The organism is Psychrobacter immobilis (assembly GCF_904846185.1).
Lineage (GTDB): Bacteria > Pseudomonadota > Gammaproteobacteria > Pseudomonadales > Moraxellaceae > Psychrobacter > Psychrobacter immobilis_B.
Map to the genome: position 1 here is coordinate 1 of NZ_CAJGZQ010000029.1, position 44,765 is coordinate 44,765.

At 43.5% G+C, this 44,765-nt stretch carries 38 protein-coding genes, 1 other RNA gene and 2 pseudogenes; 22 read left to right on the top strand and 19 right to left on the bottom strand.

Going from position 1 to position 44,765, the window contains the following annotated elements:
- The 11 genes and pseudogenes from JMW94_RS13110 to JMW94_RS13160 all read right to left on the bottom strand — a co-directional run.
- A pseudogene (locus tag JMW94_RS13110) lies at window positions 1-880 on the bottom strand (DUF927 domain-containing protein); the annotation flags it as partial.
- Between the two features lie 109 nt (window positions 881-989).
- Window positions 990-1,571, bottom strand: coding sequence for a hypothetical protein (locus JMW94_RS13115; protein ID WP_201604707.1), 582 nt, complete (start codon window positions 1,569-1,571; stop codon window positions 990-992).
- Window positions 1,564-2,091, bottom strand: a complete 528-nt coding sequence (locus JMW94_RS13120; protein ID WP_201604708.1) for a hypothetical protein — start codon at window positions 2,089-2,091, stop codon at window positions 1,564-1,566. Before JMW94_RS13120 ends, JMW94_RS13115 begins: the two co-directional genes overlap by 8 nt.
- A complete protein-coding gene (locus tag JMW94_RS13125) occupies window positions 2,078-2,353 on the bottom strand; it encodes a hypothetical protein (protein ID WP_201604709.1) in 276 nt (91 codons plus the stop codon). Before JMW94_RS13125 ends, JMW94_RS13120 begins: the two co-directional genes overlap by 14 nt.
- Window positions 2,346-2,606: a hypothetical protein gene (locus tag JMW94_RS13130; protein WP_201604710.1), complete on the bottom strand. Its 261-nt coding sequence runs from the start codon at window positions 2,604-2,606 to the stop codon at window positions 2,346-2,348. The genes JMW94_RS13125 and JMW94_RS13130 overlap by 8 nt, the downstream gene beginning before the upstream one ends.
- The gene (locus JMW94_RS13135) at window positions 2,603-2,857 is read right to left on the bottom strand and encodes a helix-turn-helix domain-containing protein (protein ID WP_201604711.1); all 255 of its coding nucleotides are present in this window, start codon (window positions 2,855-2,857) and stop codon (window positions 2,603-2,605) included. The genes JMW94_RS13130 and JMW94_RS13135 overlap by 4 nt, the downstream gene beginning before the upstream one ends.
- Before the next feature lie 3 nt (window positions 2,858-2,860).
- Complete coding sequence (locus JMW94_RS13140) at window positions 2,861-3,157, bottom strand: helix-turn-helix transcriptional regulator (RefSeq protein WP_227685530.1); 297 nt, start codon at window positions 3,155-3,157, stop codon at window positions 2,861-2,863.
- A 191-nt stretch (window positions 3,158-3,348) separates the two neighbouring features.
- Window positions 3,349-4,185, bottom strand: coding sequence for a hypothetical protein (locus tag JMW94_RS13145; RefSeq protein ID WP_201604712.1), 837 nt, complete (start codon window positions 4,183-4,185; stop codon window positions 3,349-3,351).
- Window positions 4,186-4,293: 108 nt separating this feature from the next.
- On the bottom strand, window positions 4,294-5,535 hold the full coding sequence (locus JMW94_RS13150) for a tyrosine-type recombinase/integrase (protein WP_201604713.1): 1,242 nt from the start codon (window positions 5,533-5,535) through the stop codon (window positions 4,294-4,296).
- A gap of 163 nt (window positions 5,536-5,698) precedes the next feature.
- Window positions 5,699-6,076, bottom strand: a transfer-messenger RNA (tmRNA) gene (ssrA, locus tag JMW94_RS13155).
- An 85-nt stretch (window positions 6,077-6,161) separates the two neighbouring features.
- Window positions 6,162-6,833 carry an alpha/beta hydrolase gene (locus JMW94_RS13160; RefSeq protein ID WP_201604714.1) on the bottom strand — a complete coding sequence of 224 codons (672 nt, stop codon included), beginning with the start codon at window positions 6,831-6,833 and terminating at the stop codon, window positions 6,162-6,164.
- A gap of 363 nt (window positions 6,834-7,196) precedes the next feature.
- Between JMW94_RS13160 and JMW94_RS13165 the strand changes: the two genes are divergently transcribed.
- The 3 genes from JMW94_RS13165 to JMW94_RS13175 all read left to right on the top strand — a co-directional run bounded on the left by JMW94_RS13165 (window position 7,197) and on the right by JMW94_RS13175 (window position 10,260).
- Entirely contained in the window at window positions 7,197-7,991 is a 795-nt protein-coding gene (locus JMW94_RS13165) for a response regulator (protein ID WP_201604715.1), read from the top strand.
- A gap of 69 nt (window positions 7,992-8,060) precedes the next feature.
- The gene (creC, locus tag JMW94_RS13170; RefSeq protein ID WP_201604716.1) at window positions 8,061-9,878 is read left to right on the top strand and encodes a two-component system sensor histidine kinase CreC; all 1,818 of its coding nucleotides are present in this window, start codon (window positions 8,061-8,063) and stop codon (window positions 9,876-9,878) included.
- Between the two features lie 181 nt (window positions 9,879-10,059).
- Window positions 10,060-10,260 (top strand): hypothetical protein, encoded by a 201-nt coding sequence (locus tag JMW94_RS13175; RefSeq protein WP_201604717.1) that lies wholly within the window; start codon window positions 10,060-10,062, stop codon window positions 10,258-10,260.
- Between the two features lie 151 nt (window positions 10,261-10,411).
- Here the strand turns inward: JMW94_RS13175 and aroC are convergent, their stop codons facing one another.
- Together aroC and prmB are read right to left on the bottom strand one after the other, a co-directional pair.
- A complete protein-coding gene (gene aroC, locus JMW94_RS13180) occupies window positions 10,412-11,515 on the bottom strand; it encodes a chorismate synthase (RefSeq protein ID WP_201604718.1) in 1,104 nt (367 codons plus the stop codon).
- Between the two features lie 88 nt (window positions 11,516-11,603).
- Window positions 11,604-12,770, bottom strand: coding sequence for a 50S ribosomal protein L3 N(5)-glutamine methyltransferase (gene prmB, locus JMW94_RS13185; protein ID WP_201604719.1), 1,167 nt, complete (start codon window positions 12,768-12,770; stop codon window positions 11,604-11,606).
- A gap of 290 nt (window positions 12,771-13,060) precedes the next feature.
- Here prmB and JMW94_RS13190 point away from each other — a divergent pair, with 290 nt between their 5' ends.
- Window positions 13,061-14,500: a L,D-transpeptidase family protein gene (locus JMW94_RS13190; protein ID WP_201604720.1), complete on the top strand. Its 1,440-nt coding sequence runs from the start codon at window positions 13,061-13,063 to the stop codon at window positions 14,498-14,500.
- Between the two features lie 116 nt (window positions 14,501-14,616).
- Here the strand turns inward: JMW94_RS13190 and JMW94_RS13195 are convergent, their stop codons facing one another.
- Window positions 14,617-14,829 (bottom strand): hypothetical protein, encoded by a 213-nt coding sequence (locus JMW94_RS13195; RefSeq protein ID WP_087814154.1) that lies wholly within the window; start codon window positions 14,827-14,829, stop codon window positions 14,617-14,619.
- Between the two features lie 290 nt (window positions 14,830-15,119).
- Between JMW94_RS13195 and JMW94_RS13200 the strand changes: the two genes are divergently transcribed.
- The 5 genes and pseudogenes from JMW94_RS13200 (at window position 15,120) to JMW94_RS13220 (ending at window position 22,380) form a co-directional block, all read left to right on the top strand.
- On the top strand, window positions 15,120-16,901 hold the full coding sequence (locus tag JMW94_RS13200) for a DUF389 domain-containing protein (protein ID WP_227685531.1): 1,782 nt from the start codon (window positions 15,120-15,122) through the stop codon (window positions 16,899-16,901).
- 162 nt (window positions 16,902-17,063) lie between these two features.
- A complete protein-coding gene (gene alaS, locus JMW94_RS13205) occupies window positions 17,064-19,736 on the top strand; it encodes an alanine--tRNA ligase (protein WP_201604722.1) in 2,673 nt (890 codons plus the stop codon).
- Window positions 19,737-20,061: 325 nt separating this feature from the next.
- Complete coding sequence (locus JMW94_RS13210; protein ID WP_087814157.1) at window positions 20,062-21,348, top strand: aspartate kinase; 1,287 nt, start codon at window positions 20,062-20,064, stop codon at window positions 21,346-21,348.
- 367 nt (window positions 21,349-21,715) lie between these two features.
- Window positions 21,716-21,883: pseudogene (gene csrA / locus JMW94_RS13215) on the top strand (carbon storage regulator CsrA); the annotation flags it as partial.
- A gap of 122 nt (window positions 21,884-22,005) precedes the next feature.
- On the top strand, window positions 22,006-22,380 hold the full coding sequence (locus JMW94_RS13220) for a HopJ type III effector protein (protein ID WP_045445094.1): 375 nt from the start codon (window positions 22,006-22,008) through the stop codon (window positions 22,378-22,380).
- Window positions 22,381-22,466: 86 nt separating this feature from the next.
- Here JMW94_RS13220 and JMW94_RS13225 read toward each other — a convergent pair whose 3' ends face one another.
- Together JMW94_RS13225 and JMW94_RS13230 are read right to left on the bottom strand one after the other, a co-directional pair.
- A complete protein-coding gene (locus JMW94_RS13225) occupies window positions 22,467-22,778 on the bottom strand; it encodes a YeaC family protein (RefSeq protein ID WP_201604723.1) in 312 nt (103 codons plus the stop codon).
- A gap of 66 nt (window positions 22,779-22,844) precedes the next feature.
- Window positions 22,845-23,849 (bottom strand): NAD(+) kinase, encoded by a 1,005-nt coding sequence (locus JMW94_RS13230; protein WP_227675922.1) that lies wholly within the window; start codon window positions 23,847-23,849, stop codon window positions 22,845-22,847.
- A 299-nt stretch (window positions 23,850-24,148) separates the two neighbouring features.
- Here JMW94_RS13230 and JMW94_RS13235 point away from each other — a divergent pair, with 299 nt between their 5' ends.
- Entirely contained in the window at window positions 24,149-24,871 is a 723-nt protein-coding gene (locus tag JMW94_RS13235) for a Bax inhibitor-1/YccA family membrane protein (RefSeq protein WP_045445091.1), read from the top strand.
- 203 nt (window positions 24,872-25,074) lie between these two features.
- Here JMW94_RS13235 and JMW94_RS13240 read toward each other — a convergent pair whose 3' ends face one another.
- Complete coding sequence (locus JMW94_RS13240) at window positions 25,075-27,855, bottom strand: heavy metal translocating P-type ATPase (protein ID WP_201604724.1); 2,781 nt, start codon at window positions 27,853-27,855, stop codon at window positions 25,075-25,077.
- A gap of 473 nt (window positions 27,856-28,328) precedes the next feature.
- Between JMW94_RS13240 and mrcB the strand changes: the two genes are divergently transcribed.
- The 6 genes from mrcB to purH all read left to right on the top strand — a co-directional run bounded on the left by mrcB (window position 28,329) and on the right by purH (window position 36,557).
- The gene (mrcB, locus tag JMW94_RS13245; RefSeq protein WP_201604725.1) at window positions 28,329-30,806 is read left to right on the top strand and encodes a penicillin-binding protein 1B; all 2,478 of its coding nucleotides are present in this window, start codon (window positions 28,329-28,331) and stop codon (window positions 30,804-30,806) included.
- Between the two features lie 34 nt (window positions 30,807-30,840).
- On the top strand, window positions 30,841-31,650 hold the full coding sequence (locus JMW94_RS13250) for a tetratricopeptide repeat protein (protein WP_201604726.1): 810 nt from the start codon (window positions 30,841-30,843) through the stop codon (window positions 31,648-31,650).
- Window positions 31,651-31,772: 122 nt separating this feature from the next.
- The gene (prmA, locus tag JMW94_RS13255) at window positions 31,773-32,699 is read left to right on the top strand and encodes a 50S ribosomal protein L11 methyltransferase (RefSeq protein WP_201501574.1); all 927 of its coding nucleotides are present in this window, start codon (window positions 31,773-31,775) and stop codon (window positions 32,697-32,699) included.
- A gap of 196 nt (window positions 32,700-32,895) precedes the next feature.
- Window positions 32,896-34,188, top strand: coding sequence for a DUF3426 domain-containing protein (locus JMW94_RS13260; RefSeq protein WP_201604727.1), 1,293 nt, complete (start codon window positions 32,896-32,898; stop codon window positions 34,186-34,188).
- A 275-nt stretch (window positions 34,189-34,463) separates the two neighbouring features.
- Window positions 34,464-34,823, top strand: coding sequence for a DNA-binding transcriptional regulator Fis (fis, locus tag JMW94_RS13265; RefSeq protein WP_201604728.1), 360 nt, complete (start codon window positions 34,464-34,466; stop codon window positions 34,821-34,823).
- Window positions 34,824-34,976: 153 nt separating this feature from the next.
- Entirely contained in the window at window positions 34,977-36,557 is a 1,581-nt protein-coding gene (gene purH / locus JMW94_RS13270; RefSeq protein WP_201604729.1) for a bifunctional phosphoribosylaminoimidazolecarboxamide formyltransferase/IMP cyclohydrolase, read from the top strand.
- 203 nt (window positions 36,558-36,760) lie between these two features.
- Here the strand turns inward: purH and JMW94_RS13275 are convergent, their stop codons facing one another.
- Together JMW94_RS13275 and JMW94_RS13280 are read right to left on the bottom strand one after the other, a co-directional pair.
- Window positions 36,761-38,635, bottom strand: a complete 1,875-nt coding sequence (locus JMW94_RS13275) for a SurA N-terminal domain-containing protein (RefSeq protein ID WP_201604730.1) — start codon at window positions 38,633-38,635, stop codon at window positions 36,761-36,763.
- Window positions 38,636-39,018: 383 nt separating this feature from the next.
- The gene (locus tag JMW94_RS13280; protein ID WP_045445077.1) at window positions 39,019-39,291 is read right to left on the bottom strand and encodes an HU family DNA-binding protein; all 273 of its coding nucleotides are present in this window, start codon (window positions 39,289-39,291) and stop codon (window positions 39,019-39,021) included.
- A gap of 519 nt (window positions 39,292-39,810) precedes the next feature.
- Between JMW94_RS13280 and JMW94_RS13285 the strand changes: the two genes are divergently transcribed.
- The 6 genes from JMW94_RS13285 to hscB all read left to right on the top strand — a co-directional run bounded on the left by JMW94_RS13285 (window position 39,811) and on the right by hscB (window position 44,578).
- Window positions 39,811-40,455 carry a hypothetical protein gene (locus tag JMW94_RS13285; protein ID WP_045451866.1) on the top strand — a complete coding sequence of 215 codons (645 nt, stop codon included), beginning with the start codon at window positions 39,811-39,813 and terminating at the stop codon, window positions 40,453-40,455.
- Between the two features lie 511 nt (window positions 40,456-40,966).
- The gene (locus tag JMW94_RS13290) at window positions 40,967-41,476 is read left to right on the top strand and encodes an Rrf2 family transcriptional regulator (RefSeq protein WP_045451863.1); all 510 of its coding nucleotides are present in this window, start codon (window positions 40,967-40,969) and stop codon (window positions 41,474-41,476) included.
- On the top strand, window positions 41,473-42,699 hold the full coding sequence (locus tag JMW94_RS13295) for an IscS subfamily cysteine desulfurase (protein WP_201604731.1): 1,227 nt from the start codon (window positions 41,473-41,475) through the stop codon (window positions 42,697-42,699). Before JMW94_RS13290 ends, JMW94_RS13295 begins: the two co-directional genes overlap by 4 nt.
- Window positions 42,700-42,897: 198 nt before the next feature.
- Window positions 42,898-43,308: a Fe-S cluster assembly scaffold IscU gene (iscU, locus tag JMW94_RS13300; RefSeq protein WP_055124404.1), complete on the top strand. Its 411-nt coding sequence runs from the start codon at window positions 42,898-42,900 to the stop codon at window positions 43,306-43,308.
- Between the two features lie 248 nt (window positions 43,309-43,556).
- Window positions 43,557-43,877: an iron-sulfur cluster assembly protein IscA gene (gene iscA, locus JMW94_RS13305; RefSeq protein WP_045445072.1), complete on the top strand. Its 321-nt coding sequence runs from the start codon at window positions 43,557-43,559 to the stop codon at window positions 43,875-43,877.
- Between the two features lie 119 nt (window positions 43,878-43,996).
- Window positions 43,997-44,578, top strand: a complete 582-nt coding sequence (gene hscB, locus JMW94_RS13310) for a Fe-S protein assembly co-chaperone HscB (protein ID WP_055124405.1) — start codon at window positions 43,997-43,999, stop codon at window positions 44,576-44,578.
- The last annotated feature ends 187 nt before the right edge of the window (window positions 44,579-44,765 follow it).

Sequence of the window (44,765 nt, forward strand, 5' to 3'; positions counted from 1 at the left end):
GTAACCGCCCCCATGTACCGCTGCTTGTGTCCCGTGTCTTAGCGATAACCTCAATCGGTGAACAAACAAACGCCTTAGACTTGAAAGCAATGTTTGCTGGGTCGTCATCGTTATACTTCACAAAAAACAGCCCGTCATGGTATAGCTCAAAACGCCCATCACTGTATGTCATCGGTTCATTAAGCTGTGGGTCATCGCGCCATTCAGGATAATAGGCAGTGTCTTGTAAATTGATTAGCTGGGTGTCATCAGCTGCCAGTATCGCTTCATAGCTGTCATCTTGTAGCATAGTGACGATATGAGCCACCGTAACCAATGCTTGCGCCTTTACACCTGCCAATAGGTTAATTAAGCCCTTATCATCAAGCGTCATAGGTACAGTAACCTGTGATCCGCTGCTCCAGTGCTGCACCATCTTTTTGAGGGACTGCTTTGTTTTTTGAGGGCTGACAATGATTGTCTTGTCCATCAGGTGGCTGTAAACATCAATACCGCTATCAGTGTCATTAAAGGCTATGATCTCATTGGCTTTGTTTGGCTCACCAATGACGATAGCGCCATACCCTGTAGGATCAATGACAATGGGCTTTGCTTTACTGTTTGGTGTGTAGAATACCGCGCCTACAATATCGCCTTGTTTATCGGTCAATCGTAGGGCTATCGTGCCAGTGGTCGGTACTACTTTGTCATCATTTGTAGTAAGATTGTCGGTGACGTTGAGCAAGCTATTAGGCGGTAGTAGGTCATATAGTTTAAGCAATAGCTTATCGTCTGCCAGTCCTTGCCGTGTGACTGCATCAAAACTATTCATTACCACTGTAAAGCCTGTGCTAAATGCACGGGCTTTTTCATGGGCGGCTGTTTGTGGTGTGGTGGTCATCTGTTCCCCCTTGCTTGTGACTGGTTCGGCTTACGCGCTGCTCTATACTTTTTGTAGTAGCTTTTGCGCTTGGCGTGCTTACGGCTTTGCTTTGGTGGATAGGTTTTCATTATTTGCCCACCTTGCTATAGCCAGTCATTGCTAGGGTGTCGTTAATGCCCTCTAATTTTTCATATAGTAGGCTTGCCCATGTATCAGTAGCATCATGTGCTAGGCGTGCCAGTGCTGTGACTGTATGCCCCTCTATCTTGTCATAGTGAATGAGTGCTAGTAGCTGTCCAACATCATATAAGGCAGTGGCTGCCCCATCAATATCACAAGCAATATCGGATAAATCAAAAGCAGATATTAAAACCACTTGTTTATCGTCTGCTTCGGTGGTGTCTATTATCGTGCGTTGGCTGGTTTGGCTGCCACTGTATAGCGTGGCTATCGCTTGGCGGTTGGCTTGTGTATCGTGGAATAACTGTGGCAGTGCGTAACAGTCATCATGATAAGCCCTACCATCAGCGCGATATAGGCACTCAACATTGCCAATATTGATAGTTAGGCAGTCTTTTGACTTTTGGACTAGGGTGTAAGTCCCATTGCCCACAGACGGGCATAGCACGCTATCACCTGCCTTGAATGTGGCTGGTGTGCTGCTTGTAGTGGTTTGAGTGTTTGAGGTCGTACGGATTGATTTAGGCATGATAGCCTCCTAACGTTTTTTGAGTTAATGCCACGCTATACGGTAAAAGTATAGGGTGACGGGTCTTACTCTCGGTAACGTTAGTAACCGCCCTGCATATTCGCCTTTCGGCTATTGTATTTTGCAGCGTCAACCCGTCATAGTCGGTCAGCAAGTGACTTGCTGTAGATATGAGGGAGTGCCCCCTTGCTACGCTTAAATGCGTGTTTGGGGCTGTGCTTGATGGTATAGGGACAGCTTGAGAGGCTGCGCTATTATCAGGCACAAAAAAAGCCAATAATGTACGACTTGGCAAGTCGCTAACGTTTTTTGAGAGGTCTATATAGTAACCATTGTTGGTATTGGTTGCAATCTGTTTTGCTTGTACTGGCTGGCAAGCTACCAATGACAGTAACAAGCCAATACCTGCCACCCATGCCATAAAGATAATAAATCTAAGTAGTAAGCCACGTTTGTGGGGCTGGCTGTCGCTGTGCTGCCCGTGGCTGGCTTTTAGACTGGTTCTGTTATCTTTGGTCATTTCTTACGTCCTCCACGTTAAAGGCTATTTCTGCTATGCGTGTCGATAGCTCTTTTAGTGACTCTACTTGTCGGCTGCCTGTCGGTAATAAGCTGCCTAACATTTTTACTTCTATTTCTGCTAATTGGGTCATGGTGTTAATGATGGTCACATTGGCGTGCAAGGTAATGATTAACTGATCTATAAAATCATCATTTATCATCAAGAAACCCTCTTTTTTTAGCCCGTCCATTACTTGATTTATAAAATCGTTATCACTCATAGCGCGTAACCTCCATTTCAGGCATTGATAGAATGCTGTCCATCTGTTCGCTGGCATCAGTGGCAAATAATGAGTCCCTAAACAATGCAGCAATGACGGCTTGAATAATGCCCATAGAAACGGGGTCATTTGTCTGCACGGCTTGCAATGCCATAGCGTAATGTTCGGTATCAATTGATAATAAGATCAGCTGCTCGTTGATATGCTCTAACGTGTCCGCTATCTGTAATAGTCTGTCGTTTGATTGGCTCATAACTGCACCCCTGTAGCGTCATGGTTGCCATCGGCTGGCGTGTCTATCCAGTAGATTTTGAATGTCTTACCATTGCGCTTGATGGTCTTATCTTGAATAACCACGCCTTGCGCTCTTAGCTCACTGATACGCTGTAAAAAGCATGTGATTTGCCATAAATCAAAAGCCTCATAAGTCGATAGGCTGTTACCTGCCAGCATGTGATTATGGATAATCTGCTTATAGCTCTTTTTTGGTTGCCGTGTCTGCATGATCTACACCTCGCTAGTGGTTGAGGTGTGGCTGTTTAGCCATTCGTGAATGTCTGCATAACTCCATGCGGTCATAGTAGGGCTTAACTTCTTGCCAGCTGGGAAACGTCCATCTTTTGACCATTCAAACAAGGTGGTTTTGCTAAATGGTAGGAATGGCAGAATATCTTTAGCCCTGCCCATGCCAGTAGTAGGCAGTTGCATAGCTGGACTGTTTGCGGTGGTTGGTTCGGTATCGTGCGAGGTGTCACCAGTAAAAGGAATTACTGGCGTGTTTTGTGTGGCTTGTTGCTGTGTCATTTTAGCTGCTCCATATCGTATGATTTGTATCGCTACGTTGTTCTGCGATATGGATAGAATAAAAGATGCTATCGGCTATCATGCAAGCACTTTTGATATGATGTTATGGCAATAATATTGCTATCAGGGCAATAAAAAACCCTTGATAGACAAGGGCTGATAGCTGTTATAGCAATAGTTTAAAAATACGCCTATCTTTTATATTTTCCTCCGCTTCTTGCTTCGCTGTGACGGTAAACTTTATCAATATTTAATGCTAAAGCTTTTGATACACCATCAAAGTTACCTGTGATCCATCTGACAATAATCTCTTGTTTTGGTGCTGATTGATTAGGATCATAATTAATCCAAAACTCTGTAATAACTTTATTCATAATTTCTATAGCTGGGGTAACGTATAGAGATTTATCATTGCCAATAGTATCTGGCTTGTCTGCTAGTTCGGCTTTAGCTTGTGATAGTTGGTTTTTAAGGTCTGCTACTTGCTCTCTAAGCTGCTCGATAACTTCGGCATCGGCTTGGTTAAAAAGTTTGTCTAGGTCTAATTTTGGATAAAGTAAATCATAAAAAATAATTGAAAAATCCTCTTTCACTTTACGGTAATCAAGAATTTTGTTTTCGACAATTTCTTGCTTTCCATCTACGTGATAAGGCTCAATAGTACAGTTGATAATATTAATGTAGTTTGAACAGTTGTTTTCAATCAGCCTGTTAAAATTCCTATCACTGACAAAATAATAATCATTAACCCTCATGTCATATTTGATATCTGTTAAGACTATTTCATGGTTATTGAAACGACCTGATTTCCTTGTTATTACTTTTTTTTCTAACCAATCCACACTACCAATATAATGAAATACTGGGTGCAATTGATCATTTCGCACAAGTTGAACGATAGTTTCAATGAGCCTATTTTGGTCTATTGAGCTTTCTAAATTAAAATCATAGTTACACCTATCCGCTAAGTATTCGGCAACATCGTCCAATGTTAAAAATTCTTTAATATCATATAAAGCCACACTCACACCCCTACACCCTTTAATAAAAATAGGTGCAAGGCAGTGACAGCATAAGGGTGTGAATAGCTGTCGTTCGGGTAATTAGTCCTAGCCTTGCATAGTTGGTGCTAAGCCTTAGCCTAGCTTTTGTGTTTGTTGTTTGAAGTCTGCACGGATCACGTTATCCAATTTGCCAGCATAAGCATCATCAATAAAGTTTGCCCATTGGTGCATCATGTCTATTCTGTATGGTAGGTGCTGCGCCCCGTTATAGGCTGCACTGATTTTGTTCTCTCTATCATGTGCCAGCTGTAGCTCTATGGCTTCGTGCATAAACTCTTTTTCATGCAGTGTGGTACTGGCAAGCCCTCTAAACCCGTGCCCCGTCATCTTGCCTTTATAACCCATATTCCATAGGGCATTAATAAACGCGCTTTGACTGTATGGCTTACGGGTTGAGGTATTAAAGAAAACATACTGATCCGAAAAGCCTAGCTCTTTGATCTGCTTTAATATCGCTACTGCTTGCGGTGCAAGTGGCACGATATGCAAGCGCCTAGCTTTCATCTTTTCAGCTGGGACAGTCCATAAGCCGCGATTAAAATCTATGTCCTGCCATTCCATAAAGCGCAATTCATTAGTACGTACAAACGTATAGCATAAAAACCATAAGCCTAGTTTCACCAATACATCACCTTGATAAGCATCAATGTCTTTTAATAGCTTAGGTAATTGCTGGCTAGTGATACGGCTATGATTGACGGTTTTATGTGGCTTGATGGCTTCGGCTAGGTCGGTGGCTGGGTTATGTGTGGCTAGTCCATTGCGGATAGCGTGCTTAAATATCTGTCCTATTTCTCTAATAGTACGCCTTGCCATTTCATTAGCGCCGCGGCTCTCTACTGCTTTACCGATAGCCAATACATCAGGCGCAGTAATGTCGTTTATGTTCTTTTGACCAATAGAGGGCTTCACATCGCGCATATAAGCGGAATAGTTACGGGAAAAGGTGCTTTCTGCTAGGTAGGTCTTGCGCTCGCTATACCATGACTGGGCTATGTTATCGAAAATATTTAAACCGTCTTGGCTGGCTTGCTGTTCTTTCTTATGATCTTTGGGGTTCACACCATCAGCTATTAAGCGTTTGATCTCAATATTGCGCTGGCGTGCATTTTGTAGGCTCATTACTGGGTAAGTGCCAATAGTGAGGGTTTGCTGTTTGCCTTGCCATCTGTAGGCGCTGATCCATGACTTAACGCCCGTGTAACGCACCCATAATTGCAGCCCGTTACCATCACTGTGTTTGTCAGGTCGCTTTGTATCAATCGAGGTGCTACTGGGCTGTAGCTTATTGATAACGGTATGAGTTAAGGGCATTGGACTATCCTTTGTTGGTATTGAGCGCGTGTATAAACTCTAATACCAACAATAATACCAACATTCTATATAGGACGCTATACCCCTATATAACCCTCAATCCTTGAAAAACGCCCAAAATAAAGGGCTAACGGTCTATGACGGTCAGCCCTTTATCAATGTTTGGTGGAGATGGCGGGAGTTGAACCCGCGTCCGCCAGCATTACGCTCATGAATCTACATGTTTAGTTTCTGTCTTTAGTTTTAATCCGCACCGATCCGACAGTCAGGATGGATTGGACGATTCTCTACTTTTGAACCCAAGCGATTGAGACAATCACTTGTGGCGAGCCTACATGCGGACGCTTCAACTTAGTTGACTAACTGTAGGTGATCAGCAACTAAGTAAACAGGTTTAAACCATGTAAACAGGGTTTAAGCTGCTAGAGCGTAATTTTCGTCGTTTGCGACTATAACAATATATGTTTGATTAACGAGAGGACATATACTCTCGACATGCATCATTGAGTTTCATTACCAGCGTCGAAGCCAGAACATCCCCAATAAGGTCATCTATTATATAGGATTTATACGTCGACTTTCAACATATATAATATCTATATTACATTACGTTACAGCTGAACTCTCTAAGTCAGTACTTTATTGAGCCATTTACCGATATTTTGAATCTGCGGCATGCAAACTTGATGTGCCATCGGATAAGTATGATAAGCAACATTATAGCCTTTAGCGGATAATAACTGCTGCGCCTGCTCGCCCAAAATTACAGGAACAACTGGATCATTCGTACCATGCTCAATCAAAATGGGCATGTCTTTATTAGCAGCGCTATAGCTAATATTATCATTAGTCGCTAGATAAGTAGAGAGTGTCATCAAGCCAGCTAAACGCTGCGGGTAGCCAAGTGCCACATGATATGCCACTGCCCCACCTTGCGAAAATCCTGCGATTACAATGTGTTCAGGCTTAACACCACGCTCTATCTCACGGCTGATCAAATCACGGATTTGCTGCGCAGACTCTTCAATCTGAGCGACATCAACTTTACGCTCTAGGCTCATCTCTAAGATGTCGTACCATGCTGGCATGACCATACCACCATTCACCGTCACTGGGCGCTTTGGTGCATGTGGAAAAATAAAACGCACTGCCATATTATCCGCTAAACCGAGCTGTGGTACCACTGGCTCAAAATCATGACCACTCGCACCCAAACCATGTAGCCAAATAACGGCTCTGTCTATCTTTTTTTGCGTTGGATTATGCTCAACGATGACCGCATCTAAATAGTCACTCATATTTTTAAATTCCTTTAAATAAAAATGGTAGGTACATCAAACTTATTTTTAGTAAAACTGACATTCGCACTATATTTCAATATTTTTTATAATAATACTGATTATTTTACAGCCTTTCATCAAAACCGCCAGTCAAAAAAGTCTTCGCTAATAATGCCAATTTCCATCAACTTTTCACATCTTTTAAGGCCTGATAGCAAAAGCGAGTGCGACTTTTGTGCTACGATAAATTCGTCAACTTAGATAGCACTCTAGCTACTACTGTATGATGCCCTACACTCATTTTTCAATGTTCGTATCTCATTAGATATTAATAACCCCTTCATCTTAAATAGTTTTTCTTTATATAGCGATATAGAGTTTATGACCCATATTTTATTGGTAGAAGACGATCCTGCTATCGCGATGTCACTGAAAGTCACTTGCAAGCGTGAAGGCTGGCAAATCACTTGGCTTGATAACGCCAGTAACGTGTTGCCTTTTCTGCGCAATTTACATAATAGTGCTGAAGCGCAAGATCTATCGGCGATTATTTTGGATGTTGGGCTGCCAGATGGTGATGGTCTCAGTCTCTGTCAACAAATACGCCACACCCTTGATATTGCTGGCTTAAAGGACATTCCTATCATCTTCTTGACGGCGCGTAGCGATGAAGTCGATCGTATTTTGGGTTTAGAGATGGGCGGCGATGACTATTGTGCCAAGCCATTTAGCCCGCGAGAGTTGGTCGCCCGTCTAAAAGCCATTTGGCGACGTGAGCAATTATTGTCTCAGTCCTCCACCTCCCATACAACAGAAGCCAGCGATACAACCAATCCTGCCTATCCAAATACTATGTCAGGACAAGCGTTAACGTTTGAATGTCAGTCTGGCATCTGGTACTACCAACCGCTTAATTATTCCTTGATATGGCAAGAGAAAAAGCTTGAGCTGAGTAACACCGAACGCAAAATCTTATTAACCTTGTTAAAAGCGCCCAATCAAGTCTTTAGCCGTGAGCAACTGCTGAGCGCGGTGAGCGATTACCCTGATCATCGCTTGGCGAGAACCATAGACAGTCATATCAAGTCGATTCGTAAGCAGCTGGCGACTGTCGATGCCAGCATCGATGTTATCCATACCCATCGCGGCTTGGGTTACGCCTTGTGTCCCGCCTAGCTGCACTGCCTATAGCCATATTTTGATTAAAACCGATATTCTATAACGTCAAATAATATACCTGAAAATATGAATCATAAAACCAACGATAGTACTAATAGCCATCCCAACACTCATATTAATAAGGCTGATAACAGCGCGCATGCCAGCCAAAGCAATTGGTATGCAAAACTGCATCCTATCGGCACCGCGCAGCAAACGACTAAACCAAAACGACTGCTGAATTTAAGTATATTTTTTAGGATTTGGCTCGCGTTGGCGTTAGTGCTGATTATCTGCGGTGTGGTCGCATTTACTCAGCTGTTTGGTTATGTCAAACCGACGGCGCAGCAAGTCATCGAAGATACGTTGTTAGATACCAGCAAATTGCTGGCGGCAAGTTTGCAGATGCCATTATCTTCAGGACAGCTATACGATGAGCAGTATCAAACGAAACTCGATGCGGCATTTATCGGTGCGCCCACGATAAGTAAAACAACAGATCCAGAATATAAAAATAAAAGCCCTAGCAGCTTTCGGATATATGTCACCGATGATAAAGGGATTGTCATATACGACTCACTACCCGAACCTGACAATGATGAAGGACAATATTACAGCCGCTGGAATGATGTCTATCTAACGTTAAATGGTCAGTATGGCGCGAGAAGTACAACGCTAGATCATAATCAGCGAGATGGTACGGTGATGTATGTGGCACAGCCGATAAAGGATAGCGCTGAAAATCTCATTGGTATCATTAGCGTAGGCAAACCTGTCGCTAGCGTGTTACCTTATTTAGACGATACGCGCAATCGCATGCTTATCACAGCGCTGCTCATGAGTATTGCTGCCCTTATATTAGCAGGACTGGTCGCATGGTGGCTCAAGCAAAGCATCAGCCTTGTGACCCAATATACCAGTGCACTGGCAGAAGACACCAAAAAGCCCTATTTTTACTTAGGTCATGAACTTAATAGCCTAACGGATACCATTGAGTCTATGAAACATCGATTGGAAAATCGCGCCTATGTCACCGACTACGTTCATACTCTGACCCATGAGCTCAAAAGTCCGTTAACCGCCATTCGTGCCAGTAGTGAGTTGCTAGAAGACGACGGGCTCGATAAAGAAGATCAACAGATGCTCATCCAGTCCATTGGTGAACAAAGTATCAAAATGCAGCAATTGATTGATCGGCTGCTATTACTTGCCAAAGTTGAGCAACCGACTTTTAAGCTGAATCGCCAGCTGACCCCTCTACTACCGTTGTTGCAAACTCTGGCAAAAGACAACAGCGCTAAATTGCAACAGCAGCACCTAGCGCCTATCGACATCTATCTTGATGATAAACGAGTGACTGAAACAGCGACTTTATCACCAAATGCCTTGGAAAATACCAGCGTTTTCGCTGACCAGTTTTGGTTGGTACAAGTGCTGCAAAATGTATTGGACAATGCCATTCATTTTGCCGATAGCACAGTCGTTATTTATCTGCACAGCATCGAGCAACATGGTTCAGCGCAAACTGTGACTATTGATATCTTTAATAATGGTAAATTGCTCCCTGAGTATGCCGTTGATAAAGCATTTGACCGTTATTTTAGCTTATCGCATCAGAGTCAAGCGGCTGAAAAAGCCTCAGAGCATGCACCAGATAAATATTCCAAGTTAGAAATCAAACAAGAACAGCAGCCCAATGTCACAAGCAATACCCTAAAAAAAGGCACTGGCCTTGGTTTAACCCTTGTGAAGCAAGTTATTGAGCATCATGGCGGTCATGTTGCCATTACTAATATTCAAGCAAATAGCGATGACAGTAGTCACAATAGTAATAAAAATAACGCTGCTATTAAGCAATATTCAGGCGTGATGATTAGTATTACCTTGCCTTTGACTAAAGAATAGAGGCTTAGCTTAGATAAGATAGATAGATAGAGATAGACAGTTACTCAAATTCATTAAATTATTTTCGATTAGCAATAATGCCAGTCCATGAATTTTCCATCGTTCCTACACAGGTTTTCTATCTGCTTGTTTTACGATAGCGTTATTCAAATTCGTAACCCCTATTAAGGATAGAAAGACCATGAAAGAAGCTATTGAACAAAACCAAATTATAAAAAACTGCTTAGGCAGTAGTCGCCATTTTTGCCTACAAGCGCTGTCAGGTGAAGGGATTGATAGTATCGCTTTTGGGCATTGGTTAACCATTCCCAGTCAACAACTGCTATTGGTATTTCGCCACCAGCAATGTGTGGCTATTGACCACTATCAAATAGCGGCTTAAAAATTCCTTCAATTTAATGATGAAATCTTATCAACTAAGTTGCTGGCTTGTTAATTATTTATAAAAAATCAGTCAAAAAAACCCTCTATCATATCTAGTTAGAAACGCTAGTTAGAAATGATAGAGGGTTTATAATTTTACGGTAAACAATCTAAGTAATAGATGCTACTGGCGGCTTAACATCCGCATTTTGACCGCGATGGCGCAAATAGTGATCGAGCAAAACGATAGCCAGCATGGCTTCTGCGATAGGTGTGGCACGTACCCCTACACAAGGATCATGACGACCTTTAGTTAGCATATCAACCGACTCGCCTTGTGTATTGATACTCTTGCCAGCCGTCGTAATACTAGAGGTTGGCTTAAGCGCGATACTGACACGGATGTCTTGCCCTGAAGAGATACCGCCCAAAATACCACCAGCATGATTTGCAGTGAAACCGTCTGGCGTCAGCTCATCACGAGAGCTATGACCGAACTGTCCTGCCACGGCCATGCCGTCGCCGACTTCAACGCCTTTAACAGCATTGATGCTCATCATCGCATGGGCAATATCTGCATCCAAACGATCAAATACTGGCTCACCAAGTCCGACTGGCACACCGCTAGCGATAATTTCAAGGCGCGCCCCGCAGCTAGTGCCTTCACGGCGCAAACTGTCTATTAAGGTCTCAAAACGACTGACAGCATCGGCATCGGCGCAAAAAAACGGATTGCTGTTCACAAAGTCCCAATCAATTTGGCTTGGGTTTAGGACATTACTGTACTCATTGCCAATTTGGGTGACGTGACCACGGACTTGCACACCTAAGCGCTCTTGTAGATATTTCTTAGCGATAGCACCTGCCGCCACGCGCATCGCAGTCTCGCGCGCTGAGGAGCGCCCGCCACCACGATAATCACGAAAGCCATATTTCATGCTATAGGTGTAGTCGGCATGACCGGGGCGAAACGTGTCTTTAATCTCGCCATAGTCTTTGGATTTTTGATTGGTATTACGAACCAGCAAACCAATAGACGTGCCTGTCGTCTTACCCTCAAACACACCAGAAATAATCTCAACTTCATCAGATTCGCGGCGCTGGGTGGAGTATTTAGACGTGCCCGGTTTGCGGCGATCTAAATCTATTTGCAAATCATCTGCAGATAAGGCTAAACCCGGTGGCACGCCATCGACGATTGCCATGAGACCTGCACCATGCGACTCGCCGCACGTGGTGACCGTAAAAACCTGTCCAATGCTATTGCCTGCCATATTTATCCTTAAATAAATGAAGTCAATTTTTGAGTATCGCGTAAATCTCGATGGTTCTATTACTCAACAGTTCTAGTACTCGATAGCTCTATTGAATGCTATCTAACAGTTGCACGTAAGCATTGAACAGCTCACGATGCGCCATGAGCTCATCATAGGTAATCGCAAAGACACCGTGACCACCGTGGGCAAATTTCAACCAGTCAAACTGGATTTCAGGATAGGCTTGCTTTAATGCCCACTCACTATCACCCACTTCGCAGACAAGCAAGCCTTCTGGACTTAGATAATCTGGCGCTTCAAACAAAATACGATGCACCAAATCCAGCCCATCTTGACCCGCGGCTAGCGCATGCTCTGGCTCATATAAAAATTCAGGTGGCAGCTCTGCCATAATAGCCGCATCAACATACGGCGGATTGGTGACGATCAGCTCATACTGGTGTTCAGCAGGAATCTTAGCAAACAGATCGGACTCAATCACATTAACCTGATGCCCAAGATCATGATGATCGACGTTAACCATAGCTACTTCAAGCGCACTTTTATCGATATCAACAGCATCAACCAGCGCATCAACGAAACGCGTCGCAAGCGCAATAGCAATACAACCAGAACCAGTGCATAAGTCTAAAATACGCTCAGGCTGCGACAGCTGCTTGACCTCTAAACCGTGATCATAAAATACAGCAGCCTGCTCGTTGACGCTCTTACCAAGTGGTTTGGCAAGCTCATTGACATCAAAATATGGATGGAACTGCTGACGAATCAATTCTGCGATAGGCGATCTTGGAATTAGTACACGCTCATCGACATAAAAAGGCAAATCACAGAAGTATGATAAGTTAATCAAATAGCTTAATGGTTTACGCTCAGCGATACGCTCTTCTAACAAACTCAGTACCAACTGCTTCTCTGAGGTGGTCAAGCGACAATCGAGAATCTGCTCATTGGCTGACCAGTCTAAAGCCAGAGAATGCAAAACAATGGCGGATGCTTCAGCAAACTCATCGGTGGTGCCTTGTGCAACGACCACATCATAATTACGAAGCTGGGTGACCGAAAAGCGAATAAAATCACGAATACTGACCAATTGCTCGCGGGCCTCTTCTAATTCTGCAGGCAAATTGGCAAATTGATCGTCTTCACCCAGAATCCCACTCTCCAAATCAAACACCATTTCACTCTCTAGACCATCGTCATTGAAGTATTGATTTTGAAACTCTTCTGCGCTCATTGTTTGGTCTTCTGACATATCGCACCTTGCTGATTACATGTTCACTGACTACATGCGGATGGGTTAAAACGCCTTTTATTAAAAGCCGATCTATTGAATAAAAATTTATCCACCATTATAGACATAAACGCTAAGTTGCGCCAATTTTTGCAGTTTTATATTCATAAAAATGGTTCCAAAAATAACGTGAATAATGAGGACTGCAAGTAAGAATAGCGCATCATCTTATGCATACCCTCGCTCAGTTATTGCCCAACTGTAGTGAATACGTCAACGGTTGACGTTTGGCAAGACTTTAATGAAAAAAGATGTGTCAAAAGTTTGCGAAGCATTCAAATTATGCGCATAATAGCCCCATTAGTTATAACCATAAGTATCCCAATATGATGAAAATGAAGCCTCTTATTACCGCTATATCAATTGCTATCGTTACTGCCAGTGCCAGCGCCGTTGCCGCACCTGCTGATAATACGCGCACCCTGCCAGTACGAACCGCTGACTCAATGCCTAGCATTGCCAAAAAAGTTAGCCTTGATGTACAAGAGAATCGCAGTAGCTCAATCGATGGTCGTGCTCCTGTCGTAGCCACGCCTGCCTTAAAGCCTAATGCGCCTGACCGTATGACTCAGCTGATTGACGAAAAGCAGGAAGTCGATGTAGAGACAGCGCAACAAGCAGTCAGTGCTGATAATATGACGGTAGAAGAGCTGGCTCGTAAAGATGTGCAGTCTGATAGCACTGACGATATTAGTGAAGGTCAAGCCGTCGCTGCCCCTACCGCAGCCATATCTGATGCTAGCCCAGCAGATACTTCTATCAAAAGCATCGAAGATGTTAATGGTAAAAAACATACGACGCTGAATTTGTCGAATTATGCCAAACAAGTAAACGGTGCCACATGGACACCGAGTATGAAAGTTAACTCGGCAATGACGATCAAAATGCAGGCACTGCTTGATTGGAACCATGCTTCTCCTGGTGCCATCGATGGTGGTTGGGGCATGAACAGTAAAAAAGCCCTGATCAACTTCCAAACCATGAAAGGTCTGCCAGCCACAGGTAAAATGGATCAAAAAACGTGGGATGCGTTAAATAAAAATATCCCAGCGAATAAACCAGTGCTCGTGACCTACACCATCACTGAAGATGATATTAAGACCAACTTTGCCAGCACACCTGCAGGTTCAGAAGCTAAGTCCAAAATGAAAGGCTTATACTATCAAGACATTAAAGAGATGTTTGGTGAGCGCTTCCATATGGATGTGCGTTATTTAGATAAGCTGAACAAAAATAAGCAATATAAAGCGGGCGAAACCATCACTGTTTTAAATACCCGTGCACCACTTAAGCAGCGCATTAACCGTGTGGTTGCCAATAAAGCCGATAAGACATTATATGCTTATAACGGCGATAAGCTGGTGGCTACTTACCCAACGACAATCGGTAGCGATGCCACACCATCGCCACAAGGTTCGTTTAAAATCATTAACAAGGTAAAAATGCCTTGGTACAAAGCGACCGTTGGTAAAGGCGCAGACAAACAAATACATATGCTACCACCAGGACCAAATAGCCCTGTTGGCGTCGTATGGATGGGCTTGTCTAAACCTTCATATGGTATTCATGGTTCACCAAAGCCTGAAGGCATCAGTCGCCAAGCCTCTGCAGGTTGTGTGCGTTTGACCAACTGGGATGTATTAGAGGTTTATGCCAATATCGAAAATGGCGCGACTGTTGAGCTTAAATAAATTGAGCTTAAATAATAAGTCATAAACGATGAATAAAAAAAAGACCTTGCTATCAAGGTCTTTTTTTATGGCTGATAATCGGACTTATTCATTTAAATTGACAACATTATTCGCTTTTATGCTTTATAGCCTTCTTCATTACCAGTGATGCTACCAACTTTTTTGGTAAAAAACATGCCTGCAGGGATAGACACCAAAACGCCTAATGCTACTGCTATTTGGATATGAGGTATTTCATTAAAACCTGTGACTAAAGCGCCAATCATAAAAACGCCAATTGTAACGGTTGCTGCGATTGAATAGATAACAGAGAATAATGGCCAGTTCATAACTTATTCCTCATTTTTATTGTGGATATAGTACCTTTATACACTAAACCCACAAAGAAAGTAAGTATTTCCTATAAACCTGCGAGCCAGCTATAGTAGGTGACTAAGCATAAAAACCCTGTTAAAGTTAAGGTTTTTATTATCGTTAGTTAATGATGCATAATTTTACTATTTTAAGTATTACTACTTAATGACACTGCGCTCTATTTAGTCGTAAAAAAACCATACGTTGTCCTCTCTTTATCATTACAATAATGTCTTTCTTTTACTTTTTAAGAAAGCTCTCTGCCATGACCTCACCTGAAAACAAACCCTCTAATGATTATTCAGTTATAAAAGATGCCTCAAGCACGGCCATTTATCCAGACAAAAAAGTGGTGCTAACTGACGCAGATGGTAGCTCTGTACTAAATAGCAATGTCGAACATACTGAGTCTTCAAAAATCTCAGAGACTCATGATGACAATGACTGTGGCGAGGATATGGCTTGTGCGCAGCCTCCTGAAACAACGATAGCGATAAAGTCCATTGGTGCTGACGAGGTAGTGGCAACGTTAGAAACCGCCAAGCCCGACAATGAGTCTGAAATAACTAAACGTGAAATCACTGAGCCTGAGACACCACTATCCAATGAATCGTTAAAATTGACAACAGCGCCCAATCATAAAAATCTAGAAAATGTATCAGCAGAACATGCTCAAGCAGAAGAAGATAGCGCTTCCGAGCAAACTTCTCAAAAAGATGCTGATGCTGATGCTGAGGTAACGGTAGAGGCAGATGGTATTGCCCACGCTGATGCACAGGGCACTTATCCTATCTCTGATAGCCCTCAGCAAGAAAGCAAGGCAAATAGTGACAACACAAAACCGTCCTCAATTGATAAACATCCAGACACACCGAAAAATAATGACACTGTCGTAAAAAATACTGTGAAAGATAAAGTCGATAATCAGGAAGAACTAGAAGACGAGATTAAAGAAAAAAAGGAAGCCAAGCTCGAATCTTATAAGCAATTTGTTGCCGAGCAATTTAGCAATCAAAAGGTAGACTATCCAGAAGTACGGGTCAGAATCGAGGCCAACGCTCTGCCTAGCAAAATGTATTTCATTATGAATATACTTTCTGCCATCATCGCCAGTTATGGGCTAGTGACCAATTCAGCTGCCGTCGTCATTGGCGCCATGTTGGTTGCCATGATGTTAGGTCCCATTACTGGTATAGCGTTAGCGATTATTGATCATCGTATGCCATTGCTACGTAAATCACTGATTACGGTTATCGTCGGCGTATCATTGGTGGTATTGGTTGGTTTTATCGTCGGCTGGTTACACAAAGATCAGCCACTGACCGCAGAGATATTATCGCGCACTCAGCCAACCTCGATGGATTTAATGATTGCTCTAGCGGGTGGTACTGCTGGTGCTTATGCGATGGTTTCACCGCACCTATCAGTGGCAGTGGTCGGCGTGGCGGTAGCCACTGCATTGGTGCCACCTCTTGCCGCGAGTGGGATATTATTTGCCAATGGCGAGACGCAGCTTGGACTTGGGGCACTGCTACTGGCGCTAACCAATATTATTGCTATCCAGTTTACCAATGCTTTAGTACTCTGGTTATTAGGCTTTCGCCGTTTGGTCGATGACGATTATAAATCAAGCACCTATTTGACTTTTTTACGCCGTAATGCGGTGACGTTATTATTGTTAGGTGGATTGGGGACGTATTTGACCATCAACCTACAGACCAATGCCAAACAACAGGTTTTTGAGAGTAGCGTCAAAGAAGCCATCAATAGCTACTTTATCGACAAAGGCAACGTGCTGACCAATACTCAGTTTGATACCTCAGAAGAAAATAAAGTCGTACGTGCGGTCATTCGCGGAGAGACGACGCCTACTTCATACGATGTACGGCAAATCGAAACCGTCATTGCTCAAGATATGGCAGAGAATTTCCCTGAGTATCTACCCATTAAGCTACAGCTACGCTACTTGCCAGTACAAGTCATTGAGTCCAATCCATTGAGTCAAGATAAACTGGACGAGACTGATGCGGCGATTTTAACCAATTAGTTTTTTTGACCAACTGGCTTTGATGCGCTACAAATCCATCGAGCATCTGCATGCGCAGAATAACCTAGCCGTTGTAACTCTTGTACCAAGAGCTTGGGCGTTTGTGCTAAAATCGTTTGCAAAATTATTTTACTCAATTCTATTCGCCAGTAAGGAGCCGCTGTGAGCCAGCCATTTCGCTCAGCCGATATTCGTCAAGCTTTTATCGATTTTTTCATAAGCAAGCAGCACACCCCCGTCGCCTCATCGAGTTTGATTCCACACAATGACCCGACATTGCTATTTACCAATGCCGGTATGAATCAGTTTAAAGAAACGTTTTTGGGTATGGAGCCACGTGATTATACCCGTGCGGTGACCTCGCAGAAGTGCGTACGTGCTGGCGGCAAGCATAATGATTTGGATAATGTCGGTTATACGGCGCGCCATCATACGTTCTTTGAAATGCTTGGCAACTTCTCGTTTGGCGATTATTTTAAGCAAGCCGGTATTGGCTATATTTGGGAGTTTTTAACCTCGGACGAATGGCTTGCGATTGATAAAAATCGCTTGTATGTGACCATTTATGAGACCGATGACGAAGCCTTTGATATTTGGCATAAAGACATCGGTATTCCTAGCGAGCGCATTATCCGTATTGGCGATAATAAAGGCGCGCCTTACGCCTCAGACAACTTTTGGACGATGGGTGACACTGGCCCTTGCGGCCCTTGTACCGAAGTCTTTTATGACCATGGTGCTGATATCGAAGGCGGTCTACCGGGCACACCTGAAGAAGATGGCGACCGTTATATCGAGATTTGGAACTGCGTGTTTATGCAGTTTAATCGTCAAAAAGATGGCACTATGCTACCACTACCAGCGCCAAGCGTAGATACTGGCATGGGACTTGAGCGTATCAGCGCCATCATGCAAGGCGTCCATGGCAACTACGAGATAGATTTGTTTGTACACTTGATGGATGCGGCGGCTGAGATTTTAGAGATTGAAAACCAGCAACAATCGTCATTAAAAGTCATCGCTGACCATATTCGCGCCGTTTCATTTTTGATTGCTGATGGCGTTACTCCAAGCAACGAAGGTCGTGGTTATGTACTGCGCCGTATCATTCGTCGTGCGGTGCGTCATGGCAATAAACTTGGTGCTGACAGTGAGTTTTTCTATAAAATGGTCGCACCCTTGGTTGCTGAAATGGGTACGGCGTATCCTGAGCTAAAAGATAAGCAAAGCGTCATTGAAAATGCCATTCAAAAAGAAGAAGCACAGTTTGCCAAAACTTTGGCACAAGGCTTACGTTTACTTGCCAGCGAACTGGAAGGTCTAAAAGATGGCGACACGCTATCTGGGGAAGCCGCATTTAAACTGTACGATACTTATGGTTTCCCAATCGATTTGACTGCGGATATCACTCGTGAGCGCGGTATTGTCATTGATGAAGCTGAATTTGATGAGCATATGCAAGCGCAACGTGAGCGTGCTCGTGATGCTGGCAAATTTGACGTTGATTATAGCAGTGTCATTCAAGTAGAAAACCCAACGACCTTTATCGGTTATGAGCAGCTTGCAGAAGAAGGCGTCACGATTGATGCGCTGTATCAAGATGGCAGTCCAGCCGATAGCTTAAACGAAGGTATGGAAGGCGTCGTCGTATTGGATCGCACCCCATTTTATGCTGAAGGTGGTGGTCAAGTTGGTGAGCTTGGCGAAATCCGCACTGCGACTGGCGTTTTTGAAGTGCAAGATACCAAAAAATCTGGTCAAGCCATCATCCATTATGGTGTCGTGACCATGGGTGACATTAACACCAAACAGACCGCTGATGCGCAAGTCTTGTCGAGTATTCGCGCAGCCAGTGCCAAAAACCACTCTGCCACGCATCTATTGCATGCCGCATTAAGAGAAGTATTGGGCGACGCGGTCACACAAAAAGGCTCGCTAGTATCAAGCGAAGTCTTACGTTTTGATTTTTCGTATGACCAGCCTGTCAGCACTGCTGAAATTACGCGTATCGAACGCTTAGTCAATGAGCAAATTCAAGCCAACACCCCTGCTCGCATCGAGAATATGTCTATCGACGAAGCGATGAAACAAGGTGCAATGGCATTGTTTGGCGAAAAATATGGCAGTGACGTTCGCGTCTTAACCATGGGCACTGAGAGTATCGTCGATGGTCAGCGCAAGCCCTTCTCTATTGAGCTTTGTGGTGGTTTGCACGTTAAACGTACTGGTGATATCGGTGTGCTAAAAATTACTAGCGAATCAGGTATTGCTGCTGGCATCCGCCGTATTGAAGCGGTCACTGGCATGAATGCAATTAAAAACATTCAGCAAAGTGAGCAACAGCTGAGCGAGCTTGCCAGTCAGCTAAAAGTAAAACGTCCAGAGGTGGCACAGCGCGTGCGTACCATGGCGGATAAGCAGCGCGAACTTGAGAAACAACTAGAGCGTTTAGAGCAAAAAATCGCCAGCGCCCAAGCAGCCAATTTACTCGATGAAGTACAGACCATCGCAGGCACGCCCGTGCTTATCAGTACCTTAAGTGGTGTCGATGGTAAATCAATCCGTACCCTGATGGACGATATTAAATCTAAACTTCCTGATAGCGTGATTGTATTAATTGGTGATAAAGACGAACAGTTAGCCCTAGCTGCAAGCGTGGCAAAATCAGTCACCGCTAAAGTAAAAGCTGGTGATATCATTCGTCATTTGGCAAGTGAGCTGGGCGGTAAAGGTGGTGGTAAGCCAGACTACGCACAAGGCGGCGCGCCAAAGTCTGGCAAAAGTACCGCGGTTATCAACGCCCTACCTGCTTGGATTGAAACTCAGCTTAGCTAGTACTGAAAAAGACATGAATACATAGCATCACTTGGGTCTACTACGCATAAGATACGCGATTGGTTATAACGGTTATAACCAATCGCCATGTATCTAAGCGCTACGGGCACTTAACGTTGTGACGTAGATATGATATAAAGGTCAACGTTTATATGCATCGTGCGTGCATTACCTAGTCAGCACTACTGAATACATAAACGAAAAGCATGGGCGCAATTCTTATAATACGGCTTTATCTATACAAGCATTGATTGAGCGTCACATCCGCATACTGGCTCTCATTGATGATAATAAAAGGCCATTAATGAATAATAGGTAGATTTTTATGGCGTTAATAGTACAGAAATACGGCGGCACCTCGATGGGCAGTATCGACCGCATCAAAAACGTCGCCAAACGAGTCAAACGCTGGCATGACAACGGTCATCAAATAGTTGTTGTCGTCTCTGCCATGAGCGGCGAAACCAACCGTTTGATTGATCTAGCACGCCAAATTAGCACTCAGCCTGACCCCCGTGAATACGACCAAATGGTCTCAACCGGTGAGCAAGTATCGATTTCATTACTTGCTATGGCGATTAAAGAGCTTGGTGTAGGCGCTCGTTCATTTACTGGTCGTCAAGTAGCGATTAAAACGGACAATGCCCACAATAAAGCCCGTATCGAAAGCATCGATGACAAAAATATCCGCGCGCAACTCGATGCAGGCAATGTCGTCATCGTCGCAGGCTTTCAAGGTATTGACGACGAAGGCAATGCGACCACATTAGGGCGCGGCGGCTCTGATACCACAGGTGTCGCTATTGCTGCTGCCTTGGGTGCTGATGAATGTCAGATTTATACCGATGTTGATGGCGTTTATACCACTGACCCTCGTGTGACCTCAAAAGCCAAAAAACTTGAAAAAATCACCTTTGAAGAAATGCTGGAGATGGCAAGTCTTGGCTCTAAGATTTTACAGATTCGTTCGGTAGAATTCGCCGGTAAATATGGTGTACCACTGCGCGTATTATCTAGCTTTGATGAAAACAACGATGGTAGCTTCGACCAAGAATTTCAAGACAATGTCGGCACCCTAATTACGATAGACGAAGGAGACAATATGGAACAGGCAATCATCTCAGGTATCGCTTTTAATCGAGACGAAGCAAAAATAGTCGTGCGCGGTGTACCTGATCATCCTGGTATTGCCTCTGCTATCCTAAGCCCGATTGGTCGTGCCAATATTGAAATTGATATGATAGTGCAAAACCTCTCTACCAATGGCACCACCGACTTTACTTTTACTGTCAACCGTACTGACATGGACAAAACCATGAAAGTACTGGAAAATGAAGTCAAAGATGAGATCGGTGCTAAAGAGATATTGGCTAATGATGAAGTCGTTAAAGTCTCTTTAGTCGGCGTCGGTATGCGCTCTCATGCTGGTGTTGCGAGCCTCATGTTCCAAACCCTTGCTGAAAACAATATCAATATTCAAATGATATCAACCAGCGAAATCAAAGTGTCTGTCCTTATCCAAGAACAGTATTTAGAAAAAGCCGTTAAATCACTACATACCGCATTTGGTCTGGATCGTGAAGATGGCGAAAGTAAAATCGCTGGGCTATAACTTATTTTAAAACGCTTAAAATAATCGATTTAGCATCAACAGTTATGCATTAAGTCAGTATCAATTACTTTCAACAATGTATTAAATTAAATAGGGTCTTTTTAGATCCTATTTTTATTTTTTATTATTGCTAAGGTAAGTATTTACCCAATAGTTTTGTGAAAACCCGTGACAGTCTCTATTATGCCCCCTATAATGGGGCTTTCATTTGGGCTAAATGAATCTACCTATCATTACCGCTATTGGTACAACATTAAGCATTGTGGTTGTTTGATACATTGCCTTTATAGTACTGCGGTGATGTCCTGCAATTGAGAAGTAATCTGATGAGTAATAATTTGTTGATGCGACATAAGGAGTGTGACGCATGTTAATTTTGACACGCCGCGTGGGCGAAACGCTAATGATTGGTGATGAGGTCAGTGTGACTGTCCTAGGTGTCAAAGGCAATCAAGTACGTATCGGTGTTAATGCACCGAAAGATATTGCCGTACACCGCGAAGAGATTTACCAACGTATTCAGCATGAGCGTTCTGTACAGTCGCAAATGCAGCATCTTGAGCAAGGCAATTTTGCGCCTTCATTTGATGACGAAGACTATTTCAATCGCTAAGTTACATACTTTCACTTTTTAATCTGCTCTGAGGTCATTTATTTATGAGTATCCGCCAATCAGATGTATCGGCTCTACTTAATGGTTTGGATAAAAAAGCCATTGGATTCAATGATGTCATCAGTTTTATTGATGATTTTTATCGCTACGCACCTGCCCCGTTTGTGAACGGTATGGTACACAATGCAGCTGGTGAAAATGAAGGTAGTGCGAAAATTTTTGGCTTTGCCAAGCACCATGGTCTGAATCAATTGGACACGCTAAAACTGTTTGGCGAGCATTATGCCAAAGTTCAAGCAACTCCTAACGGTACTGACCATGCCAATATCCGCAATTTTTTACATTGGGGCTGGCAAGGGTTTTTGATGCAAAAAAACCCATTAACGGTTCGCCCTAGTGTTGATACGACGGCGCTTTAAAAAATTATTAAATAAGAGAAGGCCACGCTGATTAGCGTGGCCTTTTTTATGTGCTTCATTTTTTATCATAAAACTTAGCCATCAGCCTATTTATCACGAAACTTAACCGGTTGGACTGCGCCTTTCGGATTGGGCATGTTTGGATAATGATGCTCATGCTCGACATCACATTCCGCCCCGACGATAGAACCATCTTCTTTGACTGGCTTATGAATATAGCCTGTGCGCTCAGCAGGTGGTAGATGCTCGTGCTCCCACACCATCACCGCTTGCATACAGGTCTCGCGCTGCTCAGCGGTCAGCTTGCGACCATCAGGCCACTTACCCAACTCAATCGCCATGCGGAATTTATCCACCACTTCTGGCGTTAAACTTGCTAATATCGTTTGCTTGTCCATCCTATCTACTCTCCACCACTATTTTTTATAACATATTTTTATAACGTTATTATATAAAAGAGACACTTATTCGTCGTCCATAATATCATCATCCACGTCAAGACTGAATTCCTCAGCATGGACGTTCCAGTGCAATTTGGTGCGACAAGCTTCATAAAAATCAAACCCTGGCGGGTGCAATAAAGTAAGCTTATCTGGATGCTTACGAATATAGAGCCGTTGCTCTTGCTCAAGTGGCACGCTTGGCTTACCGTCGGCACTGACCATCGGCTGAGTGCGATTGTCTTCGTGAATGCGAATGCATACTTCGCTATTACCGCTCACCACAATCGGTCTGCTAGACAGCGTATGGGGATGCATGGGCACCAAACAGATAGCATCCATACTCGGGTGAATAATGGGACCGCCACCAGAGAGTGCATAAGCCGTTGAACCGGTAGGCGTTGCTGCAATCAAACCATCACTATGCTGACGGTAGACATCTTGACCATCGATTTTCATCTGAAAATCTATCATATGTACCGATTTTCCCGCATGCAATACGATATCATTGAGCGCCATATCTTCATGAATGATAGTGCGCCCTTCTCGTATCTCCATCGTCAATAAAAACCGATGATCCAACTGATAATCACCCATCAATACTTGGCGCAATTTAAACGCCGCTTCATCAGGTTTTACATCCGCTAAGAAACCAAGCCGACCACGGTTGACGCCGAGCACGGGTACACGGTAGCGTGCCAACGCTTCAGCCGCGTGCAATATCGAGCCATCACCGCCAACAACGATGACTAAATCACAAATCTCGCCGATTAGACTACGCTTAACGATTTTAACCTTTTCAATCTCAGTAAGGTTCAAAGTGGGCAAGTTCGCCGTTTGCACATCCATAATCAATGTGAGATTCATCTCATTGATAGTCTGGGCAATTTGCACCAAGCTTTGAGTGACACTGCGTTTACCAGCGCGGCCCATAAGCCCAATACGCCTAAAAGCAGGGTTTTTGATAGCGTGGAACAGCTCTGATTCATGTAAGTGCGGCAATCTTGCGGATTGCGCTGAGTTTTCCATAAAACGACTCGGCATAACGGTAAAGTACTCGCCAATGATAGCGATAAACGAGCGTTTAGACTAGCATGTTTATGAATTATCGTTGTTAACTGTCGTAATCAACCCCATATAAAAACCATCGCACGTTACTCTTAAACGTGTTTGTTTAGCTAGGCAATATGCCAAAATACATCAACTAATAATAGCTCTATAAGGTCTTGAGGCCTTGATGGCTGTCACGTAAACACAGTTGACAATAATGGCGGTTTTGCTAAAGTAGCTAGCATCACTATTATTTATATTTTATTAAGGACAACTTTATGGCCAATCCTATTGTCAGTCGCGCAGAACTTGCGATCGGCGGTAAGCCAATGACGGTCAAGGGCGTGATTCAAAAGACCAGTCTATTACTTGGATTATCTGCGATCACTGGTGTGGGCTTTTTCTTTTATGCCCTTATGGCAGGCTTGTCGCAAGGTTTTATTACGATGGCTGCCTTCGGTAGTATGTTTGCCGCTTTTGGTCTCGCGCTTTTTATCACTTTTAAACCACACAAAGCCAAAACCTTTGCGGTGCCTTATGCACTGTTAGAAGGCATATTTTTAGGCGGCATCTCGCTGTTCTTTATGCGGATGTATCCGAGTGTACCAGTGACCGCTATGTGTGCCACTTTTGTGACGGCAGCCGTTATGCTAGGGCTATATCGCTCAGGTCTGGTCAAAGTGACTGAAAAGTTCCGCTCAATTGTGACTTCAGCATTGATTGCAATTATGCTGGTTTATGTGGCGCAATGGGTACTTTCTTTAGCGTTTGGCTCAAGCTTACCGTTCTTATTTGAAGGTGGTGCTATCGCTATCGGCTTTAGCCTGTTTGTTATTATTATCGCCTCTTTTACGCTTTTACTAGACTTTGATAATATCGATCGCGGTGTGGCGATGGGTGTCTCTGAAGACTACGAATGGTTATTCAGTATTGGTATACTTGCCACGCTCGTATGGATGTACATTGAATTTATGCGTTTGCTTAGCTACTTGCAAGACTAATCTAAAAACCAGCTAATCTTCATTTAAATAAAAAACCGCCTTGGCTATTCATATAGTTAAAGGCGGTTTTTTTATGGGTAAAGTTAAATATTTATGATAGACATCATATCTGGAAAAATGTGAGCAGCAAGGAAGATGAGTTTCATTACTACATTAGTAGGCTAAGTGAGTTTGACGCAGCTAACCGTTTTTTTGAATGGGTATCAAGCGCGTTTTAAGCGCAGCGCATTTAAGACCACAAACAACGAACTTAGTGACATACCAATAGCAGCCAGCCAAGGTGGCACATAGCCTAACGCCGCTGGTATTAGCACACTGCCATTATAAATCAGTGCCCAGCGGAAGTTTTGTTTGATAATACGTTCCGTTTTATCAGAGATACGCTTAGCCGCAGTAATAGCGTCGATTTGACCATTTAATATAATACTGTCACTCGATACTTGTGCCAAATCTGCCGCCCCCGCAATAGAAGTTGAGACATCTGCTGCTGCTAGCACTGGCGCATCATTGATACCGTCTCCCACCATCAACACTACGCCACCTTCCGCCTGTAGCTTTTGAATGTGAGTGACCTTGTCCGTTGGCGACAGACCATTGTAAGCAGAATGCATCCCTAAACTTTCAGCCAACACCAGCGCTTGCGGGCTTGGGTCACCAGTCAACATAACTGTCTCAATACCCAACTCTTTAAGCTTATCAAGCATGGCTTTGGCACTATCACGCACCTTATCATTGAAATAGAAGCATGCCAGCGCTTGCCAAGTGACCGAGTCATTTTGTTGACAAGATAAAACCACCGCTGAGCTAGCGCGTTGTGCTACTAAATCAATGACCATATCATTATTGGCATCATTCAACGCAAAATCCACATGACCAATTCGATATAATACGCCATCAATCATTGCCTCGACACCGCCTGCTGGATAATGCTGTAAGGCCTGCGTCGATGGCAAATGCAACTGATAGGCAGCAGTCAATAGTGCATGAGCAATCGGATGACGGCTCCCTACTTCTAGAGCCGCAGCGATGGCTAATAGCGTATCTTTTTGCTCATCTGTAGCCGTTGCAATATCATTGTCTTTAAGCAGCTCAATATTTAATAAATTAGGCTTACCATAAGTGAGAGTACCTGTTTTATCAAAGGCGACATGAGTGATTTCAGCGAGCGTTTGTAGCGTATGTCCACGCGTCGTCAAAAAGCCATAGCTTGCCAGTCTATTGGTCGCGACCGTCAGCGCAATCGGCGTCGCTAAAGACAGCGCACAAGGGCAAGTCGCGACCAATACCGCGACCGTAGCCCAAATCGCTTGGCTTGGGTCAACGATATACCAGCCAATGAATACCAAGACAGACAAGACCAAAATACGCGCAACAAACCATCGTGCCAGCTTATCGGCCTGCTGCGCCAGTTTGGGCTTTTCACTCATGGCACGGTTCATCAGCCGATCAATCAAGCCAATTTGGCTGTCTGCTGGCAATGCTGTGACCAGCATCTCAAACGGTTGGCTATCGTTTTGTGCACCGCCGACGATATAGTCACCTTGGCTCTTGATAATCAAGTCGCCCTCACCCGTCAACAGGCTTTGCGACACGGTAGCAGTCTGACTCAGCAAAATACCATCGCTGATGATTTCAGAGCCAGCCTCAACTAAAATGATATCACCCACTTGCAAACTATGGGCGGTGACCATTTGTTTTTCTTTTGCCTCACCTGCTGTTGTTGATATGGCTGATTGTTTAGTACGTGCGCGTTGCCAGTCTTGTGCAATTTTTGATGTGAGCTGATGAACATTGGCATCCATGCTTTGCATAAAATTAGGCGTTGGATTGGCTGATGTGCTCGCCTCATTTGTATCCAAATTACTGACTTGATTACTCACGTCTTCATTTACAGCTGTTTTCTCGAGCTCATTTTTCTTTAACTGCTGTAATATAAGCGCGGCGGCTTCTTTATCTTCCGAAATTTTTTGTACCAGTACTGGCTCAACCACGACCAAGTCATTGGCCATGGTGGCGGCTTTTAGGCGTGCATTATGCTCAATGTAACGCCCTGCCAGTAAAAAGAAAATAAACATACTGACCGAATCGTAATAGGTTTCCCCTTGCCCAGTGATGGTGGCATATAGGCTCGCGAAAAAAGTCACAATCAGCGCGATACTGACGGGTACATCCATATTAACTTGACGGGCACGAATCGCCGACCACGCTGAGGTAAAGAACGGGATACCCGCATAGAAGAAAACGGGCGTACTGACAAATAAAGACACCCAGCGCAAAAAATCGCGCTGAAATATTAGCATATCGCTGTATTCACCAAAATAGATGGCAACGGCATACATCATCGCTTGCATCGAGCCCAACGCGGCAATGCCAAGACGTATCAGCATTTGGTTGTTATGACGCGCCAGCATCGCCTCATGCGTATCTTGACGATAAGGCTTGGCCTCGTAGCCTATTTCATTAATGGTGGCAAGAATACGGCTAATCGGCAGCTTATCCTCGTTCCATATCACTCGCATACGCTGATTGGTCAAATTCACCTGACATTTACTGATGCCCTCTAACTCGTCGAGACGCGACTCAATTAGCCAAGTACATGCCGCGCAGCGTAGGTTATTGACGGACAGTTCTGCAACCGACAGTCCGTCTTGAGCATAGACGAATTGTGATTTGATCTCGTCATGGTCATACGCCTCAAGGCGAGTCAACTGCGTCGGTAGACTTGCCGTACGATTAATCTCTGAGCGGTCCAAGTAATACTGCTCAAGCCCTGCCTCTACGATGCTTTGAGAGGCTAACTGACAGCCCATACAGCACATCTCACGCGGCTTGCACAATATCTTGGCATGGAAAGGCGGCTGCGGTACAGGATCACCGCAATGGAAACAGTGACCTGCGAGTGGCAGTACTAAACCTTCGATGATAGAGTTATCTTCATAATGCTGGCTGGTGGTCGATGCCATTGATGATGGGACATTGGACATAATCGCGCTTACTTCCTTTAGACAGGTTTGCTCGAACCTTATTCGCTTTAAGTAAACTTACTATCATTAACGAGACTCAACGCCTATGCAGAAGACCTATCTAAAACAGCTATTTTAAATAACTCTCAGCACGGCTCACAAAAAATAAAACAATAACAAACAGTAGCGGTTAATTCATAAAAAACACATCGTTGACGCATCTCTAAACTGCTATCGTGCATGACTATGTGACATGGTGACATGAAGCTAATATGACACTTATATAACAATGATACTGCCACTCTAAAGCTTTTAATGCTTTGTTAGCAATGACCGTGTTTTAACATAGATTATACTATAAGCAAGCGCTGTGAAGAGCATAACCACGCACAGCTTAAAATCAATGAATGCCTGCGTTGACGATGATAGATTGAAAAATTTGTCAATTTGCGTCATTATGAGGCAGTTTTTTATACCAAAATGGTGCGACATCAGTGCAAACATCCAATTCCAAGTTACCAAATACCAAGTTAACACAGTCCTCTAAATCTGTTAACCACACGCTCCCTTCACAGCAGCGTGGGTTGGTATTTAGTAGTCTTATCTTAATTGTCATTATTGCTGGCATGGTGCTCTTGGCGCTATATTTAATCAAACTTGATCGCACCATTACTCATAAGTTTGAGGGTAAGCGCTGGGATATTCCTGCTAAAGTGTATTCGCAGCCGCTTGAATTGTATCAAGGCGCGAGTGTCGACAAAGATACGATGAAGACATGGCTGGAGTTGCTGAACTATCAAAGCAACAAAGCTTATGATCGCACGGGAACCTATCATAGATCAGGTAATACCTACTTTATTCATACTCGCGGTTTTACTTATAGCGCCAACGATGTGGATAAAGAGCAAGTCATAAAAATGACCATTGCTGGTAATAAGATTGAGTCCGTACAAAGCACTTTGCCTGCCAAAAGCGGCATCATTCGCTTAGAGCCGGTGAGTATCGGTGGTATTTATCCTGACAGTAATGAAGATCGTTTAGTCGTCTCGTTAGATGAAGTGCCACAATCTCTCATTGATGCGTTAATAGCCACGGAAGACCGTGCGTTTTATGAGCACAAAGGCGTCTCTATACGAGGCATTGCACGTGCCGTACTGAACAACTTCTCTGGTGGCTCTAGACAAGGCGGCTCGACCATCACTCAGCAGCTGATTAAAAACTTCTATCTCAATTCAGACCGTACGCTGAAGCGCAAAGCCAACGAAGCGTTAATGGCAGTATTGCTCGAGCTACATTATAGCAAAGATGAAATTCTACAAACGTACCTCAATGAGATTTATTTGGGTCAAAACGGCAACCGCTCTATTAATGGTTTTGGCTTGGCATCACAGTTTTACTTTGATAAACCACTGAATGAGCTGCGCTTGGATCAGCAAGCCCTGTTAGTCGGTATGGCAAAAGGCCCGAGTATCTACAACCCACGTCGCCATCCAAACGACTCAAAAGCGCGCCGTGACGTCGTGCTGGGCAATATGCTGGCCGTTGGCTCACTCAGTCAAGAAGACTATGAAAAAGCGCTAAAGCAGCCACTTGGTGTCGTGGACAAACCTGTCGAAGGCAAAAGTCAATTTCCTGACTTTTTGGATATCGTCAAGCGCGAGCTGAACACCGTGTACTATTCTGATGATCTCAAGAATGAAGGTCTTATCATTATCAGTACTTTAGACCCTATTGCACAATTAGCCGCAGACAAAGCAGTTGATAGAAAATTGGGTGAGCTGCGTCGTAACAGCAGCAAAACTAAAGACTTGCAAGGTGCCTTAGTGAGTGCCAATCCTGAGACTGGTGAGTTGGTCTCTGTGGTGGGTAGTGGCAGTGAATTTACCGGCTTTAACCGTGCGGTCGATGCCAAGCGCCAAGTGGGTTCGTTATTGAAGCCTATTATTTATATGACAGCGCTTGAAAGTGGGCGCTATAATCTTGCAAGCTCAGTCGATGACTCACCGATTACCGTGAATCTAAGCGATGGTACTAAATGGAACCCCAAGAACTATGACAATCGTGACCATGGTTATGTGCCATTTACCACCGCTTTATCAAAGTCTTATAACCAAGCGGCGGTACGCTTGGGTATGGAGTTTGGGGTCGATACCTTTGCCAAGCAGTTACAGCGCATGGGAATCAAAGAAAAAATACCACCTTATCCATCAGCACTGTTAGGTTCTGTTAATCTTAGCCCAATGGACATGCTTGGTGTCTATCAAGTATTTGCAACTGGCGGCTTCCGTACGCCTATCCATAGTATTCGCACCGTCATTGATGACCGTGGTCGTATTTTACAACGTACTGGACTCAACACTCAGCGTAGTATTCCGCCTGAGACCAATTTCTTAATTAACTATGCTTTACAAGATGTGGTCAAAAACGGTACTGCCAAACGCGTGCAATCACTTGGTAGCAATCTAAATCTTGCTGGCAAAACAGGAACCACAAATGATTACCGCGATGCTTGGTTTGCAGGCTACAGTGGCAACTATGTCAGTGTGGTTTGGGTTGGCCGTGATGATAACAAGCCAATTGGCTTAAGCGGCGGTACTGGCGCATTGCCAGTTTGGGTTGACTATATGAATCGCTTGAAGCTGACGCCTGTGGCTCTACCAGAGCCTGAAGGTATTGAATGGTTGTGGTTAGAGAACAACTCAGGCAAGCTGTCTAATGAGCGCTGTGCAGATGCACGCTATCTGCCTGTCTTGTCGGCATATTTACCAGAAGAAGCCAGCAGTTGCGCTGTCGGCTTATATCAACAAGATCGTGCTCGTGAACAAAACCAGCAGCGCCGTAGTGAAGGTTTAGAGATTCCAAATGGCGAAGCTGTTGATAGCGACAACCAAGAAAACAGTGATGGGTCAAATGGTAATGATGCAGAAAGTCGTGCCGATACTTGGTATGATCGTGCCGTTGAATGGTTCTAAAGTTATTTGTGAAACTTAAAAAGGTCTCAACTTAATGTTATCTCTCAAGCAAACTGTATCAGCTAGGTCAGCCGTCATAACGCGGTCTATCAAAATCAAGCCAGCCAATACGATGCTGGCAGTCAGTGCTCTAGCTGGCATGTTGAGTTTGAGCGCTTGCCAGACTGCGCCGACTGCATCTACCGCGATCAAAACGGTACCGACTCAAACGCTGCCATCATCGCAAACAGCTAAAGCCCCCATAGCGACTGTGACGCAAGCGCCCATTGTCAGAACAGAGGACGAGGACGACTACCCCATTGAGCCTTATAATTCCTATGAACCAGCCGAATCAACCAATCCGTTGACTCAAGAGACACCTGTATTTACACCATCTAATCCTGTGTTGACCCAACCTGATCCAGTTATTATCATCCCTTCGCGTGATGACTACATCATCTCTGAGCCGTCAGCACCGTCACACAACGAATTGCTAGAACAGGCAAGAAAAAACTCGCAGCAACGGACACAGCAAGCTACCACTAACAATAGTAACTTGCCAGCATTTCGCAATTTGATGCAAGCAGGTATCAGTCAACTAAAAGCTGGCAAACTGACCAATGCTGAAAACAGCTTTACCCGTGCTCAGCGCCTAGCACCTAAATCTTCTGCGGTGTATTTCTATTTGGCACAAGTGGCATTGAAAAAGAACCAGCCGCGCAAGGCAGAAGCCATGGCACGCCGTGGTCTGAGTGTTTCTCAAGATACCAGTCGTCGCCGCGCGCTGTGGCAAATTATTTTGCAATCAGGACAAGCCCAAGGCAACGCTCGCGTCATCAGTGAAGCGAAGCAAGCCTTACGCTAATATCAAGACATACCGAAGTGAATAGAGACCAAGTTTATCATTTGGTCTCTATTCACTTTTTATATTATGCATACGCATCACTTATCCAAAATATACATTTATTCTTAATTAAGGTTATCGTTATGGCATGGCAACAACTGCATTTACAATGTGAAAAAGCAAACGTCGATTTGGCTGAGGCACTGCTCCTAGAAGCAGGTGCATTATCAATCGCCTTAGACGACGCAGGTGACCAACCTCTATTTGAGCCCTTACCTGGTGAATCACCGCTATGGGATGAAGTTATCTTGACGGGGCTATTTGATGCGACCACCGATGCTGGCAGTCGTCAGGCAGTCGAGCAGCTCAGTCATGAAATCGCAGCACAAGTGCAAGCCACCCGTATCTGGCTCACGGCTGTCGATGATAAAGACTGGGAGCGCGAATGGATGAGCAATTACCATCCTATCGAATGTGCCAATAATTTATGGATTGTACCCAACTGGCTGACGCCGCCCAATCCTGAGGCGACTAATATTATTATGGACCCGGGCCTAGCTTTTGGTACAGGCTATCATGCCACTACCCGCTTATGTCTTGACTGGTTAACAGAACAAGATCTAAAAGACAAAGTGGTGATTGATTATGGTTGCGGTTCAGGTATTTTAGGCATCGCTGCTTTGTTATTAGGTGCACGCCACGTGTATGCTGTCGATATCGACCCACAAGCAGTGCTGGCAACCAATCAAAATGCCGCACGCAATCACGTTGGGGATCGCCTGCAAGCGTTTTTACCAGAAGACTTCACTGACTACTGTGCACAAAATGATGTGTTACCTGTAGACGTAATCGTTGCAAACATTCTAGCCAAGCCGCTCATTGGCTTAGCGCCTTACTTCGCCACCTTAATCGCACCAAAAGGTCGCATTGTCTTGGCCGGTCTAATAGAGTCACAAACCGAACAGGTAACGGCGGCTTATCAACCTTATTTTGCGCTTGATGCAAAGCATGCTTTTACAGCGCAAGAAGACCAACATTGGCAGCGTTTATCTGGTACATTTACAGGCTAGCAACATTTAATTACATCTGTTACGATAGAGGGCAGTCAAATGTCATGCATTTGACGCCACTCTGTCCTTACCCATGATTTTTGGACATTTAAAGCTAATATTTAAAGTTGATACAAACGGCAGTATTAGCACTATAGGCAACTATTAGCGAGTGGCTAAGCGGTATTGATAACCATAATTTTTTGGATTCGACCCTATGACCACGCCCATAAAAACTCAGTGCCCTCATTGCCAAGCTTGCTTTAAAATACAGCAAACACAGTTGAATAAAGTAAACGCCACTGTTAGCTGTGATCAATGCCAACAGAGTTTTTTGGTCAATAAACATCTTATCCTCACTGCCGATGCTGTCAGTACTTCCGCTATTCAAAAAAATACAACGACTGACACCAAGACGCTATCCGATTCAAATGGACATTCTGCACAAACCGCTGACAATCATAATAAAAATCAACATGCAGCAGGCGCTTCTAAGTCACCACTCACTCCTCCACATTTAAAAAATATTTCATCTGATACTTTAATTGGGGACGATTTGATTCATGACGGCTTAATCTATGATGATATGGATAGCGATGAACCAGAAGAAAGCGTTTTAGAGTATGATTCTCTAGATAGTATGGATGCTTGGCTGACTCAAGCCAGCAATATGAACAATAGCAGTTATACTTCTACAGCAGACAACCAACCAACAAGCAACCTCTCTAAAAAAACAGATAAAAACAATGCGTCATCAGCGAAAGTATCATCTGATACTACAACAGAAAATTCCTCATCAGCACAAATGGCGCTCAGTTCAGCAGCCGCTAATGATATTCATGCCAATGTGGATGATACTGCGGATAATTCTTGGCTCGAAAAACTCCTAAAAGAACAAAATAAAGGCGAAGAGGTTCGACAAGACGATACCGATTTATCACAACTGTTGCTCGATATGGGTGTACCACTGAAAGATGAAGCGTCAACCTCCGAAGAGCGTGTGAGAAAAGCACAAGCAAAGTTTACACCTACGCCGCAGAGACGTTCTATCGCATCCTTACTATGGACACTAGGATGCTTAGTATTAGCACTGCTACTTTTTGCGCAATACGTCATTTTTAATCTAGAAACTTTGATGAAAAACCCAGTGCATGCAGAGCGCTTACAATCAGTATGTGCAGTGGCTGCCTGTAGTTTACCTAGTGCCGATCTAACAGCATTCACGATTACCAACCTTAATCATAAATCGAGTAAGATTAAGATGGATGGAAAGTCGAGCGATGTCAGTGCCACATTAAACAATCAAAGTGCCAAAGCACAGCTGTATCCGAATGTTAAAGTCAGCGTATACGGCGCAAATGATATGATTGGAGAATTCATCGCCACGCCAGCTGATTATCTATTAAGCAAGCAAAGCCAATTAGCGGCTGACAGTAGTCGAAACATATTATTTACCATCCCTGTAGCTAATAGACAAATTCGAGAAGTGACTATAAGTCCTCTGTATTGAATAGATGATTACCAACAAAATACTGTCTATCTATAAACAACCTTGTCTCTTAAAACTTCAATCGTCAGAAAAACGTAGGCAGGTCGCAAGTTCAGTAGTGATGCAAGTGCGACCCAGCCAGTTATATTTTGTGGCAATGTTATAATAGTAAGCACATACCCTAGTCATACTGCTGCCAATATAAGGTTAATCTGTCAGCGCTAAACGATATTAATTTGATATAATACCCTGATATCTTATGGTTTGACTCTTTCCAATCCCAAGGACATTATCTTATGGCACCTCATGCACAGCATAATGCCAGTCATTTTGCCACAAGCTCTGAGCATCCTGCCGATTATAGTACAGCTAACCATCATTCAAATCGTCATGTTGACTCCTCATTAGACAGCGATGCAATCCACCGGCATGAACCACTGCGCGTACATGTGGAGCGTGTGGTACGACAATACTTTGCGATGCTAGGTGATGAGATGCCGACCGACTTGTATGAGCTTATTTTAAAACAAGTTGAAGAGCCACTATTATCGGTTGTCCTTGAAAAAACGCGAGGCAATCAAACCAAGTGTGCACAAATCTTAGGTCTGAATCGTGGCACTTTACGCAAAAAACTCAAAACTTATGACTTAATGTAGCATCTGCTATATGCATTTCTCTGTCTTTATTACCAATCATTATGTATGGCAATTTAACGTTATTGACGCTATCCACCATGATATTGTCTGCAACAATTGTCATTGTCACCTTGCCAGACGTTTACGTCAGGCTTTTTTTATGGAAATTTTCTTATGAGTACAACCCCACTTGCTCTATTGTCAGTCTCTGATAAATCCAATATCGTTGAGTTTGCCCAAGGCCTTATTAAGTCAGGCTTTGGCTTACTATCTACTGGCGGTACTTATCGTTTACTCACAGAAAACAATGTCGCTGTGACCGAAGTATCCGATTACACAGGTTTTCCTGAAATGATGGATGGCCGTGTCAAAACGCTACATCCTAAAATTCATGGTGGCATCCTAGGACGCCGTGGTACAGACGATGCCGTAATGAGTGAGCACGCGATTGAGCGTATTGATTTGGTTGTCGTCAACCTTTATCCGTTTGCTGAAACCATTGCTCGTGCGGATGTCACCATGAACGATGCTATCGAAAACATCGACATCGGTGGTCCTACGATGGTGCGTTCTGCGGCGAAAAACCACGCTCATGTGGGTATCGTGACTGATCCAGCAGATTATGAGCGCATACTTGCCGCTTTAGGTGATGGCACCGAGCTGACACCTGCTTTGCGCTATGACTTGGCAGTGAAGGCTTTTGAGCATACTGCACAGTATGACGGAATGATTGCCAATTTCTTAGGTAGCCGTGTCAATGAAAGCCAGCAGCCTGAGAATTTCTCACGTACCTTTAATGTCCAACTGGAAAAAGTACAAGACCTACGCTACGGCGAAAACCCACATCAAAACGCCGCTTTTTATACAGAAAACCATCCGCTAAAAAGCCAACAGGCCTCTATAGCGACTGCTAAGCAACTGCAAGGCAAGGCGCTGTCTTATAACAATATCGCCGATACTGACGCTGCCCTTGAGTGCGTGAAAGCCTTTAGTACGCCTGCTTGCGTTATCGTTAAGCATGCCAACCCTTGCGGTGTCGCTGTGAATAACGATCAAGTAACCGCGTATAACACTGCCTTTAGTACTGATCCTGAGTCTTCTTTTGGCGGCATCATTGCTTTTAACCGCCCATTGACGTTGGCAGCTGCTAAAGCCATTATCGACAACCAGTTTGTAGAAGTTATTATTGCACCAAGCATCGAAGATGGTGTGCTTGAAGCGACAGCTGCTAAGAAAAATGTCCGTGTATTGGTGTGCGGCGAACTGCCAGCGCCAGATCAACGCGATAGTCAGCTTGACTACAAGCGCGTCAACGGTGGCCTGCTAGTACAAGAGCAAGATCTTGGTTTGATTACAGCCAATGACTTAAAGATTGTCACTGATGTACAACCAACAGAAGCGCAAATCGCCGATCTATTATTCAGCTGGAATGTGGCAAAATACGTCAAATCTAATGCGATTGTTTATGCCAAAGGTCAGCGTACTATCGGTGTTGGTGCTGGTCAGATGAGCCGTGTCAACTCAGCGCGTATCGCTGCTATCAAAGCTGAGCACGCTGGATTGGCTACTGAAGGTGCTGTTATGGCATCAGATGCCTTCTTCCCTTTCCGTGATGGCATCGATAACGCTGCCCAAGTCGGTATTGCTGCTATTATCCAGCCAGGTGGGTCTATGCGTGATGATGAAACCATTGCTGCGGCAAATGAGCATGGCATCGCGATGGTATTCACTGGTATGCGTCATTTCCGCCATTAAATTGTTCCGTATCACTTTGAATATTAGCATTGATAGCAGTATTGAATTTCGTATCGCCATTAATGCTAAATTTTTATGATAAAAGTAATACTCATTAAAAAAGCCACTGTAGACAGTGGCTTTTTTAATGAGTATTACTTGAGAAAATTATTTAGAAAGAATGACTAAGTAAGTATCTCAAATTTTCCTTAATAGCTTTACTTCTAACGCCCTTGCGCGTTTGCTATATTGGCGTCATTAACTTCAACTTTATATACCAAGCGTAGATAATCCAAGTAATCTTGTAGCTGATCTTGCCCCAAGTTATCACGAATGATTGCAGCCGTTTGTGCTCTTTGCACATCAGATAATGGCGACTGCTCCTCTGTTTTAATACGATCACCGACCAACAAAGTCGCGCCCATCTCAGTCTCACTGGCAATGGCAACGACGCCATTATTAGCTGCTTGCTGACTAAAGGCCAATCCGCGCTCTTTCTCTGTCAATAGAGTGGTTTGGCGATTCACTTCACCTAATGATTGAAAACGTACTGGCTGTTTATTGATATCAGCAGGCGTTTTAATACCAGCGGCTAGTTTCTTCGCCTCTTTTAGAGCCAATGCCGTGGCCTTTTCTTGACGTAATATCTGAGTGATTTTTGGTGTAGCAGCAGCTAAGCTAAGCGTTTTCGTAGGACGATAGTTGCTTGGTTGCACCCATACCGTCCCGTTACCAACTTCGATACCTGCGGTTACTGCCTGATCTTGAATGGTAAATTCATCAAAAGCCTGCTTAATCACTGCTGGTTGTGATAACTCCGATTTGTTGTTTTCTTTACGATAATCCTTGATACGTTTTAGCGTTACGTTCTCTTGCTGAGCGATGTCTTCGATACTAAAGCCATCTGCTGCCAAGTCATTAATCGCTGTCACTTTATCTGCATAGATTTCTTGACGCTTATATTCTTTGGCTTTTGCTGTCAACTCTGCACGCATGCTTTCTAGGCTTGGGATTTTACTACCGTGATCTTCGGTTACGGTAAATATCTGGTAGCCAAAGCTAGTCTTAATAGGTGCTGTTACATCACCCACACTTAAGCCCTCTAAAGCTTGCTCAACCGCTGCGGCATCATTGCCAAATACAGAGGGATTAAAGGTACCAATATCGCCTCCTGTTGCTCCTGATGGATCATCTGACTCGGTTTTAGCCAATGCGGCAAACGACTCACCTTTATCTAAGCGAGCTTTGATTTTGGCCGCTCTGGTCTTCGCATCTTTACCCGTTAATAGGATTTGACTGATTTTACGTTCATCGACGACCGCTAGCCCTTGCTTATAGGCTTCATATTGCTGCTGCAAATCCTCTTCCGTAACTTCATTCACTTGAATGGTTTTAGGACTTAATTGCAAATATGCCAAATCTACCATCGCCGCACTTTTTAGTGTGTCTTTATTGGCATCATAATAGGCTCGTATATCGCCTTTGCTTAACTTGACCTGATCTACATAGTCTTGCCAATTAAATCGATGCAGCCAGATATTGCGCGACTCAAGTTGTAAGTCAATCAATTGACTGACCGCTTGCATAGGATATACTGCCGTGCCAACAATACTAGCATTGAGTTGGTCGAGGCTTAACTGGTTACGAAACTCAGCAAATAGCTGATCTTTAGTCATGCCGCGCTGGCGCAAGAAGTTTGAGAATTGGTCGTTAGAAAAATTACCTTCTGCGTCCTTAAAAATTTCTTCTTCACGCAACAAACGATTAATCGTGTCATCAGAGACTGTCATACCAAGCTTGCCCGCTTGCTGCTCCAATAGCGTACGATCAATGAGACCTTTGAGCACCTGCTCGTGCAACACATCTTCATTTAATAGACTGGCATCATCAACTTGTTCTAGTATTTCAGTACGACGGTTATTTACGGCAGTCTGATACTCGGACAACCCTACGCTTGCTTCACCCACCTGAGCGACTTGGTTGGGATCGACCCCGCCTCCAAAATAGCTTTCGACACCCAATAGAGCGAGCGGCGATAGGCATAAAATCAATAAAATGCGACCTGGCCAGCTTTTTAAGAAATCGCGCAATTTATCCATAGTTATCTCTGCTTTATAAACCTATATTGATGAAAAACCATTGTAATATTACTATTAATATCAATGCTATCTAAGCAGGCAATGGTAAGAATAAGAACGTGTGAATTTGATATAGAACAACAAGACTGAGTAAAACGGCCTTATTTAAACAACGCATCTATCGCGCGCCCTATGATACGTGATTTTTGATGCAGACTCAAAATATTCACGTGGTATGATACAAACTATAGCGATAAAAAAAGCACCTAATATCTAGGTGCTTTTTTATGATTCATATTATGACTTTTCAGCCATGCTATAAACCATATGGTGCTTTACTAAGTAAATGCTGTGTTGATTCGTATATCACGTCGTTATACAGCATCCATTTTTAATAAAACGGCTTAGTTTAAACGCTCTTTTAAGTTTTTACCCGCTTTAAAGCTTGGTACTTTACTTGCTGGAATGCTAAGCTCTTCACCCGTCTTAGGGTTACGGCCAGTACGTGCTTTACGGTCTTTTACGCTGAAAGTACCAAAACCAACCAATGAGATGCTATCGCCAGCTTCTAGCGCTTCACCAACACTTTCCATAACAGCATTCAATGCATCGCCAGCTTGGGTTTTGTTTAGGCCACTTTTGTCTGCGATGCTATCAATTAATTCTGACTTATTCATAAAATTTCCTTCAAGTTTAAGGGGGATAATAAACGCTCACGCCAAGCATTGTAACGCTCTCATAGCATTTAAGCAATAAAAACTGCCTGACTGGCGTATTAACAGGTTTCGCTTTGTTATCGTCTTTATATCAAGGCAGCATAAGGAGCGCAAGCGATTTTACATATTTTTGCCTACTGTACTACGTATTTGACACTCAATGTTACGCAAAGCCTCTGCAACGGTCATAACTGCTAGTAACCTTGGCTTTTCCTAACTTCGACTTAACGAGCCAACCTCTATACTGCCTTATCGTTCAAAGAGATGTCATCTCATACTGAGGTATCGCCAGTCATAGATACTTGTGTCCTTGTTGATTACCAAATTGTAAAGTAATAATTTCCCAACTGACAGAAACTAGCGTTACTTTTTATTATAAAGGCGTTACTATAAGCAAAATATCACTGCACCTTTTGGGTCAATTTTGACTCTTGTTTGTCTTTTGCCTCTAATTTGCCAAATATAAAACGGATTATTTACATGAAGCGTTCTACGTTGTCTCACTCTTTTCTTAATATCATTCTGGTGTTCATCGAGTCGGCGCTGACACTATTGTTACGTTTAGATCCCGAACTACGTAAAGCCGCTTACCCACTTGCCAAGCAAGGTACTGTCGTGGCGCTACGCTTGTATCTACCGCATGTTGAAGTGTTTGCCACTTTTAGCACCAAAGGCGTATTATTAGACGCAGAGTTACCTATTGACCGCAGCGAACCTGACGTCATCATTAATGCTTATAGCATCCAAGTGATCAATGCGATCACCACTCATGACAGCGAAACCACCGAAAAACTACAAATGCGCGGCGAGTCTGTCCAAGTACAGTTGGTCAAGCAGTTTATTATGCAACTCGGTCTTGGCAGCTTAATTCAAGGTCTTATTAAAAAGATAAAAGGTGGCAAAGGTAAGACCAAGCCTACTGAAGCTGAAATGGCTGACAAAAAGGACAGCTATAAATTACGCATCAAAGAGCAACAAACCCAAATAAACACCTTGACTATTAAAAACCGTGAGCTTGAAATCACGGTTAAAGAGTTACAGAGCAAACAGAAAACCCTGATAATCGTCACCGTGGCTGCTCTTGTCATTATGATTGCAGCCATTATCGCGCTATTGATGAATTAATGTCGCCAACAACGACTTACCAATGTCAGCTTAACAATGAAAGGCTACTTACTTTACCAAACGCGTTTGATGCCGATTAAGGCATATTAAGCGCTTAGATAGTTAGGGCGTATGGAACATTCAGCACGCCCTAATATAAAGGATAGAAGTTAAAAAAACGTAAGACGCAAACCTCAAGACTGTATTTTAGTATTTCAAAAATGCTAGGAATCAATGTTTTCAATCTTATAGTCCCTCCTTTTAATACCATTGTTTTTATCAATCATAGTGATAAGCTCGATTAACCATTCAACCACACTTTAATCTTGACTAAATTACTCAGGATTAAGTATAATTGGCTTAATCGTTGCACACATCGGGTTAATCATCTGCTGTTTAATAACGATAAGACACAACTTAGCGGTTATGTGATTTCATCAGTAGCTTTCATATTGCGCTACAAGCTGCCACCACTATCATTTTGCTAAGGTCGTTGTTAAATAAAAATGACTTAAAAGTTTGGAGATAACACATGCGTTTGACTACTCGAGGCAGATATGCCGTTACTGCGTTACTGGATTTGGCATTACAGACCAGCCAACAAGACACTGCAGTCTCCTTATCTGATATCGCCAAGCGGCAATCGATTTCTATCTCTTACCTTGAACAACTGTTTTCCAAACTTCGTAAGCGTGGTCTGGTCACTAGCATCCGAGGTGCGGCCGGTGGCTATCATCTAGCCAAACCCTTGCATGAAATAGACGTCATGAGCATCATATCTGCCGTCGATGAGTCGGTTAATGCGATGCAGTGCGAAGGACGCGGCGACTGTCAAGGTGGTACAATGTGCTTAACCCATGATTTATGGTGTGCACTGTCCAATCATATCGAACAGTACTTGAAAAATATAACATTAGCGCAATTATTAGACATGGAAAATGTGCAGTCAGTGTCAGAGCGTCAGCACAGCTCTACCAAAGAGATTTCCATAAAAGATATCAACACTATTACCCTATCGAACAGCGAGGCAAACCCAGCATGAGCCAACATAACAACCTTATATACTTAGATTATGCCGCCACCACACCAGTTGCAAAATCAGTAGCTGCTAAGATGAGCGAGTATCTGACAGTAGATGGCATCTTTGGTAACCCAGCCTCGCGCTCGCATGGCTATGGCTGGCAAGCAGAAGAAGCGGTAGAAACAGCGCGTCAACAAGTGGCTGAAGTCATTAATGCTGATCCACGCGAAATCGTCTTTACCTCTGGTGCAACAGAATCAGACAACCTAGCGATTAAAGGTGCCGCCCACTTTTATCAATCTCGTGGTAAGCACATCATTACCAGTAAGATCGAACATAAAGCCGTATTAGATACGTGCCGTGAGCTTGAGCAAGAAGGTTTTGAGATTACTTATCTTGAGCCACAGCCAAGCACTGGGCTAATCTTACCAGAGCAAGTGAAAGAAGCATTACGTGACGATACTATCTTAGTATCACTCATGATGGTAAATAATGAGCTTGGTACGATTACTGATGTCGCTGCCATTGGTGAAATCACTCGTGAAGCGGGTGTGGTCTTCCACGTCGATGGCGCACAATCTGTTGGTAAAGTATTGATTGACCTTGAAACCATGAAGATCGATTTGATGAGCTTCTCAGGTCACAAAGCCTACGGCCCTAAAGGTATTGGTGCATTATTTGTTCGCCGTAAGCCACGTATCCGCTTGAAAGCAGAGCAGCATGGCGGTGGTCATGAACGCGGTATGCGTTCAGGTACATTACCGACGCATCAAATCGTTGGTCTTGGAGCAGCATTTGCTTTAGCCAATGAGCGTTATGAAGAAGACCATGCACATGCAGCTAAATTACGCCAAAAACTGTGGGACGGTCTACAAGATATCGAAGAGATCTACCTAAATGGTGATCTTGAGCACAGCGTGCCTAACATTGTAAACATCAGCTTCAACTTCGTTGAGGGCGAGTCTCTCATGATGTCACTTAAAGATTTAGCTGTATCATCAGGCTCAGCCTGTACCTCAGCGACGCTTGAGCCATCATATGTATTACGCGCTATTGGTCGCCCAGATGAATTAGCACACAGCTCAATTCGTTTCAGCTTCGGTCGTTATACCACCGAAGAAGACATCGATACTGTCATCAAACAAATGCATGAAGCGGTCGATAAATTACGTGCCTTATCACCACTTTGGGATATGTACCAAGAAGGTGTTGATTTAGATTCAGTCGAATGGGCTGAGCACTAAAATTACCGAAAGCAACGACATAGTTATCAAACAGAACCATTAAACGATTGATCAGACACTTATAAATCCAGTTTTTATAAATACCGTTTTTATAAATACCGTTTCTATTAACTAAATGTTTGACCCCAATTATCGATGAGTAGTTAGACATTTAAAGTCAGTAATTAACTACTCATCATCTAACTAGGAGAAAACCCCATGGCCTATAGTGACCAAGTTATTGATCATTACGAAAATCCACGCAACGTCGGCAATCTTGATAAAAATGCCAAAAACGTTGGTACTGGTATGGTTGGTGCCCCAGCTTGTGGCGATGTAATGCGCCTACAAATTCAAGTTGATGATAATGGCATCATTGAAGATGCACGCTTTAAAACTTATGGCTGTGGTTCAGCCATTGCTTCAAGCTCACTTGTTACCGAGTGGCTAAAAGGCAAAAGCTTGGATCAAGCGGGCGAAATCAAAAACAACGATATCGCGAAAGAGTTGGCCTTACCACCAGTAAAAGTGCATTGCTCTGTACTTGCTGAAGACGCCATTAAAGCCGCTATTAGCGACTATAAAGGTAAGCATAGCGCAGCAGTAGAAACAGAAGAAGCGGCTAGCTAAACCTATTAGCGTAAGTATTGTACTTCTAAGTACACGGTCTTAATGGCCGTACTTTAGTAGTCGATGTATTGAACAGCTACTAACGCTAAAAAGGTGACAATAACGCTAATGTAATTGTCACCTTTTATTTTCTAGTGATTCTTAACTGGTCGTTATTAAGATTTTTTTGGCAAGTGCGCTATTTTCATTGCCAGTTTATACAGATTTTTTTGATTGATATTTATCATTGATAGTCAATGGGAGTTGGCATGATTGAAATGACAGAACGCGCCGCTCAGCATGTTCGAGACTTTTTGGACAATCGCGGCAAAGGCGAAGGTATTCGAGTGGGTATCCGTACTGCGGGTTGCTCAGGCTTAGCTTACGTTTTAGAGTTTGTAGATACCCCTGATGAAAATGACACGCGTTACGAAAGCCGCGGTGTTAACATCTTTATTGATCCTAAAAGTTTGGTTTATTTAGATGGTTTGTTGATGGACTACGAAAAAGAAGGTCTTAATGAAGGCTTTAAGTTCACCAATCCTAATCAAAAAGGCGAATGTGGTTGCGGCGAGTCTTTTACCGTTTAATGAGCCAAAGGTTAAAAAACCCTTGAGCTTAGAGTTTCCTGATTCTATATTCAAGCCATAATAAATATGTTCTCAGCTAAAGAAAACTTTCAAAATAAATAACAAGCAAGGCGTATGATATGACAGACATTACTGCAGAAGCCCAGTTTGATAACTTCTTTGCCCTATTTGAGCAGCCTGTACAGTTTGAAGTCAATCAAGAGAGTCTCGATCAGCATCTACGTCTGCTACAAAAACGTTATCATCCTGATAATGTCACCAAGAATCTAGCCAATACTACGCAAGCGCAACAGCAGTCTGAGCAGGCCTCAGCGTTAATCAACCAAGCCTACCAAGCATTAAGTGCGCCTGATAGTCGTGCTAGCTATCTACTAGACATGGCAGATCAAGCACAGAATCTAGAGCATTCAATTGCAGACTTGGACTTTTTAGAAGATGCGATGCAGATGCGCATGGATTTAGATGACGCTATCGAGGGTAAAGATCGTGCGACATTGCAACAACTACACCCTCAAATCACCGAGCGACTGGCAAAACAGTCTAAGCGTTTTAACGATGCTTACCAAAACCAAGATTGGCAAACGGCGATTGATGCGACACAAAAACTAAAATTCTTAGTCAAATTAAATGCTGACGTGACTACTGGTATCGATGAGTTAGCGACTGCTGAGCATTCAGATGATGATGATTTATACGTCTAACTAACTGACGTATAAGCTTGTTAATTTATTTTATATGCCAAATTTATTTATAAATGGTATTAGGGCGTGTCATCAATTAGCATAGATATTTCAGAATAAGCTATACTTAGATCGTATTTAGGAATTTGAGCTCAATGACTATGACAAGACGACATGCCCTACGTGATGACCAATGGGAGAGAATTAA

Excerpts from the sequence above, each read along its gene's own strand:
- JMW94_RS13220 (WP_045445094.1), top strand. The coding sequence starts at position 22,006 with ATGAGTATCCGCCAATCAGATGTATCGGCTCTACTTAATGGTTTGGAT.
- JMW94_RS13150 (WP_201604713.1), bottom strand. The coding sequence starts at position 5,535 with ATGCCCTTAACTCATACCGTTATCAATAAGCTACAGCCCAGTAGCACC.
- prmA (WP_201501574.1), top strand. The coding sequence starts at position 31,773 with ATGGCATGGCAACAACTGCATTTACAATGTGAAAAAGCAAACGTCGAT.
- JMW94_RS13130 (WP_201604710.1), bottom strand. The coding sequence starts at position 2,606 with ATGAGCCAATCAAACGACAGACTATTACAGATAGCGGACACGTTAGAG.
- hscB (WP_055124405.1), top strand. The coding sequence starts at position 43,997 with ATGACAGACATTACTGCAGAAGCCCAGTTTGATAACTTCTTTGCCCTA.
- JMW94_RS13135 (WP_201604711.1), bottom strand. The coding sequence starts at position 2,857 with ATGCAGACACGGCAACCAAAAAAGAGCTATAAGCAGATTATCCATAAT.
- JMW94_RS13210 (WP_087814157.1), top strand. The coding sequence starts at position 20,062 with ATGGCGTTAATAGTACAGAAATACGGCGGCACCTCGATGGGCAGTATC.
- JMW94_RS13125 (WP_201604709.1), bottom strand. The coding sequence starts at position 2,353 with ATGAGTGATAACGATTTTATAAATCAAGTAATGGACGGGCTAAAAAAA.
- JMW94_RS13195 (WP_087814154.1), bottom strand. The coding sequence starts at position 14,829 with ATGAACTGGCCATTATTCTCTGTTATCTATTCAATCGCAGCAACCGTT.
- prmB (WP_201604719.1), bottom strand. The coding sequence starts at position 12,770 with ATGTCAGAAGACCAAACAATGAGCGCAGAAGAGTTTCAAAATCAATAC.
- JMW94_RS13295 (WP_201604731.1), top strand. The coding sequence starts at position 41,473 with ATGAGCCAACATAACAACCTTATATACTTAGATTATGCCGCCACCACA.
- iscU (WP_055124404.1), top strand. The coding sequence starts at position 42,898 with ATGGCCTATAGTGACCAAGTTATTGATCATTACGAAAATCCACGCAAC.
- JMW94_RS13225 (WP_201604723.1), bottom strand. The coding sequence starts at position 22,778 with ATGGACAAGCAAACGATATTAGCAAGTTTAACGCCAGAAGTGGTGGAT.
- JMW94_RS13175 (WP_201604717.1), top strand. The coding sequence starts at position 10,060 with ATGAAAGAAGCTATTGAACAAAACCAAATTATAAAAAACTGCTTAGGC.
- JMW94_RS13165 (WP_201604715.1), top strand. The coding sequence starts at position 7,197 with ATGACCCATATTTTATTGGTAGAAGACGATCCTGCTATCGCGATGTCA.
- iscA (WP_045445072.1), top strand. The coding sequence starts at position 43,557 with ATGATTGAAATGACAGAACGCGCCGCTCAGCATGTTCGAGACTTTTTG.
- JMW94_RS13200 (WP_227685531.1), top strand. The coding sequence starts at position 15,120 with ATGACCTCACCTGAAAACAAACCCTCTAATGATTATTCAGTTATAAAA.
- JMW94_RS13290 (WP_045451863.1), top strand. The coding sequence starts at position 40,967 with ATGCGTTTGACTACTCGAGGCAGATATGCCGTTACTGCGTTACTGGAT.
- JMW94_RS13230 (WP_227675922.1), bottom strand. The coding sequence starts at position 23,849 with ATGGAAAACTCAGCGCAATCCGCAAGATTGCCGCACTTACATGAATCA.
- JMW94_RS13235 (WP_045445091.1), top strand. The coding sequence starts at position 24,149 with ATGGCCAATCCTATTGTCAGTCGCGCAGAACTTGCGATCGGCGGTAAG.
- JMW94_RS13260 (WP_201604727.1), top strand. The coding sequence starts at position 32,896 with ATGACCACGCCCATAAAAACTCAGTGCCCTCATTGCCAAGCTTGCTTT.
- fis (WP_201604728.1), top strand. The coding sequence starts at position 34,464 with ATGGCACCTCATGCACAGCATAATGCCAGTCATTTTGCCACAAGCTCT.
- purH (WP_201604729.1), top strand. The coding sequence starts at position 34,977 with ATGAGTACAACCCCACTTGCTCTATTGTCAGTCTCTGATAAATCCAAT.
- JMW94_RS13240 (WP_201604724.1), bottom strand. The coding sequence starts at position 27,855 with ATGTCCAATGTCCCATCATCAATGGCATCGACCACCAGCCAGCATTAT.
- JMW94_RS13275 (WP_201604730.1), bottom strand. The coding sequence starts at position 38,635 with ATGGATAAATTGCGCGATTTCTTAAAAAGCTGGCCAGGTCGCATTTTA.
- JMW94_RS13280 (WP_045445077.1), bottom strand. The coding sequence starts at position 39,291 with ATGAATAAGTCAGAATTAATTGATAGCATCGCAGACAAAAGTGGCCTA.
- JMW94_RS13115 (WP_201604707.1), bottom strand. The coding sequence starts at position 1,571 with ATGCCTAAATCAATCCGTACGACCTCAAACACTCAAACCACTACAAGC.
- creC (WP_201604716.1), top strand. The coding sequence starts at position 8,061 with ATGAATCATAAAACCAACGATAGTACTAATAGCCATCCCAACACTCAT.
- JMW94_RS13140 (WP_227685530.1), bottom strand. The coding sequence starts at position 3,157 with ATGACACAGCAACAAGCCACACAAAACACGCCAGTAATTCCTTTTACT.
- aroC (WP_201604718.1), bottom strand. The coding sequence starts at position 11,515 with ATGGCAGGCAATAGCATTGGACAGGTTTTTACGGTCACCACGTGCGGC.
- JMW94_RS13250 (WP_201604726.1), top strand. The coding sequence starts at position 30,841 with ATGTTATCTCTCAAGCAAACTGTATCAGCTAGGTCAGCCGTCATAACG.
- JMW94_RS13160 (WP_201604714.1), bottom strand. The coding sequence starts at position 6,833 with ATGAGTGACTATTTAGATGCGGTCATCGTTGAGCATAATCCAACGCAA.
- JMW94_RS13120 (WP_201604708.1), bottom strand. The coding sequence starts at position 2,091 with ATGACCAAAGATAACAGAACCAGTCTAAAAGCCAGCCACGGGCAGCAC.
- JMW94_RS13190 (WP_201604720.1), top strand. The coding sequence starts at position 13,061 with ATGTGTCAAAAGTTTGCGAAGCATTCAAATTATGCGCATAATAGCCCC.
- JMW94_RS13285 (WP_045451866.1), top strand. The coding sequence starts at position 39,811 with ATGAAGCGTTCTACGTTGTCTCACTCTTTTCTTAATATCATTCTGGTG.